Origin of the sequence: Croceivirga radicis (assembly GCF_002072105.2) — a bacterium.
Lineage (GTDB): Bacteria > Bacteroidota > Bacteroidia > Flavobacteriales > Flavobacteriaceae > Croceivirga > Croceivirga radicis.
Map to the genome: position 1 here is coordinate 519042 of NZ_MTBC01000001.1, position 57671 is coordinate 576712.

The 57671-nt window shown below is 37.6% G+C and carries 52 protein-coding genes (2 of these 52 cut by a window edge); 34 read left to right on the forward strand and 18 right to left on the reverse strand.

Features of this window, described 5'->3' with window-relative positions; translation table 11 throughout:
- The 6 genes from BUL40_RS02320 to BUL40_RS02345 all read left to right on the forward strand — a co-directional run.
- Nucleotides 1–449, forward strand: the 3' portion of a protein-coding gene (locus BUL40_RS02320; protein ID WP_080317910.1) for an RDD family protein. It extends 367 nt beyond the left edge of the window; 449 of the gene's 816 nt are visible here — the last part of the coding sequence; its start codon lies beyond the left edge, outside the window; its stop codon occupies nucleotides 447–449.
- A gap of 184 nt (nucleotides 450–633) precedes the next feature.
- Nucleotides 634–1179: a hypothetical protein gene (locus BUL40_RS02325; RefSeq protein WP_080317911.1), complete on the forward strand. Its 546-nt coding sequence runs from the start codon at nucleotides 634–636 to the stop codon at nucleotides 1177–1179.
- Nucleotides 1180–1447: 268 nt separating this feature from the next.
- On the forward strand, nucleotides 1448–1918 hold the full coding sequence (locus BUL40_RS02330; protein ID WP_080317912.1) for a hypothetical protein: 471 nt from the start codon (nucleotides 1448–1450) through the stop codon (nucleotides 1916–1918).
- A 13-nt stretch (nucleotides 1919–1931) separates the two neighbouring features.
- On the forward strand, nucleotides 1932–2153 hold the full coding sequence (locus BUL40_RS02335; protein ID WP_141239632.1) for a hypothetical protein: 222 nt from the start codon (nucleotides 1932–1934) through the stop codon (nucleotides 2151–2153).
- 137 nt (nucleotides 2154–2290) lie between these two features.
- Nucleotides 2291–2659 (forward strand): PadR family transcriptional regulator, encoded by a 369-nt coding sequence (locus tag BUL40_RS02340; protein ID WP_080318021.1) that lies wholly within the window; start codon nucleotides 2291–2293, stop codon nucleotides 2657–2659.
- 2 nt (nucleotides 2660–2661) lie between these two features.
- Nucleotides 2662–3081 (forward strand): hypothetical protein, encoded by a 420-nt coding sequence (locus BUL40_RS02345; protein WP_080317914.1) that lies wholly within the window; start codon nucleotides 2662–2664, stop codon nucleotides 3079–3081.
- A gap of 123 nt (nucleotides 3082–3204) precedes the next feature.
- On the opposite strand, the gene gdhA is transcribed toward BUL40_RS02345, so the two are convergent.
- Together gdhA and BUL40_RS02355 are read right to left on the reverse strand one after the other, a co-directional pair.
- Nucleotides 3205–4551 (reverse strand): NADP-specific glutamate dehydrogenase, encoded by a 1347-nt coding sequence (gene gdhA / locus BUL40_RS02350; RefSeq protein WP_080317915.1) that lies wholly within the window; start codon nucleotides 4549–4551, stop codon nucleotides 3205–3207.
- Between the two features lie 119 nt (nucleotides 4552–4670).
- Nucleotides 4671–5834, reverse strand: a complete 1164-nt coding sequence (locus BUL40_RS02355; RefSeq protein WP_080317916.1) for a trans-sulfuration enzyme family protein — start codon at nucleotides 5832–5834, stop codon at nucleotides 4671–4673.
- 58 nt (nucleotides 5835–5892) lie between these two features.
- On the opposite strand from BUL40_RS02355, the gene BUL40_RS02360 reads away from it, so the two are divergent.
- Nucleotides 5893–6645 carry a DUF3298 and DUF4163 domain-containing protein gene (locus BUL40_RS02360; protein ID WP_176465430.1) on the forward strand — a complete coding sequence of 251 codons (753 nt, stop codon included), beginning with the start codon at nucleotides 5893–5895 and terminating at the stop codon, nucleotides 6643–6645.
- A gap of 2 nt (nucleotides 6646–6647) precedes the next feature.
- Here BUL40_RS02360 and BUL40_RS02365 read toward each other — a convergent pair whose 3' ends face one another.
- Nucleotides 6648–7106: a DinB family protein gene (locus BUL40_RS02365; protein ID WP_244901807.1), complete on the reverse strand. Its 459-nt coding sequence runs from the start codon at nucleotides 7104–7106 to the stop codon at nucleotides 6648–6650.
- Nucleotides 7107–7183: 77 nt separating this feature from the next.
- Here BUL40_RS02365 and BUL40_RS02370 point away from each other — a divergent pair, with 77 nt between their 5' ends.
- Both BUL40_RS02370 and BUL40_RS02375 read left to right on the forward strand, forming a co-directional pair.
- Complete coding sequence (locus BUL40_RS02370; RefSeq protein ID WP_080317919.1) at nucleotides 7184–7537, forward strand: arsenate reductase family protein; 354 nt, start codon at nucleotides 7184–7186, stop codon at nucleotides 7535–7537.
- Complete coding sequence (locus BUL40_RS02375; RefSeq protein WP_010516512.1) at nucleotides 7534–8427, forward strand: DMT family transporter; 894 nt, start codon at nucleotides 7534–7536, stop codon at nucleotides 8425–8427. The genes BUL40_RS02370 and BUL40_RS02375 overlap by 4 nt, the downstream gene beginning before the upstream one ends.
- Here BUL40_RS02375 and BUL40_RS02380 read toward each other — a convergent pair.
- Nucleotides 8411–8887 carry an acyl-CoA thioesterase gene (locus BUL40_RS02380; protein WP_080318022.1) on the reverse strand — a complete coding sequence of 159 codons (477 nt, stop codon included), beginning with the start codon at nucleotides 8885–8887 and terminating at the stop codon, nucleotides 8411–8413. The two genes, BUL40_RS02375 and BUL40_RS02380, sit on opposite strands and share 17 nt — an antisense overlap.
- Before the next feature lie 82 nt (nucleotides 8888–8969).
- Between BUL40_RS02380 and BUL40_RS02385 the strand changes: the two genes are divergently transcribed.
- On the forward strand, nucleotides 8970–9947 hold the full coding sequence (locus tag BUL40_RS02385; RefSeq protein WP_080317920.1) for an NAD(P)H-dependent flavin oxidoreductase: 978 nt from the start codon (nucleotides 8970–8972) through the stop codon (nucleotides 9945–9947).
- A gap of 8 nt (nucleotides 9948–9955) precedes the next feature.
- Here the strand turns inward: BUL40_RS02385 and BUL40_RS02390 are convergent, their stop codons facing one another.
- Nucleotides 9956–11602 (reverse strand): FAD-dependent oxidoreductase, encoded by a 1647-nt coding sequence (locus BUL40_RS02390; RefSeq protein WP_080317921.1) that lies wholly within the window; start codon nucleotides 11600–11602, stop codon nucleotides 9956–9958.
- 134 nt (nucleotides 11603–11736) lie between these two features.
- On the opposite strand from BUL40_RS02390, the gene BUL40_RS02395 reads away from it, so the two are divergent.
- The 5 genes from BUL40_RS02395 to BUL40_RS02415 are packed head-to-tail and all read left to right on the forward strand — an operon-like array spanning nucleotide 11737 to nucleotide 16040.
- Complete coding sequence (locus BUL40_RS02395; RefSeq protein ID WP_080317922.1) at nucleotides 11737–12702, forward strand: YheT family hydrolase; 966 nt, start codon at nucleotides 11737–11739, stop codon at nucleotides 12700–12702.
- Nucleotides 12703–12758: 56 nt separating this feature from the next.
- Nucleotides 12759–14117, forward strand: a complete 1359-nt coding sequence (locus BUL40_RS02400; protein WP_244901808.1) for a DUF5689 domain-containing protein — start codon at nucleotides 12759–12761, stop codon at nucleotides 14115–14117.
- Between the two features lie 51 nt (nucleotides 14118–14168).
- The gene (locus BUL40_RS02405) at nucleotides 14169–14639 is read left to right on the forward strand and encodes an ankyrin repeat domain-containing protein (RefSeq protein WP_080317924.1); all 471 of its coding nucleotides are present in this window, start codon (nucleotides 14169–14171) and stop codon (nucleotides 14637–14639) included.
- 3 nt (nucleotides 14640–14642) lie between these two features.
- Complete coding sequence (locus tag BUL40_RS02410) at nucleotides 14643–15266, forward strand: NUDIX hydrolase (RefSeq protein WP_080317925.1); 624 nt, start codon at nucleotides 14643–14645, stop codon at nucleotides 15264–15266.
- Nucleotides 15267–16040 carry a nitrilase family protein gene (locus BUL40_RS02415; protein ID WP_080317926.1) on the forward strand — a complete coding sequence of 258 codons (774 nt, stop codon included), beginning with the start codon at nucleotides 15267–15269 and terminating at the stop codon, nucleotides 16038–16040.
- On the opposite strand, the gene BUL40_RS02420 is transcribed toward BUL40_RS02415, so the two are convergent.
- Complete coding sequence (locus BUL40_RS02420; RefSeq protein WP_080317927.1) at nucleotides 16027–17646, reverse strand: Ig-like domain-containing protein; 1620 nt, start codon at nucleotides 17644–17646, stop codon at nucleotides 16027–16029. The genes BUL40_RS02415 and BUL40_RS02420 overlap by 14 nt on opposite strands.
- 62 nt (nucleotides 17647–17708) lie before the next feature.
- The gene (locus BUL40_RS02425; protein ID WP_080317928.1) at nucleotides 17709–18398 is read right to left on the reverse strand and encodes a ComF family protein; all 690 of its coding nucleotides are present in this window, start codon (nucleotides 18396–18398) and stop codon (nucleotides 17709–17711) included.
- Between the two features lie 46 nt (nucleotides 18399–18444).
- Here BUL40_RS02425 and BUL40_RS02430 point away from each other — a divergent pair, with 46 nt between their 5' ends.
- The 5 genes from BUL40_RS02430 (at nucleotide 18445) to BUL40_RS02450 (ending at nucleotide 25824) form a co-directional block, all read left to right on the forward strand.
- Nucleotides 18445–19341, forward strand: a complete 897-nt coding sequence (locus BUL40_RS02430; RefSeq protein WP_010516498.1) for a hypothetical protein — start codon at nucleotides 18445–18447, stop codon at nucleotides 19339–19341.
- Nucleotides 19342–19378: 37 nt separating this feature from the next.
- Nucleotides 19379–20920, forward strand: a complete 1542-nt coding sequence (locus BUL40_RS02435; protein ID WP_080317929.1) for a glycine--tRNA ligase — start codon at nucleotides 19379–19381, stop codon at nucleotides 20918–20920.
- Nucleotides 20921–21115: 195 nt separating this feature from the next.
- Nucleotides 21116–23353, forward strand: coding sequence for a catalase/peroxidase HPI (gene katG / locus BUL40_RS02440; protein ID WP_080317930.1), 2238 nt, complete (start codon nucleotides 21116–21118; stop codon nucleotides 23351–23353).
- A 167-nt stretch (nucleotides 23354–23520) separates the two neighbouring features.
- Nucleotides 23521–25227: a GMC oxidoreductase gene (locus tag BUL40_RS02445; RefSeq protein ID WP_080317931.1), complete on the forward strand. Its 1707-nt coding sequence runs from the start codon at nucleotides 23521–23523 to the stop codon at nucleotides 25225–25227.
- A 3-nt stretch (nucleotides 25228–25230) separates the two neighbouring features.
- Complete coding sequence (locus BUL40_RS02450) at nucleotides 25231–25824, forward strand: gluconate 2-dehydrogenase subunit 3 family protein (protein ID WP_080317932.1); 594 nt, start codon at nucleotides 25231–25233, stop codon at nucleotides 25822–25824.
- Between the two features lie 35 nt (nucleotides 25825–25859).
- Here BUL40_RS02450 and BUL40_RS02455 read toward each other — a convergent pair whose 3' ends face one another.
- Nucleotides 25860–27323, reverse strand: coding sequence for a vanadium-dependent haloperoxidase (locus BUL40_RS02455; RefSeq protein WP_080317933.1), 1464 nt, complete (start codon nucleotides 27321–27323; stop codon nucleotides 25860–25862).
- A 76-nt stretch (nucleotides 27324–27399) separates the two neighbouring features.
- Complete coding sequence (locus BUL40_RS02460; RefSeq protein WP_080317934.1) at nucleotides 27400–29463, reverse strand: TonB-dependent receptor family protein; 2064 nt, start codon at nucleotides 29461–29463, stop codon at nucleotides 27400–27402.
- A 38-nt stretch (nucleotides 29464–29501) separates the two neighbouring features.
- On the opposite strand from BUL40_RS02460, the gene BUL40_RS02465 reads away from it, so the two are divergent.
- Together BUL40_RS02465 and BUL40_RS02470 are read left to right on the forward strand one after the other, a co-directional pair.
- On the forward strand, nucleotides 29502–30263 hold the full coding sequence (locus BUL40_RS02465) for an exodeoxyribonuclease III (protein ID WP_080317935.1): 762 nt from the start codon (nucleotides 29502–29504) through the stop codon (nucleotides 30261–30263).
- A 62-nt stretch (nucleotides 30264–30325) separates the two neighbouring features.
- Entirely contained in the window at nucleotides 30326–31366 is a 1041-nt protein-coding gene (locus tag BUL40_RS02470) for an aldo/keto reductase (protein WP_080317936.1), read from the forward strand.
- A gap of 3 nt (nucleotides 31367–31369) precedes the next feature.
- Here the strand turns inward: BUL40_RS02470 and radA are convergent, their stop codons facing one another.
- Genes radA through panC form a run of 5 tightly spaced genes read right to left on the reverse strand, consistent with a single transcriptional unit; the run spans nucleotide 31370 to nucleotide 36120 of the window.
- Entirely contained in the window at nucleotides 31370–32731 is a 1362-nt protein-coding gene (gene radA, locus BUL40_RS02475; protein WP_080317937.1) for a DNA repair protein RadA, read from the reverse strand.
- Nucleotides 32732–32771: 40 nt separating this feature from the next.
- Nucleotides 32772–33914, reverse strand: coding sequence for an alpha/beta hydrolase (locus tag BUL40_RS02480; RefSeq protein ID WP_080317938.1), 1143 nt, complete (start codon nucleotides 33912–33914; stop codon nucleotides 32772–32774).
- A gap of 29 nt (nucleotides 33915–33943) precedes the next feature.
- Nucleotides 33944–34909, reverse strand: a complete 966-nt coding sequence (locus tag BUL40_RS02485) for a lysylphosphatidylglycerol synthase transmembrane domain-containing protein (protein ID WP_080317939.1) — start codon at nucleotides 34907–34909, stop codon at nucleotides 33944–33946.
- The gene (gene panD / locus BUL40_RS02490) at nucleotides 34910–35260 is read right to left on the reverse strand and encodes an aspartate 1-decarboxylase (RefSeq protein WP_080317940.1); all 351 of its coding nucleotides are present in this window, start codon (nucleotides 35258–35260) and stop codon (nucleotides 34910–34912) included. It lies immediately after the preceding gene.
- 11 nt (nucleotides 35261–35271) lie between these two features.
- Entirely contained in the window at nucleotides 35272–36120 is an 849-nt protein-coding gene (gene panC / locus BUL40_RS02495) for a pantoate--beta-alanine ligase (RefSeq protein WP_080317941.1), read from the reverse strand.
- A gap of 102 nt (nucleotides 36121–36222) precedes the next feature.
- Between panC and BUL40_RS02500 the strand changes: the two genes are divergently transcribed.
- The 6 genes from BUL40_RS02500 (at nucleotide 36223) to BUL40_RS02525 (ending at nucleotide 45956) form a co-directional block, all read left to right on the forward strand.
- On the forward strand, nucleotides 36223–37032 hold the full coding sequence (locus BUL40_RS02500) for a glycogen/starch synthase (RefSeq protein ID WP_010516472.1): 810 nt from the start codon (nucleotides 36223–36225) through the stop codon (nucleotides 37030–37032).
- Nucleotides 37033–37037: 5 nt separating this feature from the next.
- Nucleotides 37038–38918 (forward strand): DUF4270 domain-containing protein, encoded by a 1881-nt coding sequence (locus BUL40_RS02505; RefSeq protein ID WP_080317942.1) that lies wholly within the window; start codon nucleotides 37038–37040, stop codon nucleotides 38916–38918.
- 127 nt (nucleotides 38919–39045) lie between these two features.
- Nucleotides 39046–40893, forward strand: a complete 1848-nt coding sequence (gene glmS / locus BUL40_RS02510; RefSeq protein ID WP_080317943.1) for a glutamine--fructose-6-phosphate transaminase (isomerizing) — start codon at nucleotides 39046–39048, stop codon at nucleotides 40891–40893.
- Nucleotides 40894–41097: 204 nt separating this feature from the next.
- A complete protein-coding gene (locus BUL40_RS02515; RefSeq protein WP_080317944.1) occupies nucleotides 41098–43911 on the forward strand; it encodes a TonB-dependent receptor in 2814 nt (937 codons plus the stop codon).
- A 170-nt stretch (nucleotides 43912–44081) separates the two neighbouring features.
- Nucleotides 44082–45590: a F0F1 ATP synthase subunit beta gene (gene atpD, locus BUL40_RS02520; protein ID WP_010516468.1), complete on the forward strand. Its 1509-nt coding sequence runs from the start codon at nucleotides 44082–44084 to the stop codon at nucleotides 45588–45590.
- 87 nt (nucleotides 45591–45677) lie between these two features.
- On the forward strand, nucleotides 45678–45956 hold the full coding sequence (locus BUL40_RS02525; RefSeq protein ID WP_010516467.1) for a F0F1 ATP synthase subunit epsilon: 279 nt from the start codon (nucleotides 45678–45680) through the stop codon (nucleotides 45954–45956).
- A 52-nt stretch (nucleotides 45957–46008) separates the two neighbouring features.
- On the opposite strand, the gene BUL40_RS02530 is transcribed toward BUL40_RS02525, so the two are convergent.
- Nucleotides 46009–46536 carry a GNAT family N-acetyltransferase gene (locus BUL40_RS02530; RefSeq protein WP_080317945.1) on the reverse strand — a complete coding sequence of 176 codons (528 nt, stop codon included), beginning with the start codon at nucleotides 46534–46536 and terminating at the stop codon, nucleotides 46009–46011.
- Nucleotides 46537–46736: 200 nt separating this feature from the next.
- On the opposite strand from BUL40_RS02530, the gene BUL40_RS02535 reads away from it, so the two are divergent.
- The 3 genes from BUL40_RS02535 to BUL40_RS02545 all read left to right on the forward strand — a co-directional run bounded on the left by BUL40_RS02535 (nucleotide 46737) and on the right by BUL40_RS02545 (nucleotide 49295).
- Nucleotides 46737–47120, forward strand: a complete 384-nt coding sequence (locus BUL40_RS02535) for a putative signal transducing protein (protein ID WP_080317946.1) — start codon at nucleotides 46737–46739, stop codon at nucleotides 47118–47120.
- Between the two features lie 173 nt (nucleotides 47121–47293).
- Nucleotides 47294–47869: a hypothetical protein gene (locus BUL40_RS02540; RefSeq protein ID WP_010516462.1), complete on the forward strand. Its 576-nt coding sequence runs from the start codon at nucleotides 47294–47296 to the stop codon at nucleotides 47867–47869.
- 1 nt (nucleotide 47870) lies between these two features.
- Nucleotides 47871–49295, forward strand: coding sequence for a flotillin family protein (locus BUL40_RS02545; protein WP_080317947.1), 1425 nt, complete (start codon nucleotides 47871–47873; stop codon nucleotides 49293–49295).
- Nucleotides 49296–49341: 46 nt separating this feature from the next.
- Here BUL40_RS02545 and BUL40_RS02550 read toward each other — a convergent pair whose 3' ends face one another.
- Nucleotides 49342–50838 (reverse strand): aminotransferase-like domain-containing protein, encoded by a 1497-nt coding sequence (locus tag BUL40_RS02550; RefSeq protein ID WP_080317948.1) that lies wholly within the window; start codon nucleotides 50836–50838, stop codon nucleotides 49342–49344.
- A gap of 95 nt (nucleotides 50839–50933) precedes the next feature.
- Here BUL40_RS02550 and BUL40_RS02555 point away from each other — a divergent pair, with 95 nt between their 5' ends.
- The 3 genes from BUL40_RS02555 to BUL40_RS02565 are packed head-to-tail and all read left to right on the forward strand — an operon-like array spanning nucleotide 50934 to nucleotide 54817.
- Nucleotides 50934–52766, forward strand: coding sequence for a TonB-dependent receptor plug domain-containing protein (locus BUL40_RS02555; protein WP_080317949.1), 1833 nt, complete (start codon nucleotides 50934–50936; stop codon nucleotides 52764–52766).
- 36 nt (nucleotides 52767–52802) lie between these two features.
- Nucleotides 52803–53903: a biotin synthase BioB gene (gene bioB / locus BUL40_RS02560; protein WP_080317950.1), complete on the forward strand. Its 1101-nt coding sequence runs from the start codon at nucleotides 52803–52805 to the stop codon at nucleotides 53901–53903.
- A 56-nt stretch (nucleotides 53904–53959) separates the two neighbouring features.
- On the forward strand, nucleotides 53960–54817 hold the full coding sequence (locus BUL40_RS02565; RefSeq protein WP_080317951.1) for a cupin-like domain-containing protein: 858 nt from the start codon (nucleotides 53960–53962) through the stop codon (nucleotides 54815–54817).
- A gap of 18 nt (nucleotides 54818–54835) precedes the next feature.
- Here the strand turns inward: BUL40_RS02565 and BUL40_RS02570 are convergent, their stop codons facing one another.
- Nucleotides 54836–57268, reverse strand: coding sequence for an FtsX-like permease family protein (locus BUL40_RS02570; protein ID WP_080317952.1), 2433 nt, complete (start codon nucleotides 57266–57268; stop codon nucleotides 54836–54838).
- A 24-nt stretch (nucleotides 57269–57292) separates the two neighbouring features.
- Nucleotides 57293–57671 carry the 3' portion of an ABC transporter ATP-binding protein gene (locus BUL40_RS02575; RefSeq protein WP_080317953.1) on the reverse strand. The gene runs 317 nt beyond the window's last position, so 379 of the gene's 696 nt are visible here — the last part of the coding sequence; its start codon lies beyond the right edge, outside the window — the gene reads right to left on this strand; the stop codon is at nucleotides 57293–57295.

Below are 57671 nucleotides of genomic sequence, written 5' to 3' on the forward strand. Positions count from 1 at the left end.
CAGTAGTATATTTCATTAGTTATAAACAAAAAAATACAACTAAATCAAGTTTAATAGCTAGTAAAAAAAAGAGAATCATCAATTTTTTAATTGATTCATTTATTATCATTTTGTCATTTGTATCTCTTTTACCTAATTTTAGTGAAATCTATGATGACATTTACTATCTACTAACGGACTTAGGGCAACTATCCAAGTATAAATGGATTCTTTGTAAATTATTTTTCGTATATTATTTCTGTTTTGAATTGTTTTTTAGACAAACTTTTGGAAAATTATTTACAGATACACAAGTACAAATACAACAATCCATTTTGAGAAGCATCTTTCTTAGAACAATATCAAGATTCATACCCTTATATTTCATTCCCTTATTTATTCAAAAAGAAGGCTTGCATGATAAAATATCAAATACACATATAACTGTTGCCAGCAACGCCTATAAGTAATGCAGGCTGATGTTTAAGACGAAAGGGATTTCTTATGGCAACGCTCACAATTTTGTAAATTGGTTATAAACAATAACAAATTTGAAAATGGTTCGCTTGGGTTCGTGCAAGACTTAAAACTAGCGCTTTTCAATTCCGAAATACTCATATCCGAGACCGTTATCGTGAATACTTAAAAAACAGAATGTTTGGATTAGGAAAAAAATACAATTACGAATCCTTAGCAGATGCAATAAAAATAGTGGTTCCTCATGATGACGAAAAAGAATTTTGCGTAAAAACTATTAAAGATTCTATTTCAGACGGTGGTTCTGCATTTGAAAGCTCCAAGTATAGATTTGGTTATATGGATAGTGAAAGAAAAAATCTAAATCCATCTCACAAACAACTTCCTTTTTTTGTTTTTTACGACCTGATTACAGAATCCTATTTGCAGTTAACCCGAAAAATAAATTCACAAGACGATTTATGGTCAAGAATAAGTATTTTATTAATTAACCATAATCTAAATCAATTCAAAAGTCAATTAGATTCAGAAATATATTACAATCATGAAATAGAATATCATGTTGATAATTCCAATATGATATTTAATTCTACAGAATTCGTTATTTATAAGATGTCAATCGAAAACGATTCAGCAATTGGACTTCTTCCCGTGAATAGTTACAACCAGCTAATAAAGTTACTCGATAAAACACCAATAGAATTAAAGATTATGAATGGTTAAAATCAATCTAACACTCTGTGTATTTCATGGCTGGTTAGTGCTTTCCGAGGCTTTTGTTCTTCGTGGAAGTCCCGTCAATCTGCAAGATTGACGAGCTTCGGAGGACAAATTTAGCAAGTCAATCTTGCAGATTGACTACGTGGTAAATCGAAATTTCACTACCTTGAAATCAGTCACGAAAACATACAGTTAACGTTGTGCATAATCAGAAATGCGAGTGATATAATTCTTTACCAGATGCTAGAAACAGAAAAAAAGAATATACAATTTGGGATATATCAATGGATTTCTTTCCTGCATTGCTAGAATAAATGATAAAACAAATCACGGATATGATTTTCGATTATCAAAACATAAAAAGGAGGATTCATCCACGAAGAAAATTCTTGACATAATTTTTAATCCAATTTGTGAATCATACAAGCTTGAAAAAGTTGAATCTCCTAAAGAATATATAGTTGAGAATATCAAACAATTTTGGTTCTTTAAATTTCAAGAAAAAGAATTTAGTAATATCTCGTTAACCGACAGCAGAAATCATTTTTCTTTATCGGATGAAGAATGGAAACATGAATGGATAGAGGAATTTGTTGATTTATTATTAGTTACAGCATCGAGTAATCAAGTTTATAGCTTGAAAGTTGGTAAGACAAAGGGGTTTTATGTTTGTTCAAGTTCTGAAATAATTCTTGAAAACGAATCTGAAATATATCATTTACACCTTTCTGTAAGCGATTAAATGATATATGGAGATGTCTAAAAAGAAATTACAATTTCTAAACAAACTAGAACTGTTCTACCGCAACTTCGGAAACGAATGGACATTGGACGAAATAATCGTGAATAAGGAGCATCATGGCTACTATCTCAACTTCTTAAAGGATTTAGAAAAACAAAATATAGTCAAAATAGACTCAGAGCGGAATACCTTTACAATAATTGATTTGTCAACAAAATATTTGTCAAAGGAATAAAGAATAGACTATTCACAACAACACCTAAACTGCATTAAAACCCAGTTAGCCAAACCGTTAGCTACAATTTAACCCCAAAATCCTAAAATATTATTATATTTGTATTAAACAACATGTATAATACAATTAAAATAATAATGAAAAATGATAAAAAACTAAACGAATTATTGACTTCTTGGGAAAACACATACAAAAAAGGACAGTTAACTCTTTGGATTTTTATGTCTCTTCAAGAAAGCAAAAAATATGTGGATGAAATTAAAAACTTCATTGAAAAAAAATCAAACGGAACCATTAATTGCGAAGAACAGAGTCTTTACAGAGCGTTAAGGAAATATGAGCATATTAATGTACTAACACACGAATTAAAAGAAGGTAATAAAGGACCTGATAGAAAATATTACTATTTAACCAAACTTGGCGAGGAGCTTTTTAATCAATTCGTGAATAGAAACATAAAACTATTTTACTCTAATGAAATAAAACAAATTTTAAAACTCAATTAAGTATGAAAACGATAACAAAACATTTATTAAGCTTTGCTTTAATAGCAATTATAGCAACTATAGCATTCCGCTACTTTTTAAGTTATGGAATTGAAAATCAATCAACAATAATTGTTACTACTTCTGCAATTATTTATGGGATTTCAATGTTCTTAGCAGGTTGGGTTTTTGGAAAAAAGGATGGGGAATACCTGCCAATATTCGACCTTGGATTTAGATTTCACCTTACAACTTATTTAACTCATAACGGAATTTCATTATTATGGATTTTATTAGGTTTTGGCTCGAAATATGAAAAATTAGAATGGACTGTTATGGTCGCCGTTTATTGGGGATTTTTTCTTTTCTTACATTTTATCTATTATCTATGGGCACGGAAAAACTCTATTGACAATTTAGACAAGGAAGACCTATTTGAATAAAAACTGTAGCTAACAAAGAACTGAATTAAAAAACAGTTACTATAATGTTATAATCCCAACCTAGACAAAACAAAAAAGCCCTTGCAAACTAATCTTGCAAGGGCTTTTTTATGCTTTAGCGGTTTAGATAACCCCTTGGGCCAACATAGCGTCTGCTACTTTAACAAAGCCTGCAATGTTTGCGCCTTTAACATAGTTACAATACCCATCTTCTTCTTTACCGTAGGCAATACAAGAATTGTGAATATCGTTCATAATGCCTTTTAAGCGCTCGTCTACCTCTTCTCTTGTCCAAGAAATACGTAAAGAGTTCTGAGACATTTCTAGACCAGAAGTAGCTACACCACCGGCATTAGAGGCCTTACCAGGGGCAAAAAGTATTTTTGCCTCATGAAAAGCATGTATGGCTTCTGGCGTAGACGGCATGTTTGCGCCTTCGGCCACGGCAATACAACCGTTTTTAAGAAGCAATTTGGCATCTTCCCCGTTTAATTCGTTTTGCGTAGCACAAGGCAATGCTACGTGGCAAGCAACTTCCCATGGCGTTTTGCCGGCGTGGTAACTTGCATTGGGGTACTTTTCTACATATTCAGAGATTCTACCCCTCTTGTTGTTCTTTAGGTCCATAACAAAAGCCAGTTTTTCGGTATCTATACCGTCCTTGTCATGTATATAACCGCCAGAATCGGACAAGGTTAATACCTTACCGCCCAATTGCAATACTTTTTCTGCGGCATATTGGGCAACGTTACCAGAACCAGAGATAACTACATCTTTACCTTCAAAAGTTTCGCCTTTGGTCTTAAGCATGCTATCTGCAAAGTATACCGTACCATAACCGGTAGCTTCTGGCCTAATTAAAGAACCACCCCAAGAAAGCCCCTTACCGGTAAGTACCCCGGTAAACTCGTTTCTAATTTTCTTGTACATACCAAATAGGAAACCAATTTCACGGGCACCTACGCCAATATCCCCGGCAGGTACATCTGTGTTGGGTCCAATATGTCTGCACAACTCCGTCATAAAGGCGTGGCAAAAACGCATGATTTCGTCGTCAGATTTTCCTTTTGGGTCAAAATCTGAACCTCCTTTACCACCACCCATAGGTAGTGTGGTTAAACTATTTTTGAATACTTGCTCAAAAGCCAAGAATTTTAAAACACTGGCATTTACCGTAGGGTGAAAACGCAACCCACCTTTGTAAGGCCCAATAGCAGAATTCATTTGAATTCTATAGCCTCTGTTTACGTGTATTTCGCCATTATCATCTACCCATGCCACACGGAAAGAGATAAGTCTTTCTGGTTCTACCATGCGTAACAAGATGTTTTTACCATGGTAAATATCGTGTTGTACTATATAAGGTATTACGGTTTCGGCTACTTCCTGTACCGCTTGGATAAATTCTGGTTCATGCCCGTTACGCGCAATCACCTCATCCATAAATGCTTTTATTTTTTGTTCTTCCATAGTTGGATTAATAAATTGTTATCAAAACCTAATTTTACAGCTGTGTTTTTGTAGAATTAGAAATTTAGGCGCAAAATTATGCTATTTATGTAATTTGCAAGGCTTTTTATGATAATTTTTCAATCGTTTTCGTTGAGTGCGCTTTTTAAGTCGTCTATTAGGTCTTCTACGGCCTCTATGCCTACGCTTAAACGTACTAAATTTGGGGATATACCATTTTTTAGTTGTTCGTTTTTGGGCATACTGCCATGGCTCATGGTGGCCGGGTGCCCAATTAGGCTTTCTACCCCGCCCAATGATTCTGCAAGGGTAAATAAGTTTAATCGTTGAATACATGCAATCGTGGCATTTTGGTCGCTGTCCCTCAATTTAAAAGCCAACATTCCACCAAAATCCCGCATTTGTTTTTTGGCAATTTCATGATTGGGATGCTCTGGAAAACCCGGCCAAAAAACGTTTTCGATTTTAGGGTGGTTTTTAAGAAACACGGCTATTTTAGCCGTATTCTCACAATGGCGCTGCATACGTAAAGCCAACGTTTTAATACCCCTAACCACCAAAAAGCTATCCATTGGGCCACAGATTGCTCCCGTACTATTGGTTATGAACCTTAATCTATCTGCCAGGGCCTCATCTTTTACAACCAAAGCACCGGCAATAACATCACTATGCCCACCCAAATATTTTGTGGCAGAATGCATAACAATATCCGCACCCAGATTTAGGGGTTGCTGCAAATAGGGCGATGCAAACGTATTGTCTACCGCTAACAAAATGTCTGTACCTTTTAGTTGTGCGGCAATGGCCGCTATATCTACTAGTTGAAGCATTGGATTGGTGGGGCTTTCTAGCCAAACCATTTTGGTGTCCTTGTTTAGGTGTTTAGATAGGTCATTGGCATTGCCCAAGTCTATAAACTTAAAAACGAGACCATACTGCTCAAAAATTCCTTTAAACAGGCGAAAACTACCGCCATAGATATCTTGTGTGCAGATTACCTGATCGCCTGGTTGTAACAGTTTTAACACGGCATCTACCGCCGCCATACCACTGGCATAGGCAAAAGCATGACTGCCCTGTTCCAAACTTTTTAGACTATTTTCCAATGCGGTCCGTGTTGGGTTGGCACCCCTAGAATAGCCATAACCTAAATTTTTACCCGGGGCGGTTTGCGCATAGGTAGAGGTTTGGTATATGGGCGGCATTACGGCCCCGTAGGCCTTGTCTGGCTGTTGCCCGCCATGGATGGCCGCTGTTTCAAAACGGTATGTTGTTTTATTCATTGCGCATGTTCTTAGGTTATAAAAGTATGGTTACTTTTGAAACTACCTAAATATGGTTATGAAAATAAAATTCCCTTTATACGTATTGGTTTTACTGATTTTTTCTTGTGCTGGCGAACAAAAATTAGCCGTAGAAACGCAAGAATTTAAAACAACGGCTTGTGATGCTTGTTTGGATGCGCAGCTGAATTTACCCCGTTTTACAGATGAAACGGACTTGGCCAAGACCATTAACAGTACCCTTGATGCCGAAGTAATTGCGTTATTGAATTTTAACGATGAGGTAAGCTTAAATTCGGTTGACGATGCCTTAAAGGCTTTTGAGGCCAGTTTTACGGAATTAAAAACCCAATATGGGGACGATATGATTCCTTGGGAAGCCAATATTGAAGGCAAGGTATTTTATGAAACGGATTCTTTGGTTACCCTACAAATGCAAACCTATATGTTTACTGGCGGCGCACACGGTTATAGCGCGGTAAATTTTTTGAACTTTTCTAAACAAGCGGCCCTATTGTTGCCCCCAGAAGATTTGTTTGTAGCGCTAGATGAATTTAAAACACTGGCAGAGCAGGAATTTAGAAAGCAAGAAAAAATACCTGCGGACAAACCCATTAACCATACCGGTCTTATGTTTGAGGACGATGTTTTTCAATTACCAGCCAATATAGGTTACGCACCAGAAGGCCTGCTGTTGTGGTACAATCAATACGAAATAGCTTCGTATGCAGACGGGCCAATTACCCTTACTTTGCCTTATGAAAAGGTAAATCCGTACCTTGTGGTAAAAGGAAAATTGGCCAATAAGTAAACCTATTTTACGGCTTTTTTAAGTGCTAGGATATTCCCAAAATGCATCCCTTCATGAAATAAATTGAAGTTTATGGCATCTTCTACGGAGTTTAAGGTAACGCCAAAACTAGTAGGGTAGGTTTTAAAGTCTTTGAATTTGCCGGCCTTGTAATCTTTTAAAGTTTGGACAGGCAACTGTGTCAACAGTTCTAGTAGTTGTTCAAATTCTGCCTCAGACGGATTTTCTTCTGGGAAGGTACCCTTTCTATATTTTGCCACCAATGTATCAGAAATATTCATTTCTAACCCACTTAGTTTATAGATCAGCAATTGCTCGGTAACTACGGTATGGGCAACATTCCACCAAATATTATTGTTAAACCCTTCTGGTATCTGAAACAGGATTTCCTTGTCTAACGTTGTTAAAAAATCTTTTAGTTTGCTTCTATTTTGTTGGCAGATTGTAAATAGTTGTTCCATGGTATGTATATCTGCGTCCAAAAATAGGGTAATCGCATTTAATTGGGTTACTTTGTACGTCTAAAGTTCGTTTAAAAATGAAGACTATATTTTACTTAGCTACTTGCAAAACCTGTCAGAAAATTTTAGAAGCATTAAAACCTTTAGATGGGGTAGAACTTCGGGAAATAAAAGAAAAAGGGGTAACCAAAGAAGAGTTGGAACACATGCGTTCCCTAACAGATAGCTACGAGTCTTTATTTAGTAGAAGGGCCATGTTATTTCGCCAGCGTAATTTAAAAGAGCAAAAACTGGAAGAGACCGATTATAAAAATCTTATTTTGGAGCATTATACCTTTTTGAAACGCCCCGTAGTGGTGGTAGATGATGCTATTTTTATTGGTAACGCTAAAAAACAAGTAGAAGCGGCCAAAGAAGCGCTACACGGATGAGCAAACGTACCCTAGCCATATTAGCGGCTTTTGGTGCTACCTTGATCTATGCCCTAAACCACACTATTGCAAAAGGGGTTATGCCAACGCATGTTAAGCCCTTTGCATTTATTTTTTTACGGGTAACGGGGGCGGCCATCTTGTTTTGGCTTATTTCCTTTTTTGGACCTAAAGAAAAAATAGAAAAGTCTGATTATCTACGTATGTTTTTTGCCGCGTTGTTGGGCATGGTAATAAACATGTTGGCCTTTTTTAAGGGGTTGCAATTGTCTACCCCTATCAATAGTGCGGTATTGGTAACCATAAGTCCTATTGTCATTGTTATTCTATCCGCTCTTTTTTTAAGTGAAAAGGTAACATTGAATAAAGGTCTTGGTATTTTCTTGGGGCTGGTAGGTGCATTGGCATCCATACTTTTTGGTGCCGAATTAAGACAAGATGCCCCTAATATTCCTTTAGGTAACTTTTTAATGATCGTAAATGCTACCGCCTACGGCTCTTACCTGGTAGTGGCAAAAAAATTGGTGACCAAATACCACCCATTTACCTTTATGAAGTGGTTGTTTACTATTGCGGTGGTAATTAATTTTCCTATAACCATTGGGGAGTTTATGGAAATACAATGGGCCACCATGCCCTTATGGGCCTATGGCGTAATCCTTTTTGTGATTCTAGGGACCACATTTTGCACCTATCTTTTTAACATCTATGCCATGACCCAACTGCGCGCCAGTACAATTGGGGCATTTATCTACCTTCAACCGGTTCTAGGTATCTTATTTGCCATAGCCGTAGGCAAAGACCAACTAACCTTGGTAAAAGTGCTGGCCGGTTGCTGTGTGCTTGTAGGGGTGTATTTGGCCAGTAAAAAACCTAAACCAAATCCTTAGGTAAACGTACGTGCTTACGGGTGTCTTCTTTGGTCAAAAATTTAAAATCAGCTGCTTTTTCTTCTGCCATAAAGGTTTGTAGAATTTCATCTGGCAATCCGGTAAGACTTCGTTTTTTCATGTCTATAAAAGCGCCCATCATTTCGCAATGCCCTACATTTTTACCATCTGCATTATAAAAATTATGGTGAAACTCAAAAAACATTCCGTCCTTGCTAAGACCTTTCCATTCTAACGAAACACGAATAGGTTTACCAGGAAAAACCTCTTTAAAATAATACATATGCTCGTAAAAGACCACGGGGCCAATTCCAAAGGCTTCAAACTCCTTATGGCCAAAGCCAATTTTAGATAAGTAGGCCATTCGGGTATGGCTCATAAAATTAATGTAAGCAGAATTTGCCAAGTGTCTATTGGCATCTACATCACTCCATCTAACTTCAAATTCTTTTAAAAACATAGATTGATTTTTATTATGCATGCATAGGATTGACAAAAATAGCATAGATTTGAAGACAAACTGTATTTAAAACTGAATTATTATGAATCCGAATACACCATTTTTAGACAGACTTTCTTTGCCAGCCATTGCTGCGCCCATGTTTTTAATCTCTGGACCAGAGTTGGTTATTGCGTGTTGTAAAAATGGGATAGTAGGTACGTTCCCGGCTTTGAACCAACGTACAAGTGAAGGTTTTGAAGAATGGTTAATTCAGATTAAGACAGAATTGAAAAGGTGGGAAGAAGAGACCGGTAAAAAAGCGGCGCCGTTTGGGGTAAATATTGTGGTGCACCCCACCAACCCGCGAGTGGAAGCAGATGTTAAGCTATGTGTAAAACACCAAGTGCCATTAGTGATAACCTCTTTAGGGGCCGTACAAATGGTAGTAGATGCCATACATAGTTATGGCGGTTTGGTTTTTCATGATGTTATAAAAAAGCGCCACGCCCAAAAGGCTGCCGGTGCAGGTGTGGATGGTCTAATATTAGTAGCGGCCGGTGCCGGCGGGCATGCAGGTACCATAAATCCTATGACCTTGGTGGCAGAAACAAAGACGTTCTTTGATAAAACCATTATTCTGTCTGGTTGTATAAGTACGGGTAGGGATATTGCTTCGGCCATGCAAATGGGAGCCGATTTTGCGTACATGGGTACGCGTTTTATCAATACCGAAGAGAGCTACGCTCCAGAAGATTATCAAAAAATGATAGAAGATGCCGGGGCTAGTGATGTTACCTATACCGCTGCAATTTCTGGTGTACATGCTAATTTTTTAACCGCAAGTCTAGATGCTGCCGGTTTAACCAAAGAAGACTTGGAAAAAGACCAAAAAATAGATTTTGGTAAGGAATTGGATACGGAACACAAAGCATGGAAAACCATTTGGAGTGCTGGTCAAGGTTCTGCCAGTATACATGAGACCTTACCCGTTAAGGAATTGGTGGGCAAGCTTAAAGAGGAATTTAAAACAGCTATACAAGAGCAAGCCAAATTACTAGACACTTTTCCAAGGGATTAATACGAATTTTAATAGGAAACTTTTTTAAGCTCTGCTAAGTATTGGTGTACTTGGCTAACGGCCATTGAACCCTCGCCAACAGCAGAAGCTACACGTTTTACGGAACCTTTTCTAACATCGCCCACGGCAAAGAATCCCGGTATGCTGGTTTCTAAAGATTGTGGTTTGCGTTCTTTAAAGATTTCGCATTGTAAAAGTTTTTCTTTTTTAATTCCCGGACCTGTACAGATAAAGCCTTTTTCGTCTGTTTCAACTAAATCGGCAACCCATTCGGTACAGGGTTTGGCCCCTATAAACGTAAACAAATTAGTTATTGGCTTTTTAGAATTACCTTGGGTTTTGTGCTGCAACACAACACTTTCTAAATGGTATTGGCCATGCAGCTCTGTTACCTGGGTAGATTTTAAAACAGTAATGTTATCCGTTGCATTGATGCGTTGTACTAGATAATCGCTCATTTTTGCCCCTAAATCATCGCCCCTAATGATTACATAAACGGTTTTGGCGTGGTCTGCTAAAAACATAGCGGCCTGGCCTGCAGAATTACCACCACCTACTACACCAACTATTTCATTTTTACAGGCAGAAGCATTCATGCCGGTTGCGGAATAGAAAACACCGCTTCCCTCATATTTTTCAATGTTAGAAATAGGCAATTGTCTGTAATCTGCTCCGGTAGCTGCAACTATAGCTTTGGTTTTGATTACTTTATTATTGGTGGCATTAACCTTAAAAACCCCTTTTTCATAGCTTATACTTTCTGCTTTATGTGGTATGGAAATATTGCAGCCAAATTTTTGGGCCTGTATGTAGGCATTGTTGGCCAAGTCCCTACCGGAAATCCCCGTTGGAAAACCCAAATAATTTTCAATTTTAGAACTTTTTCCTGCTTGTCCGCCAGGAGCCTTGCCATCTATGGTAACAACTTCTAGCCCCTCAGAGGCCGCATAAACGCTAGCGGCCAATCCGGCGGGCCCTGCGCCAATTACTAATACATCAAAAATGGTGTCATCAAACTCCATTAAAACGCCCGTATATCTGGCCAATTCTTCTAGTGTTGGGTTTTGGCACAATTTTGCCTCGCTATTAATTAAAATAGGTAGGTCTTCTTGGGTTAGACCAAAATGAGTGAGTAAATCTTCGGCGTTTTTAGAACTAGCTACATCTAGAAAATTATACCACAGATGATTTTTATCCATAAAATCTCGTATGGCATACGTCTCTTTTGAGTTAGACGTGCCAATTAGCTTTAGGCCACCTTCGTATTGCGAGAGCACGGTTTCTTGTCGTAATAGAAAGGCATTCAACAGAATATCGCTAATATCGCTATGTGCAGAAATTGCCTTTTTAAGTTGTTTTGGAGAAATTCTAAGAACACACGTTTTAGGTTGTGCCACACCATTAAATTGAGAACTTCTATGGGATAACATACCACTATCTCCTGTAAATTCGTTCTTTTTATGAATGGTTATGGGCTTATGTTGGTCTGCAGGATTCTCAATAGTTATGCTTCCGGCCATTACCACAAAAAAATCATATTGTTGGTCTCCAATCCTAAAAAGCGTAGTGGTTTCTGCAAAGTTTTCTATTTCCCCATAATTCTTTAAAACCCCAATTTGTCTGGCTGTTAATTCTGGAAATCGTGCATCTTTCATGTTGGTAATTTAAAATTATCCCTTTAATTGGAGTGCTAGTATAAGTTTTAGCGCCATTTCTTTAAAAATAATATAACTTTTCTACTATGGCTAGCTTTTTGTAAAATCGTAGCTTGGCACTCTAATTTTTACACATGCCCTTGATTCCTTCAGACTATAGGCCACCATTTCTATTTAAGAATGGACATTTTTCTACCATTTATGCAGGCTTGGTACGTAAAATTAATGGCGTGTTGCAACGAAGAGAACGTTTAGAATTACCAGATGGCGATTTTTTAGACTTGGATTGGTCTGAAGCGAATGCGCCCACCAACCAAGTTTGTATTTTATTGCATGGTCTAGAAGGGAGCGCCCAACGACATTATATTACAGGGAGTGCAAAAATTTTAAACCAAAGGGGTATAGATGCCTGTGCAATTAATTTTAGGGGTTGTAGTGGGGAACCCAATAGATTATATAGTAGCTACCATTCTGGGCATACTCAAGATTTGGAGTTTGTGGTGCATCATATTTTGAAACAGAATAAATACACCACTATCTTTTTAAAGGGTTTTAGTTTGGGTGCCAATGTAATGTTGAAATATTTGGGAGAAAAAGGAGCGCAAGCTCCGGTTACGGCGGCAGTAGCCGTTTCTGTTCCGTGTGATCTAAAGAGTGCGTGTAACCAACTTTTAGCAACGAAAAACGCATTGTATTCCCATCGATTTAAGAAAACCTTACTGGCAAAACTGAAGGAGAAACAACAAAAGTTTCCAGATAAGTTGGATAACAAAGCAATTGAAGACATACAAACCCTTAAGGATTTTGATGATGTGTATACAGGGCCGGCACATGGTTTTAAAGATGCGCTGGATTATTATAAAAAAGCAAGTTCTAAACAATTTTTACAGGCCATAACCGTACCTACTTTAATAATAAATGCGGCCAATGATTCATTTTTAGGTCCAGAGTGCTATCCCTACCAAGAAGCCGAAGCTAATGATAACCTTAGTCTAGAAGTTCCTTATTTTGGAGGCCATGTTGGTTTTTGGGGTAAAAACAACATTAGTTATACAGAAAACCGTTGTATTGCTTTCTTTGCTAGTGTTCTAGCCAAATAGTTTTGTATTTTGTTGATTTTGAGCTACTTTTAAATAACACGAAACCATTAATTACCATGCCAGTAAGGAAAATTGCAATAGCGATTGCCCTATTGCTATTACATGGCTGTATCAAAAGCGAAGATTTTGATACGCCCAATAAAAACTGTTCTGCAAGCTTAGCGCCAAATACCACATTTAAGGCGGTAAAAGAGTTATATAAGGGCAATTTGCTTTTAATTACAGAAGACCTGATATTGGAGGGTTTTGTAATTTCTTCTGATCAAGCAGGTAATTTTTTTGGAACCATACATTTGCAAGACGCAGCTGAAAATCCAACAGCGGGGATACAACTATTAGTTGATCTAAGGTCAAGTTATTTGCAATATCCTTTGGGTACCAAAGTATTATTAAAACTAAAAGGTCTTTATCTAGGTAAACAAAAAGGTGCATTTGTTCTTGGAGGAACATTCGCGGCATTTGGCACCACAAGCGTTGGTAGGTTGCCCGCCTTAAAGATTCCTGAACATCTACTGGTAGTATGCGATAATCCGGTGCAGCTAGCACCAAAAGCAATTGATTTAGCTGATGTTGATAGTTCCCTAACCAGCACTTTGGTGCAATTTTCTAGAGTAGAAGTAATAACTGCGGAACAAGATAGCACTTATGCGGTGGCAGAAACAGAAACTACCAGAACGCTAATAGATTGTAATGATTTAACTATTAAGTTGTTAAACAGTGGCTATGCCAATTTTCAAGCACAAAAATTACCCGGCGGTAGTGGAACGGCAACTGGTGTATTGGTAAGGGAACGAAATAACATGTTTTTGGCTATTAGGGATACAACCGACTTGTTTTTCACCCAAGAAGAGTGTCCAGATTTGATTACGGAATTTACTACGGATAGCTTCTTTTTTACAGAGTTGGCAGATCCCAATAACAACGCAGATGCACGTTTTATAGAGTTGTATTATGCTGGCAACGAAACATTGCCTCTAAAGGGTTGGTCTATTGTTAGATATACCAACGCCAATACGGAAGTTGGCGCTTCCTTAGACTTGTCTGAAATTACCCTTACACCAAATAGCTTTTTGGTCATCGCCAAAGATGCCCTAGAATTTGAAGCTACTTTTGGTTTTGCGCCAAATTTGGAAGCAGGTAGTAATAGCCCGGCAGATTCTAATGGAGACGACAATCTTTTTTTAATAGACCCTTTTGGAACGGTAATAGATGCTTTTGGTAGGATAGGCGAAGATGGCACGGGTACCAATCATGAGTTTGAGGACGGAAAAGCCGTAAGAAGTTTGGCAATAGAGAGAGCGAATTCTACTTACGATTTTACGGAATGGACGCTTTACAATGATACCGGTGACAGTGGTACTATTAACCAACCCCAAAATGCACCCGAAGATTATAATCCAGGAGTTAGAGATTAACATACTTTAAAGAGGTTTAAGTAAATTTATAGCTATCTTCAAATTGTAATTATGGAAGAGAAAAAAGAGTTTTTTAACGACATACGAAATGGGGATGCCAACACGGTTGCCCAAAAATTAAAAGCAAAACCTAGTCTAATCAATGCTAAAGATGAGCGGGGATCTACGCCCTTAATATTAGCAGCGTATTATGGACATTTAGCGGTGGTTGAGGTGCTTTTGAGTAAAAATATACCCATAGATGTTAAAGATGGAACGGGTAACACAGCGCTTATGGGCGTTTGTTTTAAAGGGTATACAGAAGTAGCAAAACTATTAATTGATAAGGGAGCAGATGTAAACCAAACCAATTCTATGGGCGGAACCTGTTTAATCTATGCGGCTACCTTTAACCATATAGCTATTGTAAAGCTCTTACTGGCCAATGGTGCCAATAAAAATGCAAAAGACGCAAGGGGCCATACTGCTTTAGACCATGCAAGAATGCAAGGAGCAACAGAATTGGTTAACCTATTGCAATAAATAATGGATAACAAAAGTTCGTTAAACGCCATTAAACAGATGATTGGTATAGCGGATGTTGGATTGTTATATGCCAAAGACGATTATGATAGGGAGCGTTATACGGCTATAAAGAAAATAGCATTAGACCTGCTAGTAGAGGTCACTGATCAACCTTTAGATAAATTATCAAACTTCTTCTTACCTGTAAAAAATTACCCCACGGTTAAGGTAGATGTTAGGGCTTTAGTACTAAATAATGAGGATCAAGTATTGCTTGCCCAAGAAAGTTCAGATAAAAAATGGACTTTACCAGGTGGCTGGGCAGATGTGGGTTACAGTCCAAAAGAAATAGCAGAGAACGAGGTAAGGGAAGAAACCGGACTTAAGGTAAAAGCCATACGCTTACTTGCTGTTTATGATAAGCAGAGGCATCCCCATCCGCCAGAACCTTTCTACGTGTACAAAATGGTCTTTTTATGTGCGTATGTAGCAGGTAATCTTAAACCTGGTTTTGATATGTTAGGTGCCCAATGGTTTTCTTTAAATGGTTTACCAGAATTATCTACCAATCGTATTTTAAAAGAACAGATTTTAAGTCTGTGTACAAAAGTTAGAAATAATGACCTTTCGGTTTATTTTGATTAAATGGATTCAAATTTGGAAATAGCGTTAATACAAACCCATTTGATTTGGGAGAACCCTATTGCGAACAGAAAAAATATTGAAGCTAAATTACGGCTAATTAAGAACGACGTGGCCATAGTGGTACTACCAGAAATGTTTACTACGGGCTTTACCATGAAACCTGAAAATGTAGCCCAAGAAGAGGGCATTAAAACATTAGAATGGTTAAAAGCACTTGCTAGTACATATGGGTTTGCTCTGGTAGGTAGTACCATATGGCAAGAAGAAGGCAATTATTATAATAGGTTGTTTTTTGTTACACCTTCTGGAAACGTACATAGTTATGATAAAAAACACACCTTTATCCTAGCCGGAGAGGATAAAGTTTATGTAGCAGGAAAGGATCATTTATTTATCACCTACCAAGGCTTTAAAATATGTCCGTTAATCTGTTATGATTTACGTTTTCCGGTATGGGCAAGGAACACGGTAGACTATGATGTTCTATTATATGTGGCAAATTGGCCAAAACCAAGAATTAATGCATGGGATACGTTGCTAAAAGCTAGGGCCATAGAAAACATGGCCTATTGTATTGGCGTAAACCGCATTGGAATAGATGGTATAGGTTATGAATATCCAGGACATTCTGCGGTTTATGACGTTTTAGGGCAACAAGTGGCATTTTCCCAAAAGGAAGAAGTGCTTTACGCTACCTTGAGTAAAGATCATATTCAATTCAATCGAAAAAAACTTCGCTTTTTAGAAGACAGAGACCCATTTACTCTTTTATAGTAAAGGTATTTTCATATTCCGAAAAGGCTCTTACTTCTATAATATCTGGATAATAGACTACTTTTTCGGGTTGTACCTTTTGCAGGTAATTTCCGCTGTCCCATTTTCCATTTCCGTTGGCGTCAAAAATTACCCGTATTTGGTATTCGTTGGGTAGTATTTTTGGAAAGTCGATGGGCTTGTCTTCCTCAAGATAAACTTCTCTTACCAACTCATCCTTTTTATTGGTTAACTGCACAATTAACGGATAGGTTATATCACCTTTTATATTAAACCGTAAATCACCATAATCTGCATAACTGGCAGTGGTCAGCTTGATTTGCAAGGTGTCGTTTTGAGTGCCAAAAAAATCGGTAATAGCACCGGGCAATGCGCTTACGTAGTAGTTTTGGTTATCTAAAAGTTGAAAATTCAAGTTTACTTTGTTTTGAACCGTATCTAGCTTGGAATAAAAATTTACGCTGGTAGAATCTTTATCTAAAATAGAAATATATGCCGTGTCTATTGCTGTTAGCGGGGTGTTTGCAGAAAAATAAAAGGATTCTTCAAAATTAATCTTACTGCTATGGCTTGGTACTATTTTTAAACTATCTAAGGGTAGTTTACGCGTTTTTACCGTAAAGGTGTCTATCAGTTTTTTCTGCTCATTGGTTACCGTAAAAAGTATGGAATCTAGGTCTGTAGGGGTTAACCAGTAATTCAAAGTGTCTTTTTCTACCTCTTTTCTTACTAAAGTATTTACAGAATCTGGTAAAGTGGTTAGCGGTGTAATTTGCAAACTATCGCCATTACCTTGGTAACCAAAAATAATTTTGTTCTTAGCTACATAACTGGGTACAGATGCCTTGTAATCTGGAACTTCTTGAAATAACTTTAATAAATAAATAGAATCTGTTGGTAATGTTATTGTGTCTTCTAGAAAACCTATTTTATCCGCTCTTTGGTCAAATACATTATTTTTTGCTTTGTCTTTTAAAGCAAACAGTTTGTATTGCCCAGCTTTTAAATACCGCAAGGTAAATACGGGCAAACTATCCAACGTATTGGTCATATAATTTGGTGGATACTTATAAATGGTAGAGTCGGTATAGGCACTATCCATTTCGTACAACATAACACTTATAAATTCGTCTGCCTTGCGGTTAAAGGCATCTCTAACGGCTCCGGTTAGGGTTAAGGAATCGATAACATCTCCAGTAGAAAAAACAAAGGTTAGCAAATTGTAAGGATTGCCCTCATTGTGGTCTACTACGCTCTGTCCAAAATTGATGGTATATGTGGTGTTTTCCCTAAGTGTGTCTTTAAAAACCAATTCTATAGTTTTACTTGCACTACCCTGTGGTTTTATTTCTGGTTGGTATTTTAATGGAGGCGAAATTATTAATTGCTCTTGTACATCTTTAAGTTTAATATACTCATCATAGGTTAGTTTTATCCTATTGCCCTTGAAATTCTTGGTAAGGTTTTCTGGTTCTGTTTTAACTAGTTTAGGTGGTGTAACATCTTTTGGTCCTCCAGAGGGGCTACCCCTTCTGGCACATTGCCATAATGAAACACAAACAAGCATTAAAAATAGAAAACTAAAAAACCGCTGTACTAATTTCATTTATTTGATACTATTCTTAGGCAAAGAAACAACTAATTACCAAAAGCCAAAGTTAAGGAGTGTTAAGGCACAAAAGCTATAGTAGCCACATAAATGCTAATGTTTTCATGTTTGGATAGGGCATTGCTACAAGATTCTATTGTGGCACCGGTGGTAATAACATCATCTATTAATAAAATAGTTTTATTACTTAGGTCTACGCTAGGGTTGGGCTCGTATAGATTTTTAGTGTTAAGCCATCTATTCAGTCGGTTTTTTTTGGTTTGTGTTTTTGTGTTGGCCGTTTTAATCAGGGCATTTTCTTTATACTTTGTATTTAAAAGGATTGCTAGCTCTTTTCCAAAACCTTCTAACTGATTGTAACCTCGCTTTTTTTGTTTTTTAGGATGTAGTGGAACGGGAACTATAAAATCAATGGTGGGTAAGGTATTTTCTGCTAAAATTTGTTGGCCAAACCATTGGGCTAAAAAATTTCCAATTTTTTTCTGTCTAGAATATTTTAAATAGTGCAACAGTTGTTTCACCTTGCCGGGATTATAAAAATATAAAAATGAAGACGCCTTTTTAATATGGCAGCGCCCGTAAAATATACGGTCAACGGCATTCTCTTGCGTAAAGTTGAATTCGGTAAAAGGTAAATCATGCCGACAAACGGTACACAAAAAGTGCTCTCCCCTATATAATTTGCCATTACATCCAAAACATACCTTTGGCAATAGGATAGAGTTAATATCGTTTATTATATTTGACATCCAATTTGAAAACAAATCTTTGACCTGCATATCAGCGACTTAACCAATGGAATCCCAAGATACCAATTTCAATTACAAGATTATACTTGCGGCACTTGTTGCGGTTATCATCGCTATTCTAATTGCGTTCTACTATAGTTATGCCCAAAGTCAAAACCAACTTACGTATTTAGAAGACGAAAAAAAGCTGCTTGTAAAAGACCTTTCTATAATGAAAGCAGAGGTGGATCGTTTGGCAGGATTAAATGAGGTAAGTGACATTGAACTACGTTCTTCCCAATATAGAATAGATGAGTTGATGGACTCTGTGGGACGTTTAAATTTTAATATTCTAAAGTTGAAAGACGATAGAAAGGCACTAAGAAAGTTAGAGGCCAAGTTCGACAGCTTAAAAATCAAGAATAACTTTTTACGCTACAATAACAGGTTGCTCACAGATAAATACCAGCGAACCGTAGAGCAGATAGAAGATTTGCGGGGTAGAACCAGTTCGTTGGCCAAAGCAGAAGAAGTTGCTAGGAAACGCAATGTAGAATTGAGCAAGGAGCTTAAAGTAAAGAGCTACCTAAAAATGCAGAATTCTGAAGGGGCAGGGTTTAGGTTAAGGGCCGGCAGACCCTTAAAAACCAACAAGGCAGACGTTATAGAAAAACTTCGTGGTTGTGTTACCATTTTAGGTAATCCAAATGAACGGGGAGAAGTCAAGATTATTTATTTCCAGTTTTTGGATCCAGATATGGCCGTGATAGAAGATAATGCCAACCTAATTAACGTTGGTGGCAATACCTACAGCAAACGGGTAGAAGTGGTATACATGGGCAAAGAACTTAGTGTTTGCGATGCCATTACCATACCAGAAGGATCATTAGCACCCGGAATATACACCCTTAACGTATTTGAAGACGAACGTTTGCTATCTTCTACAGAATTTCAATTAAAATAGGGTTTTCTCTTTAAGACCTATGTTTTACATTTGCCAAATGGCAAATCAAGAAGACGTTTTTAAGAAGGTTATTTCACATGCCAAAGAATATGGTTATGTGTTCCAGTCCAGTGAAATATATGATGGTCTAAGTGCGGTGTATGACTATGGTCAAAACGGTGCGGAGTTAAAAAAGAACATTAGGGAATATTGGTGGCAGGCCATGACCCAATTACACGATAATATTGTAGGGATAGATGCAGCAATTTTTATGCATCCAACTACTTGGAAGGCATCTGGTCACGTAGATGCATTTAACGATCCCCTTATCGATAATAAAGATTCTAAAAAGAGGTATCGCGCAGATGTATTGGTAGAAGATTACGTTGCCAAGATTGAAGCAAAAATAGATAAGGAAGTTTCAAAGGCCGCAAAACGCTTTGGAGCAGATTTTGACAAGGAACAATTTGTGGCTACCAATGGGCGCGTACTAGGTTATCAAGAAAAAATAGACACCATTCTAAAGCGTTTAGGTAAATCTTTGGAAAATGAAGATTTGGCAGATGTAAAGGCATTGATAGAGGAGTTAGAAATAGCATGCCCGTTATCCGGTTCAAAAAATTGGACAGACGTTAAGCAATTCAACCTTATGTTTGGCACCAAACTAGGTGCTTCTGCAGACAGTGCAATGGACCTTTACTTAAGACCAGAAACGGCACAAGGTATATTTGTAAATTTTCTAAACGTTCAAAAGACAGGTAGAATGAAATTGCCGTTTGGTATTGCCCAGACGGGTAAAGCCTTTAGAAACGAGATAGTCGCAAGACAGTTTATTTTCCGTATGCGAGAGTTTGAGCAGATGGAGATGCAATATTTTATAAAGCCAGGCACCCAAAAAGAATGGTATGATGCATGGAAGGAAAAGCGATTAAATTGGCATCTTTCTTTAGGTATGGGTCAAGACAATTACCGCTTTCATGATCACGAGAAATTGGCACATTATGCAGATGCCGCTTGCGATATAGAATTCAAATTTCCATTTGGGTTTAAAGAATTGGAGGGTATTCATTCTAGAACGGACTTTGATTTGAGTAGTCACGAAAAATATTCCGGTAAAAAATTACAGTATTTTGATCCAGAGGAGAATAAAAGTTATGTGCCCTATGTGTTGGAAACTTCTATTGGTTTAGATAGAATGTTTTTGGCCGTTTTCTCTAATTCTCTACAAGAAGAAGAATTGGACAATGGTTCTACCAGAACGGTTCTTAAATTACCGGCTGTATTAGCTCCTACAAAAGCAGCTGTATTACCGTTGTTAAAGAGAGATGGCTTACCAGAATTGGCGCAAAAACTGGTAGATGAGCTAAAGTGGGATTTTAAAGTAGCTTATGATGAAAAAGATGCGGTTGGTAGAAGGTATAGAAGGCAAGATGCCAACGGCACACCTTTCTGTATTACCGTAGACCACCAATCTTTAGAAGATAACACTGTAACTATTAGGCATAGAGATTCTATGGAGCAAGAACGTGTACCTATGGATCAAGTAAAAGGTATAATTTCTAAAGCGGTAGATATACGTTACTGGCTTCAAAAAATATAATTTAATTAGATTGGTTATAACAAAGGGAAAGTTTTGCTTTCCCTTTTTTTGTGCTATAGCATTTGATTTTACTATCGATAAACACAAAACAATAAGAAAACTTAATACTTAAATAACGCATTCATATTACTTATCCATTAATTTTAAGGGGAACAGGCTTAAATTCACATAATTACTTATAAAATACCTTTTACAATGGATAATAATAATCAACACACAAATGAGGCTTGGGATGTAAACGAATCATCCAAATGCCCTTTCTTAAATGGAGAAATGAGCCAAGTTGCGGGTGGTGGAACATCTAATACAGACTGGTGGCCCAATCAATTAAACTTGAACATCCTTAGGCAAAATTCCAATTTGGTAGACCCTATGGATAAGGACTTTAACTATGCCGAAGAATTTAAAAAATTAGATTTGGCCGCTGTTAAAAAAGACCTGACCGATTTAATGACGGACAGCCAAGATTGGTGGCCTGCAGATTATGGGCATTACGGTCCATTCTTTATACGTATGGCATGGCACTCTGCAGGAACGTATAGAATTCATGATGGCCGCGGTGGTGGCGGATCAGGTTCTCAACGTTTTGCACCATTAAATAGTTGGCCAGACAATGCCAATTTGGATAAAGCCAGATTATTGCTTTGGCCTATTAAAAAGAAATATGGCAAGAAATTATCTTGGGCAGATTTAATGATTCTTGCAGGTAACGTTGCTCATGAATCCATGGGCTTAAAAATGTATGGTTTTGCTGGTGGTAGAGAAGATATCTGGCAGCCAGAAGAAGATATTTATTGGGGCTCGGAAACAGAATGGTTAGGAAGTGACAAACGTTATGAAAGTGGTACTCTGGAACGTTCATTGGGTGCCGCCCATATGGGATTGATATATGTAAATCCAGAAGGGCATAACGGAAATCCGGATCCTGTAGAAGCTGCACATTACATACGTGAGACTTTTGGCCGTATGGCGATGAACGATTATGAGACCGTAGCGTTAATAGCAGGCGGACATACCTTTGGTAAAACCCACGGTGCCGCGGCAGATACCGATTATCTAGAGGCAGAACCAGCCGGCGCGGGAATAGAAATGCAGGGTATGGGCTGGAAGAATAATTTAGGAAAAGGGCACAGTGAAGATACCATTACCAGTGGTTTGGAAGGTGCTTGGACAGATACCCCTACAAAATGGAGTCATAAATACCTAGAAAATCTATTTGGCTACGAGTGGGAGCTAACAAAAAGCCCTGCTGGTGCATGGCAGTATAGACCAAAAGACAATGCAGGTGCGGGAACTGTTCCAGATGCACATGACCCAAGTAAGAAACATGCGCCTTTTATGTTGGTAACGGATATTTCGTTACGTATGGATCCAGATTACGAAAAAATTTCTAGACACTTTTTGGAAAACCCAGATGAGTTCGCAGATGCCTACGCTAAGGCTTGGTATAAACTTACCCACAGGGATATGGGGCCAGTAGAACGTTATTTAGGAGATGAGGTGCCTACCGAAACATTAATATGGCAGGACCCAATTCCAAAAGTAGACCACGAGTTAATAAATGAGGCAGATGCTACAGAATTAAAGAAAAATATTTTGGCATCAGGACTTTCCGTTTCAGAATTGGTTTCTACCGCTTGGGCCTCTGCAAGTACGTTCCGAGGAAGTGATAAAAGAGGTGGGGCAAACGGTGCTAGAATTAGATTTGAGCCACAGAGAAATTGGAAAGTTAATAACCCGGGTCAACTTAAAAACGTTTTAGATACTTTAGAAAGAATTAAAGAAGAATTTAATAACGGACAATCTGGAAATAAAAAAGTATCCTTGGCAGACGTAATTGTCTTGGCAGGTAATGCAGGTATTGAAAAAGCGGCGAAAGATGCTGGTTATGAGGTAACCGTTCCTTTTGCTCCTGGTAGAATGGACGCGTTGGAAGAACAAACTGATGTAGAATCATTTGAAGCCTTGGAACCAATGGCAGATGGTTTTAGAAATTACAAAAATTATAAGTTTGATGCCAAGACGGAAGCACTATTGGTAGATAAGGCACAATTGCTTACACTTACCGCTCCAGAAATGACTGCGTTGGTAGGTGGTATGCGTGTTTTAAATACCAATTTTGATGGTTCTAACCACGGTGTCTTTACAAACAGTCCTGGTAAATTAACCAACGATTTCTTCGTTAATCTTTTAGACTTTGGTATTACTTGGAAAGCCATAGATGACAAAGAAGAGTTGTTTGAGGCTACAGATAGAAGAACCGGTGAAAAGAAATGGACTGGAACACGTGCAGATTTAATATTTGGGTCCAATTCTGAGTTAAGGGCGTTTGCGGAAGTTTACGCTTGTGATGATGCACAAGAAAAATTTGTTAATGATTTTATAGCGGCCTGGGACAAAGTTATGATGGCAGACCGTTTCGATTTAAAATAATAGCTCTTATCTGCTACTGAAAAGCGACCCATTGTGGTCGCTTTTTTTGTATCTTAAATTATGGTTTACTATAAGTTTTCGTAGAAAAACGAAATTAACTTTCGTTGTTAAGTCAAAAACCTAATAATAATTCAGCATTTTTAACTAAATCTAAACAAACTGAAAATATGCCTAATTTTAATATCAAGGCAGAAAAACAAACCACTTATGATGCTATAGTCATTGGCTCTGGTATAAGTGGTGGTTGGGCTGCTAAAGAACTCTGTGAAAAAGGCTTAAAAACGCTGGTCTTAGAAAGAGGTAGAATTGTTGAACATGTAAAAGATTACACAACAATGAACCTAGACCCTTGGGATATGGACTACAGGGGTGGATTAACGCCAGAAGAACGGGAAAAACACTACAAAGGCATCCGTTCTGGATTTATAGGTCAAGATACCGAACATTTTTATGCCAACGATAAGGAAAATCCGTATACAGAAGAAAAACCGTTTTTATGGATTAGGGCACACCAAATGGGTGGCCGATCTTTATTGTGGGGTAAACAAACCTATAGGTGGTCAGATTTGGATTTTGAAGCCAATGCAAAAGATGGGCATGGAGTAGACTGGCCCATTAGGTATAAAGATATTGAACCTTGGTACACTTATGTAGAAAAATTTGCAGGTATTAGTGGGGAAGCCTTGGGTTTACCACAACTACCGGATAGTCACTTTTTACCTCCGATGGAGCTTAATTGTGTAGAGAAAGATGTTAAAGCAAGAATAGAAAAAGATTTTCCGGGACGGCATATGATTATAGGCCGTGTTGCACACTTAACCCAACCTCATAACGGAAGGGGGCAATGCCAATATAGAAATAGATGTAGTAGGGGTTGTCCTTACGGGGCATACTTTAGCAGCAACGCAGTTACCCTACCGGCGGCAAATGCAACAGGCAACTTAACCATTAGACCTTACTCTATTGTACAATCTTTGGTTTATGACGATAAAAAAGGGAAGGCTACTGGTGTACGGATTATAGATGCCGAGACAAATGAAGAAATAGTATTCAAGAGTAAAATTATCTTTTGCAACGCTTCTACTTTAAGCACTACCCAGATATTAATGAACTCAAAATCTGACCGATTTCCAGAAGGTTTTGGAAATGATAGTGGTGAGTTGGGGCATAATTTAATGGACCACACCTATAGGGTTGGCGCGTTGGGTAAAGTAGAAGGCTTTTTGGATAAATACTACAAAGGAAGAAGACCTAATGGAATTTATATTCCTAGATATTGGAACGTTGATGAAAATACTAAATCCGATAAGTTTGTTCGTGGTTTTGGTTATCAAGGAGGTGCCTATAGACTGGGTAATGGCTATGCGGCCAATTTAGAAGAATTTGGTGCAGACTATAAAGATAAAATTATGAAACCAGGACCTTGGGAAATGTTTATTACTGGTTTTGCCGAGTGTTTGCCTTACCATGAGAACAAGGTTTCTTTAAATAATGAGGTTTTGGATAAGTGGGGACAACCCACACTTTCTATTGATTGCGAATGGAAAGAGAACGAATTGGCACTGAACAAACAAATCCAAGAAGATGCGGTAGAAATGTTAGAAAAGGCTGGTCTAAAAGATGTAATAGGGTTCGATAAAAAACACGAACCTGGATATGGTATTCATGAAATGGGAACTGCCCGTATGGGTAAAGACCCCAAGACATCAGTTTTAAACGCACACAACCAAGTACATGCCGCCAAGAATGTTTTTGTAACTGATGGTGCCTGTATGACCTCTTCTTCTTGTGTAAACCCTTCTTTAACCTACATGGCACTTACGGCAAGAGCAGCTAATTATGCGGTAGAACAGCTTAACAAACAAAATATTTAAACGATGGATAGAAGAAGTGCACTTAGAAAAACATCATTATTTGCAGGAGCAACGGTAATAATGCCATCTATATTATCCATGCTACAATCGTGTAAAGAAGTAAACCGAATAGATTATACTCCAGAATTTTTCTCCTTAGAAGAAGCGGGCTTTTTAGCGGCCTTTGCAGATACAATTTTACCAAAAACAAGCACACCTGGAGCATTAGATGTAAACGCAGACGTATTTATAGATAAAGTGGTGGCCAATGTTTATGATAAGAAAGGTCAAGAAGACTTTAAAGCAAATATTTCAAAGTTTAATGATGAGGCAAAATCTGCCCATGGAAATGCTTTTGCGGAATTATCTAAGGAAGATAAAAACGCGTTTTTATCGGTCAAAGAAAAAAAAGGCGGTAAATTTAATAGTGGTGTATGGGGAACTGCAGTTGGCGAGCAAGAACCAGTTAGCTTTTATAGGTCTTTAAAATCTACTGTGTTATGGGCTTATTTTTCATCTGAAGAGATTGGTAAAAACGTACTTAGTTACGATCCTATTCCAGGGGCTTATCTTGGTTGTATACCATTAGAAGAGGTGGGTAACAAATGGAGTTTATAATTTAAAAAGGCCGCTTTTGCGGCCTTTTTACTTTTTTACTGTTCACCAACATGTTCTTGGTAAAATTTCCAAGCTTCATGGGCCACATCTCTGCCAAGTTTTAGACCAGCAACATTGTCTGCCTGTATATGGTAACCTCCCATTACTCTAGAAATACCTGCCATCTCTGCCGTTTCGGTAAAAGTTGGGAACTTAATAATTACTTTTTCGCCTAAATTGTCTGGTTCAGTTAAGGCGCCGGGAACCAATTCTACTTCTTCCCCAAACTCATCGCTACCCGTCCAAAGTTTTAATGCTTCTGCACAGGCACCACTTATGGTGCTGTGGCCAGAGGTGTAACTTGGAAAAGGAGGGCATAAAAAGGTGTCTGGTGAGTAGGGTCTCCATTGATTTCCATCCATTTCTATAACACCAATTCCTGGGCCACCCCATCCCTTAATAGTTTTACCGCCATAATATTCATGTACCAATGCAAATGGTCTGGCATAATCGTAAAACATTTTAGAATCCCATGACGCAATAAAGGCATCCATGGCCACGACTTGGTTGTAAAAGTACATCTTAACGTCTTGGTCTAAGGTATGGTTGTCCCTTTCAGAAACATCTTGGGCAAACTTTAACCAATGCCCTGCTTGCTGTACAGATTGTGGGCCATCTCTCATAAACTCTACAAGCGCTTTTTCTTCGTCTGTTAAATTAGCTTGCAGCTCAATAACCTCTGCAACTTCAGCTTTTAATTGTTCAGATCCTATTTTTGGTGGTGGTCCAGGTCTAAATTGGTCTCCAGATTTTAATGAAATTGGAGTAACCTTATCCCAATAAGGTGTAAGGCATTCTGGGGCAAACTGCCCGCCCTTGCCATCAGAAAAATACTTGGGCTGCCACCTGTTAGGGTCTACATTCTCTTCTACCGAGTTTATAGGTTTATAGCCTACATAATTATAATATGGAGTGCCATTAGAACCCTCTTCTTCACCATATTGGTTGGCACCGTCGTTTTTTCTGGCTTTTATAACAGCTTTGGCTGCCAAATAGCCTATGCCTTCGGGTGTATTTTTATCGGTACTTTTTAAGGTAGGGTCCAAACCAAGTTCTTCTTTCATAAAATTTGCGAACAACTCTTTATCTGCATAAAAATATTCTTCCATGGCATAATATGCAGCGTAGCTAATGGCAATTTCTTTGTTTCTTAATGTCTGTTCCTCTAAAGAAACCCGGTCTACATTCTTTAAATATACCGGTTTGGCCAAGCTGTCGTACCTGCTCCACGCATCAAATACGGCTGTGAAAATTAATCCTAGGTATCTAGAGGTAATGGTTGGCCTTGGTTTAAAACGCTCCGTGTCTAATGCGGTGGCTTCAAGGGCCATTTCACCCCATTTATAGGCTATATTTTCTATTCCTTTGGGTTCTGGTGCACTTGGTGTTTCCTTATTTTTTTGCTTACATGCAACAAAAAGCAGGGCAATTAAAAGAAATGTGGTGATTTTTTTGGTCATATTTTAGGTTTTGGTTGGACTAAAAGTATAAATTACTTTTTAACCTAAAAGTGATATTTGTTACCTTATAACGAGTTTATAAGAAATATTTTAGTTGTACCCCAACATAAAAATTTCTGCCATTTCCTGGATAATAATAGCGTGGCTCCGAACCACCAAAACCAACCGCATTTATTAAAATAGATTGCGCATAATTGGTGTTAAAAATGTTATTTATCCCTGCTTGAAATTGTGTTTGCACAGCCTTGGTGATTTTTGGTCTATACCAAATTTTGGTATGGAAAACAGAATATGCTGTGCTATAAATACTATTGGCATCGTTTAACGGAATGTTGGAGACCGTATTGTGATTTAAAAACCAGCTCAGTACTTCTTTATGGTGCACAGCGATACCGGTGTTCAAAACGTGTTTGGGTACACCTGTCAACTCGTTTCCGGCATAGTTTATATCGTCATCAATAAACTCATCAAACTCGTGCAGATTAAGACTGTAATTTAAATATGGGCTAATGTTCCAATTAGGATTAATTTTAAAGTTAAAACTAGCGTCTAGTTCCAAGCCTCTGTGCGATGTTTTACCCGCGTTTCTTCCAATGTATTGGTCTTCTCCCACCCGTTCTGCTACCAGCAGATCTTTAACCTTCATAAAATAGGTGGTTGCCTTAAGTTGGAGCTTCTCTTTAAAAAATGAGGCGTTGTATCCTAATTCATAGTTCCATCCTTTTTCTTGGGCTATGTCTGGGTTAATTATTCCGTCTGGCGTCAAGGTTTCTTCTAAGTTTGGATTGGAGAATCCCTTGTTTATCGCAGTAAATAAAATACCATTTCTTAGGTTATAGGTTAGGTTTAAACTGGGGTTTAAGATAACATCGAAATCACGTGTGGCAGAAGTATTGCCATCACTTAAAAAGCGGTCTTTAAACGCATATTTAGTTTTGTTTAGGCTTAGCCCAAATTGAGCGGTGAGCTTTTTGGAAATAGTGTGGTTAAAGGCGCCAAAAAGATAAAATTGGGTTCTAAATTCCTTGTTTTCGTTTAGTTTTTCTCCTGCTATGCTACCATTACCTTCGTTTTCCCGATATAGGTTTTCAAAGGTCTCCCAAAAGTATTCATCTTTATAAAGTTCAGTGCCAATAGTAAAATTACCGTTGAGTAATTTTCCTTTAAACACACTTCTAAGGCCAAAACCGTTGGTAAACTCGTCCAAAATATTAAATGGTCTAGGTTCAAAGTGATCTAAATAGCTGTAATAGATACTGGTGTTGTTACTAAGCTTATCATTAAATGCGTAGGTATAGGTAAGGCCTGCAAGTGTATATTTATTTGCTTCAAAACCTTTGGCTTCGTTCCAATTGGCCGCTGCAAGTTTGGGATTGTTATCAAAATCAGTCTTATTGATTGAACTAGGTATTTGTGCCGTATAGTCTATATGGTTTAACAAAATAGCTAATTTGCTTTTAGCATTAAGGATTACCCCAAGATTGAGCAAAATACCATCACGATCAAATGCGTTATTTTCTCTAAAACCGTTAGTGAAAATTGAATTATAACTCAGGTTCAAATGTATTTTTTGGGTTTGATGGGTTAATCGTAAGTTCTCTTTAAATAAATTATAAGACCCAAATATCGTACTGCTAACCACTTCTGAGCGGCCAACGATGGGTGCATTGCTGTTTAATATTATGGCGCCGCCCAAATTGGCCCCATGGGACGTGCCATTTGGACCTTTTATTACCTCTACATGACCAATATTGGCTAGGTCAAAAGCTTCAATAGATGAAAAGCCACTGCCATTGGTAATGGGAATATTATTGTAGTACAATCGTAATTTATCCGTACCATACGGTGTTCTGGCCCCTATGCCCCTAATTGTAATACGGTTAGTATTTAATGCACCGGATAAAACTTGTACGCCAGGTACTTGATTTAATACTAAGGGGGCGTCTAATGGACCAAAGGTGTTTATTTTGTCTTGTTTTATGCTGTTAGAGGATGTTATACCGTAAGCATTTTTTTGAATGAGGGATTTGGCTAAGATAATTTCGTCCAAATAAGTAATTGTGTCCGTCTGTGCCTTTACCGGCTGCTGTAAGAATACCAATAAAACTATTGGTAATATCCATGGTGTTTTCCTTTTCATCGGTACAAAAATGGCTATTTTTAAGGCAAAATTATAGCATGAAGATAGTTTCTTATAATGTTAATGGTATTCGGGCGGCACTGAAAAAAGGATTTTTGGATTGGTTGGCAACCGCTGATCCAGACGTAGTTTGCCTACAAGAAACCAAGGCGATGAAGGAACAGTTAGATTTAGAGGTCTTTGCAGCCGCAGGTTACGAATACAATTATTGGTATAGTGCGCAAAAAAAAGGATATAGTGGTGTGGCCTTATTGTGTAAACAAAAACCAGATAATGTGGCTTACGGTACGGGCATAGATTATATGGACTTTGAAGGTAGAAATTTACGTGCGGATTTTGGGGATATTTCTGTGATGAGTATGTACTTGCCTTCTGGTACCAACATTGCGAGGTTAGACCACAAATTAATGTATATGGCAGACTTTCAAAAGTATGCTGATGAACTTAGAAAAACACATCCTAATTTAATAGTTTGTGGGGATTATAACATTTGTCATAAACCTATAGATATACATGATCCGGTTAGAAACAAAAATGTATCTGGTTTTTTACCTGTAGAAAGGGAATGGTTGTCTAATTTTATAGCTAGTGGTTTTATAGATAGTTTTAGGGAATTTAATCCTGAACCGGATAATTATACATGGTGGAGTTACCGTGCCAATGCAAGAGCAAACAATAAAGGATGGCGTCTAGATTATGGAATGGTTAACGATAGCCTAAAGGACCGGATAAAACGCTCCGTAATTTTGTCAGATGCAAAGCATAGTGATCACTGCCCTATTCTTTTAGAGGTAGAATAATAACAATGTATTAAAACAGTAGTGCCCTTAAAAACCTTAATTTTGATGGTTATAGTTGAATGATGAAGTATACCAGGTTACCCAACACCAACATAAGAATTAGTAAGATTTGCCTAGGAACCATGACATGGGGTAGGCAAAATTCTGAGGAAGAAGGTCATGAGCAAATGGACTATGCCTTGGACCAAGGGGTAAATTTCTTTGACACGGCAGAATTATATCCCGTTCCTGCCAAAAAAGAGCTATATGCGGTAACCGAAGAGATTATTGGTAATTGGTTTGCTAAAACCGGTAATAGGAACAAAGTGGTATTGGCCAGTAAAATTGCCGGAAATGGGGATTATACCAAATTTATCCGAACTACAGGTTTTGCAAAAGATGCGTTGAAAACAGCTGTTGAAGGTAGTTTAAAACGGCTGCAAACAGATTATATAGACCTATATCAATTACACTGGCCAGAAAGAAATACTAATTATTTTGGTCAAAGAGGTTATAATGCCGAGCAACACGATTTTTGGGAAGATAATTTTCACCAAGTTTTAGAAACCTTAAGAGACTTGGTCCAAGAAGGTAAAATTAGGCATGTAGGTATATCTAACGAGACACCTTGGGGAACCATGAGGTATTTGGAAGAAGCCAAAGTGCATCAAGATCTACCTAGAATGCTTACCATCCAAAATCCATATAATTTATTGAATAGAACTTTTGAAATAGGACTTTCTGAGATATGTATGCGAGAGCGTATTGGGTTATTGGCCTATTCGCCCTTAGGTTTTGGAACTTTAAGTGGTAAATACCTTGGAGAAGTGCCACCAAGAAAAGGCAGAATTACCTTGTTTCCGCAGTACAATAGGTATAGTAACGAAAACGCGGTACAAGCAACCAGAAGATACCAAGAGTTGGCTGCGGAAAATGGGTTAAGCTTGGCACAAATGGCATTGGCATTTGTAAATAGCAGACCATTTTTAACCAGTAATATAATTGGTGCAACCAGCATGGAGCAATTAAAAGAAAATATAGCTTCAATTGGTATAGACTTGCCAGAAAACGTTATGAAAGGAATAGAAGAAATACATAACAGTATTCCTAATCCATCTCCATAAGCATCAACCAAATAGTTCACCTACCACATCTTCAATCTTAGAAACTAGTTTTAGTTCTAAATTGGTGTGTTTAAGTCCTATTTTGTTCGCTTTAGAAACATAAATAGTAGAAAAACCTAGTTTTTCTGCCTCTAGTATCCGCTGGTCTACCCGTTGTACTGGTCTTATTTCGCCTGCAAGGCCTACTTCTGCGGCAAAACAGGTACCTTTTTCTATTGGTATGTCTGCATTGCTAGATAAAATAGCTGCTATCACCGCTAAATCAATAGCGGGATCGTCTACACTTATGCCGCCTGTAATATTTAGGAAAACATCTTTGGCCGCCAATTTAAAACCGGCTCTTTTTTCTAGAACGGCCAAAAGCATATTTAGTCTTTTTACGTTAAAGCCGGTAGCAGAACGTTGCGGAGTGCCGTAAACCGCACTGCTTACCAATGCTTGTATTTCTATAAGCAATGGGCGCATCCCTTCTACCGTAGCAGATATAGCAGTTCCGCTAAGTTCCCCAGCTGCATTAGAAATTAAAACTTCAGAGGGGTTGGTAACCTCTCGTAAACCATTACCAAACATTTCATAAATGCCAAGCTCTGCGGTAGATCCAAATCTATTTTTTAGGGAACGTAGAATACGATAAACGTAATTTCGGTCTCCCTCAAACTGTAGCACAGTATCTACCATATGCTCCAATATTTTTGGTCCGGCAATATTCCCATCTTTTGTAATGTGCCCAACAAGCAAAACTGGGGTATTACTTTCTTTGGCAAACTTAATGAGTTCTGCCGTGCACTCTCTTATTTGAGAAATGCTACCAGCAGCAGATTCTATATAATCTGTATGTAGGGTTTGTATGGAGTCTATGATGACCAACTCTGGGGTTACCGCAGCAACTTGTTTAAAAATATGCTGTGTCTTAGTTTCGGTAAGAATGTAACAATTGTCCGTATTATTTTCAATACGCTCTGCTCGCATTTTTATCTGCTTCTGGCTTTCTTCGCCAGACACATATAGCACTTTTAAGTCTAATTTAAGTGCCATTTGTAATAACAACGTACTTTTACCAATACCTGGTTCGCCCCCTAATAAGGTAAGGGAACCAGGTACTAGACCGCCACCCAAAACACGGTTAAATTCGCCATCTTTGGTATTAAGGCGTACTTCTTTATCATTGCTGATTTCTGAAATACGGAGCGGTTTTGCAGTCCTTTTTACAGAGGTATCGGTCTGTTTCCAAGAAGATTTAGTTTCTTTTTGTACCACTTCTTCAACAACGGTATTCCATTGTTTGCAAGAAGAGCATTGTCCTACCCATTTGGCAAATTGGGCGCCACAATTTTGACAAAAATAAGCTGTTTTGGTCTTCGCCATTTATATACGATCTAGATGGCTAAGATACAGGTATAGCTAGTTAAAAACCAAAGTCTGCCTTAAGTGCATCTATTTTTTCTAGGGCCATGTCCTTGGTAAGAAAATCAATTTCGTTCATTAAAAAAGATTTCTCAAAAGCTTTCATGGCTTTTTTAGGTTCACCTTCCAATTCTAAGGCTTCTCCTTCTAGGTAAAAACCAAGCATAGTTTCTGGATATTGTGCCTTGCAGATTTTTGAAAGCGCATCTAGCGATTCAAAATCTTCTTTTTTTAGTGATGCGGCATAAATGGCCATAATGTCATTTAATTCAATATCACTTTTGTAGCCCAAGAACTTCTCTATCATTTCGTATTTGTTGGTCAAATACTGCATTGGAGAATCTTCGGATTTTAAAATTTGCTCTTTGTACTCTTTTGGGGTTATAGGGCGAAACATTTTAAAAGTATTATCAAACACTTTGCTAAGTCCGTACGCTGCAATAGAAGTATGGTCTGGTTCTTCGTACTCATCAAAAGAAAAATGTAGGCTTTCTTTTTCTATGCTGCTTACCGCATTTTTAAGTTGTAATACGCGATTTCTATCTTCTGTTTTGTCTTTTTCTATGATAAGGCTATAGAAAAGCTCTTGGTCTAAGTCTGACAATCTTGCTGGAATTCTACTTTCCATTTCTGGAGCCAAAACAGGCGATATTAAAATGTATGCATTAAATAGTGAGCGATCTTTAAATAAGAAGTAGTTACCAAAATTCGCCGTAATATCATACCCCATGAACATTTTAAAAGGAGCAACGTTGTATTGGGTTTCTAGATAAGGTATCAATTCTGTTCCTAAAAATTCGTAGAATAATTTTCCTTTTTCAGTAGGCAATCCCGTGCTTTGTTCAAAATCACAATCTTCCCACCGTATATCATTTTCTAATTGATGAACACCAACCACAATACTTTGTGGCATTCGATGAAATTTGCTGTAGAATTTGGTGTACGCTACAGCCAAATCAAATAAGTGGTCAGCATCTAAAACAACAATCAAGGGGTATTTTTTATCCTCAGAATAATCTTCTGGAAAGTAATAGGATACATCTCTTCTTTCTTGAAGTTTAAAGGATTCAAATATTTCTTTTTTCACCTGAGCGTTCAAGGCTAAGGTGCACAATAAGAAAAAGGTAAATAAAGATTTGGACATGGTAAACGGTTATAGGTAGTCTATCAAGACTATTTACTTCTGTTCCATAACGGTAATACCATAAAAGATATTGCGCCCAAAACAACAACCATAACGGTTTGGGCAATCCACATAATCCAACCAAAAGTGTCTCCGCCCGTTTTGGCAATGCCAAAAAGGCTCAAGGCGCTGCTTACAGCAATAGGGTATAGGCCTAGCCCGCCATTAGTGGCAGACATGGCAAATGCACCGGCAACAAACGCTACCAATAATTGTGAAAGGCTTAAAGCAGCCGTTTCTGGAATGGTATATTTAATAGCCCAAAACATGGCTACATAGCACCCCCAAATTAGGATTGTATGAAAAATAAAACCAAACTTATTTTTCATTTTGAGTATGCTGGCAACACCATCTAAAAGGCCGTCTAAGAAACCCTTTATCTTAAGGACGAAGTTGGACTTTGATTTTTTTAATATTCGTTTTCCTATCAATAGACCTACTACACCAACTAAAAGGGCAATGCCACCAGCCACCAACCCAATACCCTTTTCTTCTAAATAGTCCCAAATAATATCGGTCTGTAACATTAACGCCGTAAAAATGATGAGTAAAAGCATTATTAAATCAACAATGCGTTCGGTCACAATGGTACCAAAGCCTTTCTCAAAAGGTACATTCTCATAGGTTGAAAGTGCTGTAGCCCTCAATATTTCTCCTGATCGGGGTATACCTAAATTAGCAAAGTAGGATATGAAAACGATTAAGGAATTGTTTACCAAACTTGGTCTGTAACCCAAGGGGTGTAACAGGTAGTTCCACCGAATAGCTCTAGAAATATGGCTTATAATGCCTAATGCTATAGAAACAAATACCCAAGTAAGATTTGCATTGGCAATGCTCTCTACAATTAATTTACGATCGGCCTCTGTTGTGGCATTATAAGAGTACCAAATTAAAAATAGTCCCAACAAAATTGGGACTATAAGCTTTATTATTTTTTTGGTTCTAGAACTCAATTATTGTAAAAGATTGTTCTCTTCGTTAGGAAATACCAGTGAGGGATTAAACTCTTTGGCTTCCTCTATTGGCATCCAAGAGTAGGTTATAAGAATAAGGATATCTCCTTTGGCAACTTTTCTGGCTGCTGCCCCGTTTAGGGTTATTTCCCCTGACCCCCTAGGTCCTGGTATGGCATAGGTTTCTAGGCGTTCGCCATTGTTGTTGTTTACTATTTGGACTTTCTCTCCGCGTACAATGTTTGCGGCGTCCATTAAATCTTCATCTATGGTAATGCTGCCTATATAATTAAGGTCTGCGCCTGTAACTTTAACCCTATGTATCTTAGACTTTACTACTTCTACCTGCATTGTTACTATTCTTAATTTAACGGCATGTTATCTATTAATCTAACGCCATCTGCATAAACGGCTATGAATGCCCTATATTTTAAATCTGATTGAACTTTTTTGGCTGGGGTTAAAGTGCTTTCGTCCGTAATTTCAAAATATTCCATTTCAAAAATTGTATTCTGCGCAAAAGCATGTTGCACCCATTCCTTTATATCTTGTACATTTTCCGTGCCAAATTTACGTTTGGCAGTCTGCAAGGTGTTGAAAATGAAACCAGCAGCTTTTCTAGTCGTTTTGCTAAGCCTTTCATTACGGCTACTTCTTGCTAAACCGTTTTCTTCTCTAGAAATAGGGCAAGGCACTATGGTTACGGGTAACTTTTTATTCGCGACTAGCTTTGTAATAATCTGAAGTTGCTGAAAATCTTTTTCGCCAAAGTATGCCTTGTTTGGGTTTACAGTTGTTAAAAGCAATTCAACAATAGTGGCTACACCATTAAAGTGGCCTGGCCTAAAAGCACCTTCCATTACTTTTTCTAAGCCATTGAACTCGTACGTTTTTGAGGTTATTTGTCCGTCATAGATACCCTCTTTGGTAGGGGTAAAAAGAATAATATTGTTAGAGATAGTCCGTAATAATTCAATATCTTCTTTTAGCGTATTTGGATATTTTTCTAAATCCTCTTTATTATCAAATTGTGTAGGGTTAACAAAAATACTTACTACAACTATGTCGTTTTCTGTCAAGGCTTGCTCTACCAAGGATAAATGCCCTTTATGAAGCGCCCCCATAGTGGGTACAAAGCCTACGGCCAAATTGTCTGTTTGTTGTTTTTCAAGAACGCTTTTAAGTTCTTCTTTATCTTGAATTACCTGCATTTTTTGCTTTAAAACCGGCCAAAAATACTATAAATACTAGTAAGTTGCATAAATTTTGTACTTTTGCAGCTACGTTTTGACAGAAGAACCAAAATAAGATCTATGACTGGTAAAAAGATATTGTTCGTATCTTCAGAATTAATTCCCTATCTCCCAGAGAACCAAGTTTCCAAAATGTCTTATGAGACGCCAAGAATGGTTAACAGCAATGGCGGCCAAATAAGGATATTTATGCCAAGATATGGCAATATTAATGAAAGGAGACATCAATTACACGAAGTAATAAGATTATCTGGTATGAATTTAGTAATCAATGACATGGATATGCCATTGATCATAAAGGTAGCTTCAATTCCTAAAGAACGTATTCAGGTTTATTTTATAGATAACGATGAATATTTTAAAAGGAAGGCCACATTTAAAGATAAGGAAGGAAACCTTTTTCCTGATAATGATGAACGTGCTATATTCTTTGCAAAAGGGGTTGTAGAAACCGTTAAAAAATTAAATTGGACCCCAGATATAATTCATGTGCATGGGTGGATGGCTTCTCTATTGCCTTTGTATCTTAAGGAGTATTATGCAGATGAGCCAATTTTTGCGGATAGTAAAATTGTAACTTCTGTATATGATAATGGCTTTGAAGGTACTTTGGATGCAGAAATGATAAATAAAGTTGCATTTGATGGTATTGAAAAAGATAAAATAGGCGCTATTGCAGAGCCTGACTATAATAATTTGTTAAAGGTGGCAGTAGATTATTCCGATGCTGTAATTTTAGCTTCAGAAGGTGTGTCGGACGAATTAAAGGACCATATTTCTAAATTAGAAAAACCCGTTTTACCATATGTTTCATTTCAAGAAACAGAAGAGGCGTACACGGAGTTTTATAACAATCAAGTTTTAAAGTAAACCGTATGGTTTTAGTAAAAAGGGGTGTCGCGGTTATCGCTGCGGTGTTTTGCTTTGCAATTTTGGCAGTTTCTTGTGAGGAAGAACTAGAAACTTTAGGAGAAGGAGTTGTTGGGGGTGAGCCGTTTACCACGGGTAGGGCGTATTATGATGTTTTTGTTCAGAACAAAAAAATTGTATCCGTCCAAACCAATAAAATGCCCGTCTATCAAGCTGGTGTTTACAATGATCCAATATTTGGTAGAAGAGAATCTATAATAACCTCTCAGTTAACTTTAAGTTCTGGTAATCCAACCTTTGGTAATCTTAGGCCAAATGTAGAGTTGCTGGAAGATCAAAGTGGAAATAGGGATACCATTGCCGAAAATGAAACAGTAACCAGTGTTTACTTGTATCTTCCTTTTTTACAGGTGCCAGCAGCAAGTAATGATGCTGATGGTGACGGTGTGCCAGATGAATTGGATAAAGACCCTAATAGTGCAACGAGTGATTACGACGGTGATGGAGTAACGGATATTCAAGAGAGTAGTAATGGAACAGACCCTTTTAATGAAGACACCGATGGTGATGGTATTAATGATGGTGAGGATGAAGTTACTTTAGCTAACAATTTTCCAAGAACCTTTGCTATAGATAGTATTTTTTCTAGTGCAAAAAGAACTTTAGAGGCTCAAGATTTTTATGTTGGTAAGACCATTAATTTAAAAGTTGAGCGCTCTTCTTATTTCTTAAGAGATTTAGATCCAAATGCTGGTTTTCTAGAGGCGCAAGAATATTACAGTAATACAGATATTACATCATTTGTAGATGGTGCTCCTTTGTTTGAGGGCGAAGTGACAATTGATAATATGGAAATTGTGGAGTATGGTGAAGAAGATGATCCAGATACCGATCAAAATGAAACTGAAACTATTACCACAAGATTAAATCCAGGGATTAGGGTTCCGTTAGATATTGAGTTTTTTCAAGAAAATATTTTAAATAAAGAGGGCGAGTCAGAATTATTAAGTCAGGCTAATTTTACCCAATTCTTAAGAGGATTGCATTTAAGTGTGGCACCAGGAAGCGAGTTGCAAGACGTTTTGTTGTTGTTTGATATGTCTCAAGCCAATATTACAATCAATTATGAGTATGATGATTATATAATTGATTCGGAAACGGATACCGGTAGTGTAGAGCAAATAGAATCTTCTTATACCCTTAATTTTATCCAAAATACAAGCACTGCTACCATTGGTAATGCAGTAAACACTTTTATAGATGAGCCGTACAGTGCGGAGATAGCAAGCCAGCTTTCTAGTAGCGAAAATGCTGAGCGTATTTATTTAAAAGGTGGATCTGGAGCTTATGCCATGGTTAGATTGTTTGGGGAAGATGGCGGAGCCTCATTGATCAATGACATTAAACAAAACAATTGGATTATTAATGAAGCTAACTTGGTTTATTATGTGGATGAATCAAAAATCGCAAGTGTTGGCGGAACCATAGAGCCGCCAAGATTGTTCCTTTATAATGCGGAGACCAATAATCCTATTCATGATATAACCGATGTTGCTTCGGCTCAATCCAGTTTAGAAACGTATCCTAAATATGATGGCGTATTGCAATCTAGTGGAGGAGTAGGTCAAAAATATTCTGTAAAAATTACGGAGCACTTAAATAATATCATTGTTAGAGACTCTGTAAATGCTGATTTAAATTTAACACTTACCTCAAACTTAGGTATAACCGCTGTTTTGGAGGCACAAACAGAATTGGGAATGGACGATCTTCCAGTGATGTCTACCATAAATCCATTGGGGACTGTGTTATATGGTCCAAATTTACCTTCGGAGTTAAGCGATAAAAAATTACGATTAGAAATTTTCTACACCACGGCAAACTAGTTATACATCGTAACGGGTAACTTGTAGTCAATTATTGTTATGTCAACTAAAAGTATAAGAATACTTCCATATTTCCGTTACTTTTGTGTTGAACTACTTACTATTAACATTAATTTGAACTATAAATATGTGTGGAATTGTTGGCTACATAGGTCATAGGGATGCTTATCCCATAATTATAAAAGGCTTACAAAGGTTAGAATATAGAGGTTATGATAGTGCCGGTATCGTTTTATTTGATGGTAAAGGCACTAAATTGGCTAAGACTAAAGGTAAAGTAGAAGACCTTATTAAAAGGTCCAAAGAATCCATAAGTTTAGAAGGCAAACTAGGTTTGGGGCACACTAGATGGGCAACCCATGGTGTTCCTAATGATGTAAATTCGCATCCGCATTATTCTAATTCAGGCGAGTTGTGTATTATACACAACGGCATTATCGAGAACTATGAATCGATAAAAACAGCGCTTACCAAAAGAGGGTATACCTTTAAATCAGATACAGATACAGAAGTGCTTATCAACTTAATAGAAGAAGTTAAAAAGCAAGAGGGTGTAAAGCTGGGAAAAGCTGTTCAAATTGCGCTAAATCAAGTGGTAGGCGCCTATGCCATTGCGGTTTTTGATATAAATAAACCAGATGAGATAGTTGTTGCAAAATTAGGTAGCCCATTGGCCATTGGTATTGGAGAAAACGAATACTTTATAGCATCAGACGCATCTCCTTTTATAGAGTATACCAATAATGCTGTTTATCTGGAAGACGAAGAAATGGCAATTATTAGATTGGGTAAAGAAATTAAACTTAGAAAAATAAAGGATGATGCTATTGCGTATCCTAATATTCTTGAGCTTCAGTTAAACTTAGAAGAGATAGAAAAAGGGGGTTACGACCATTTTATGCTCAAGGAGATTTACGAGCAGCCAAGGGCAATCTTAGATACGTATAGGGGTAGGTTGCTTGCGGATCAAGGGATTATTAGAATGGCCGGTATTGACCAAAACCTTGAAAGATTTACCAATGCGAACAGAATTATAATTGTTGCTTGCGGTACATCTTGGCATGCTGGTCTGGTAGCAGAGTATATTTTTGAAGATTTAGCAAGAATACCCGTAGAGGTTGAGTATGCGTCTGAATTTAGATATAGAAATCCCGTAATTACCGAGAAAGATGTTTTAATCGCAATTTCACAATCCGGTGAAACTGCAGATACCTTGGCTGCAATTAAAATGGCTAAAGAAAAAGGCGCTTTTGTGTTCGGGGTATGTAATGTGGTTGGCTCTTCCATTGCTAGAGAAACTCATGCTGGTGCCTATACACATGCTGGCCCTGAAATTGGTGTGGCTTCAACTAAGGCGTTTACTACGCAAATAACGGTATTAACCCTTATCGCTTTAAAACTAGGAAAAGCAAATGGAGCTTTGTCTGAATCTAAATTTCATGAATACCTAACTCAGTTAGAGGGTGTGCCCGCTAAGGTAGAAAAGGCCTTGGAATCCAACGCAATTATTGAGGAAATTGCCGCGGTGTATAAAGATTCTCCAAACTGTCTCTATTTGGGTAGGGGGTACAATTTTCCAGTGGCTCTTGAAGGTGCTTTAAAGCTAAAAGAGATTAGTTACATACATGCAGAAGGTTATCCGGCAGCAGAGATGAAACACGGACCAATAGCTTTGATAGATGAGCAAATGCCTGTAGTGGTTATTGCAACCAAACGTGGACATTATGAAAAAGTAGTAAGTAACATACAAGAAATAAAATCACGGAAGGGAAAGATAATCGCAATAGTTTTTGAAGGCGATACTGTTGTAAAGGGAATTGCAGACCATGTTATAGAAGTTCCAGAAACAATAGAATCTTTATCTCCGCTATTAACAACTATTCCCTTGCAATTATTATCGTATCATATTGCTTTAATGAGAGGCTGTAATGTAGATCAACCTAGAAACTTGGCAAAATCTGTTACCGTAGAATAATTTTATAAAAGTAAATAAGTCTTAAACCGTCCAATTGGACGGTTTTTTTATGAATTATCTATTAATAAAGGGGATTAATTGAAAAAAAAGTATTATGCATGCATAATTTTTTAGAATTTGCATTGTGGGAATTTCAAAAAAATGTATCTTCCAACCTGATAAATTAACTTTTTTTTAAACTAACTTAATACAAATACTTAACGGATGAGAAGAATTCTATTCGCATTAGTTTTGCTTATTAGTGGTTCTGTATTGGCCCAGACAACCGTGTCTGGTACTGTGGTGGACCAAAATAATGAGCCAGTTCCCGGAGCCAATGTTGTGGTTGTAGGTGTAGCAGAAGGAGCCGTTGCCGACTTTGATGGTAATTTTACGCTGACTAGTACTTTAAACCCACCATTTCAAATTAAAGTTTCAAGTGTAGGTTTTGACGAGGCTACCGTACAGATTACAAAGAACAATCAGGTTGTGAACGTAACCATAAATGAAAGTTCTACTTTATTGGATGAGATTGTAATTTCTGCATCTAGAACGCCAGAAAGATTGTTTGAGTCTCCTGTTTCAGTAGAGCGTTTTGGTTTAAGAGAAATTAAGAATACTACTGCGGAATCTTTCTACGGGGGTCTGCAAAATTTAAAAGGTGTAGACATAAACACCAATAGTTTAACTTTTCAATCGGTTAACACAAGAGGTTTTGCCACATTCGCCAATAACCGTTTTTTACAATTGGTAGATGGTATGGATAATACGGCGCCAGGTCTAAACTTTGTTTTAGGAAACTTGGTAGGTATGTCAGAATTAGATGTGCAGAGCGTGGAAATTTTACCTGGTGCTTCATCTGCGCTTTACGGTGCAGGGGCGTTTAATGGTATCTTATTTATGAGAAGTAAAAATCCATTTGATTTTCAAGGAATTAGTGCGTATGCCAAAACTGGGATCACTTCTCAGGAAGCTGCTGGTGATAACCAGTATTACGATGTAGGTATTCGTGCAGCTCATGCGTTTAGTGATAAAGTAGCAGTTAAAGCTAATTTTTCTTTTTTACAGGGTGAAGATTGGCACGCCAATAATTATACAGATTTAAATAACCCTGGTGCGGACCGTTCCAATCCTGGATATGATGGATTAAATGTATATGGTGACGAAGTAAGTACAACGTTAAACTTTGATGAACTTGCAGGCTTGCCTTCTGGAACCGTTGGTTCGGCTTTTGTTACAAGAACTGGTTATGAGGAGCGTGATTTAGCTAATTATAATGCGCAAAGCGTAAAATCTGATTTTGCTCTGCATTACCGTCCTTGGGGTAATGATTTCGAAATAATTTTAAACAGTAGAATTGGTAGGGGTACAACTATCTACCAAGGAGCTAACAGATATTCTGTTGCTGGATTTAAAATGCAACAACATAAAATTGAATTGAAGAACGACAACTTCTTCCTTCGGGGATATATCGTTTCAGAAAATTCTGGGGATGCTTATGACACTAGGTTTGCCGCAATCAATATAAATAGAAGATGGAAGCGAGATGCTCCAAATCCAAATAATCCTAATGAACCATCTTGGTTTGGAGATTATGCTGGAACATATATTCGAACTTTCTTGGGATTAGTTCAAGGTCAAGGTCTATCTAGAGAAGATGCTTCGGTTCAAGCGCATGCGGCTGCAAGAGCTGCTGCTGATACGGGAAGGTTAATTCCCGGAACCCCTGAATTCCAAAATGCGTTTAACTCTGTGGTAACTGACGGTGATTTGACAACAGGTGCCAAATTTATAGATAACACCAAATTTCGTCATGTTAATGGTAATTATAATTTAGCTCACTTAATCAATGATTGGGCAGATATCCAAGTTGGCGGCTCTTTTAGAGAATATGAGCTAAGTTCCAATGGAACTATTTTTACGGATTATGATGGTCCAATAACCTACAATGAGTTTGGGGCCTATGCGCAATTGCAAAAGAAATTTGCGGATGATCGCTTAAAACTGACTTTGTCTGGTAGATATGATAAAAATGAGTTCTTTGATGGATTCTTGTCTCCTAGAGCAGGTATTTCTGCAACTTTGGGTGAAAATAGAAACCATAACATTAGAGCTTCCATTCAACAAGGTTTCCGTAACCCAACCACGCAGGATTTGTTCATTGGATTAAATGCTGGTAGGGCCATTTTAGTGGGTTCTGCCCCAGATAATTTAGATAGGGACGTAAGAACGTTTAGTGTAAGTGATAGAGGTCAAGAAGACTTTGGGCAACCTGCAACTGTAGAGGTAGTAGGCAGGGCAGCTTACGAAAACTCCTATACTGCTTCGTCTGCTCAAGCTTTTGCATTAAGTAGAGATGTTTCTGATTTACAGGTAGCAAATCCAGATATTATTAAACCAGAAGAGATTACTGCTGTTGAATTGGGTTACAGAACGCAACTAGGTAAATTTACCATAGATTTAAGTGGCTACTATAACAGTTATAAAAACTTTATAGCTAATGTTAATACTGTTGTGCCATTTTATGGAGAAGCAGGTGATGGGGGCTTGTCTGCCATTGCTCTTGCAAACGAAGATTTTCAGGTGTACCAAGCCTATACCAACTCAGATGTAAACATTAATTCTTGGGGTGCAACCGCTGGTGTTGATACAAAAATCTTCGGAAATTTTGATTTGGGTGTAAATTATACCTACGCGGATTTGGATTTTGATAAAGCGTCAAATCCAGATTTTAGAACCAATTTTAACACACCAAAACATAAGGTTAAAGCTTCTTTTGGAAATACGGAATTATTTAAAAATTTCGGATTTGGAATAAACTATAGGTGGAGTGATTCTTTCTTCTGGGAAGCTTCTTTTGCAGATGGGGATGTGCCGGCTTATACAGTCTTAGACGCACAAATCAATTATACGGTACCATCTATTAAATCTATCTTTAAGGTAGGCGGGAGCAATATTTTAGGAGAAGAATATTATACAGCTTTCGGTAGTGGTAATATTGGATCTATATTCTTTGTTTCTTGGACAATTAATCCTTAAGAGTATCAACTTATTATAAATAAATAAAGGGCATTCAATGGAATGCCCTTTTTAGTTTTGCAAAAAAAGAATAGGAAGTTTCTATATAAGAATGTAATAACCTATCTTTGCGCCCGAAAAAATAGCGTTCTCGTTCCGTTAGGAATTGAATTAATTGAAATACTGAAGTAATGTCAAAAGTTACAGGAAAAGTTGCCCAAATTATTGGCCCGGTTATCGATGTGGAGTTCGAATCGGGAACAGAAATTCCAAAAATCTACGATTCATTAGAAGTAAAACGTTCTAATGGCTCCGTGTTGGTTTTGGAAGTACAATCTCACATTGGTGAAAATACAGTAAGAACCATCTCCATGGATTCTACAGATGGTTTAAGCCGTGGTGTGGAAGTGGTTGCTACTGGTAGTGCCATTCAAATGCCAATTGGTGAGGATGTTTACGGTCGACTATTCAATGTAATTGGAGAGCCAATTGATGGTCTTCAAGATTTGCCAAAAAGTGGTGATAATGGTCTTCCAATTCACCGTGAGGCCCCTAAGTTTGAAGATTTATCTACTTCTACCGAGGTTTTATTTACAGGTATCAAAGTAATCGATTTAATTGAGCCTTATGCAAAAGGTGGTAAAATTGGATTGTTTGGTGGTGCTGGTGTTGGTAAAACCGTATTAATTCAAGAGTTAATCAACAACATTGCTAAAGGGCATGGTGGTCTTTCTGTTTTTGCCGGTGTAGGTGAACGTACAAGAGAAGGTAACGACCTTTTAAGAGAGATGTTGGAGTCCGGTATTATTAAATACGGAGACGATTTCTTGCATTCTATGGAAGAAGGCGGATGGGATTTGACTAAGGTGGATAAAGAAGCTATGAAAGAATCTAAGGCTACTTTCGTATTTGGTCAAATGAACGAACCGCCTGGTGCACGTGCTCGTGTGGCACTTTCTGGTCTTACTATTGCAGAGTACTTCCGTGATGGAGCTGGTGATGGTCAAGGTAAAGACGTACTTTTCTTCGTAGATAATATTTTCCGTTTTACCCAAGCTGGTTCAGAAGTATCCGCACTTTTAGGTAGGATGCCATCCGCGGTAGGTTACCAACCAACTTTAGCAACAGAGATGGGTGCTATGCAAGAGCGTATTACTTCAACAAAAAGAGGTTCTATTACTTCTGTGCAGGCGGTTTACGTACCTGCGGATGATTTAACGGATCCCGCGCCTGCAACTACATTTGCTCACTTAGATGCAACTACAGTACTTTCTAGAAAAATTGCTGAGTTGGGTATCTATCCTGCGGTAGATCCTCTTGATTCTACTTCAAGAATTCTTACTCCAGAAATTTTAGGTAAAGACCATTACGGTTGTGCACAAAGAGTAAAAGAGTTGTTGCAGCGTTATAAAGAATTACAAGATATCATTGCTATCCTTGGTATGGAAGAACTTTCAGAGGAGGATAAGTTGGCCGTAGGTAGGGCAAGACGTGTTCAACGTTTCTTATCGCAGCCTTTCCATGTAGCGGAGCAGTTTACGGGTATTCCTGGTGTATTGGTAGATATTAAGGATACCATAAAAGGCTTTAACATGATTATGGATGGTGAGTTAGACCATTTGCCAGAATCTGCTTTTAACCTTAAGGGTACCATTGAAGAAGCTATAGAGGCTGGTGAAAAAATGTTGGCAGAGGCTTAATATTTGAGGTGCGGCTTAAATGGGTTAGATTGTGTTATTTAAGGTTTAACCTACCTAAGCTTACTTCTAACTTTTAATAGATAATAGATGTATTTAGAAATAGTATCTCCAGAGGCCACTTTGTTTTCGGGCGATGTTACTTCGGTAACGGTTCCAGGAATTAATGGTGAGTTTCAAATGTTGGCAAATCACGCACCTATTGTATCGCTATTGCAAGAAGGAGACGTGAAAATTCAAGGAAACATAGAAATTGCCAAAGCGTTTAAGGATAAGTTTTTAAAGGCAAGTAATGGAGATGTGGTTTTACCTATAAAAAGTGGAACCATAGAAATGAAGGACAACAAAGTTATTGTATTGGCAGATTAATTATAAATACAAACAATATATATAAGGCCCAACTATACATTAGTTGGGCTTTTTATTTTAATGCTATTAAAGACCACTCTTTATCATCTGCAATATACTTGGCTATCTCAACAAACCCAATGGCTTTATGTGCTTTCATAGACCTGGAATTTCTATAGTCTACTTCGGTTATTATACAGGCCAAACCTTTGGGTAGAAATTGTTTCATGGCGTTGTATAACCCTCTAAATATACCTTTACCACGATGTGCTTTAGCTATGCATATTTGGCCCATGGCCATATAATTGGCATCAGGGAAATACTTTTCTATCTCTATGAACATTGGCTTTAAAATAGCTATCTCATTCTTAAACTTAGGATGCATGGATAAGGCGTAACCAACTACCTCAGTATCTATTTTCGCTATAGTGTGCGGGTGTTCACTATTCAATAATTTTAATTCTTCCAGCGTATGTTCTACCGTAACAAATCCTTGTTCGGCAGCTTCTTCTACAGCTATATTCTTGGCTAAATTATTTTGTTGTAACGCTTTAATTTGAAATATTTCGTCCTCGCTGCTTACTTGGGTGTAGTGTATCATAATCTAAAATACGTTCTAAATTTCATATTAAACAACTATAAATTGTAAAGAATAATCCATTTAAATTGTCGTAGATTAAACTTATAAAATTGGTTTCAAAATTTTGATTGTCAATTAGTTCTTAAACATCATATTATTGTATTTTTCAAAAACAAATTCAGCCTTTGTGTTGAATGTAGTTTAATTTTTATACAATTTGGATGGCTAAAGAGTTGGTTACACTTGGTAGTTTTGAGTTTTTATCAGACGTGCAGGTAATTAAAGGTAAATTGGAGTCTGAAGGCATTTCGGTTTTTTTAAAAGACGCAAACACAGTAGGTATAGAACCGTTTGCCTCTAATGCCATTGGTGGAATAAAACTTCAAGTACACCCTGTAGATGAAGAACGGGCAAGGGAAATCTATGACGAAGTACGTTCTTATGCACAAGACCAAGAAGGAAACCTAATAACATGTCCTAATTGTAAGCGACAAAAATCTGAAGTCTATTACTCTAGAAACACTTTAATGCATAAACTCTTTCCTTTTTTAGAACCTAAAAAGTATCGTTGTTTGCATTGTAAGTTTATTAGAAGGGCTCAATAAATAGATTTTTGTAACAAAATGAATCTTTTTAATACCAATAGCTATAAGAGATGCTTTACAAGCAGTAGAGCGTTATACTTTGGCTTTACCGTAAATCAAATTATCGATTTAAATAAAATGTCTGGATAAGCGTTAATATTCTTATCTTGAATTAACCAACTAAACTAACTGTTATGGAAGAATGGTTTACCACACTTACCGTGTTCGAAAAAGTGTATTGGATAGTAGCCGTTATTGGTTCTATTTTCCTTTTGTTCTTAGTATTTACAACGCTATTGGGTGGTGATGTAGAAGACGCTGGCGATGTAGATGCAGACATTGATGCAGACACGGGCATTGGATTTCAATTTTTATCCTTTAAAAACCTGGTAGGTTTCTTTACTATTTTCGGATGGTCTGGAATCGCATGTTTGGACAATGGTTTGGCTACAGGTATTACCATAGTCATATCCGTTATATGTGGTCTTTTGATGATGTTGGCAATGGCGAGCCTTTTTTACTATTTAGGAAAGATGCAAAGTAGTGGAACGTTACAACTTAAAAACGCTGTAGACCAGATAGGAGAAGTTTACCTCACCATAGGAGCAAAAAGAAGTAGAATTGGTAAGGTGAGCGTAAACGTACAAGGTACATTAAGGGAATTACAGGCCTTAACCGATGAAGATCATGATTTAGTACAGGGCAACGTAGTAAAAGTAAAAGACGTAACAGATACTGGAATATTAATTGTTAACCTTTTAAACCAATAAAATGATTACACTACCATTACAATTAGGCGGAGGGGCCACCTTATTGGCCATTGGCTTTGCCATTCTTTTTATGTTTATAATCATTATATCGTTTATACGGCGGTATAAAAGATGTCCATCTGACCGTATACTTGTGGTTTATGGCAAGGTGGGTTCTGGTAACTCCGCAAAATGTATTCATGGTGGCGCGGCCTTTGTTTGGCCCGTAATCCAAGATTATGAATATTTAGATTTAACACCCATATCTATAGAAGTAGATTTAAAAAATGCTTTAAGTAAGCAGAACATTAGGGTTAACGTACCATCTAGGTTTACTATTGGTATTTCTACAGAACCAGGTGTTATGCAAAATGCAGCAGAACGTTTATTGGGTCTTGGTTTGCCAGAGGTACAAGATTTGGCTAAAGAGATAATATTTGGGCAACTGCGTTTGGTGGTGGCTTCTATGGATATTGAAGAAATTAACTCTGATAGGGATAAATTTTTGACCAACATTTCGCAAAGTGTAGAATCTGAGCTTAAAAAAGTTGGTCTAAAATTGATAAACGTAAATATTACGGACATCGTAGACGAATCTGGCTATATTGAAGCTTTAGGAAAAGAAGCCGCTGCACACGCCATTAACGCCGCAAGAAAGTCCGTAGCAGAAAAGAACAGAGACGGATCTATTGGAGAGGCCAATGCCAAACAAGATGAACGTACCCAAGTAGCCGCGGCCAATGCTAAAGCCGTAGAAGGTGAAAACGTTGCAAAGATAGATGTTGCCAATTCAGATTCCTTAAGAAGGCAACGAGAGGCAGAAGCAGAACGCACGGCAATTGCTTCTGAAAAAGTACAAGCAGCAAAAGCTTTAGAAGAGTCTTATGCCGCAGAGAAAGATGCAGAAATTGCTAGGGCAGAGCGCGAAAGAAGCTCTCAAATGGCAGATATTGTTGTGCCAGCACAAATTGATAAGCAAAAAGTAGAAATTGAAGCAGAAGCAGAGGCAGAACGCATTAGAAGAAAAGCCAAAGGTGAAGCAGATGCAATTTTATTTAAAGCCCAAGCCGAAGCAAAAGGTATGTTCGAGGTATTGACCAAACAAGCACAAGGTTTAGACGAAATTGTAAAAGCGGCGGGCAACAATCCTAAAGATGCGGTATTGCTACTAATTGCGGACAAACTACCAGAATTGGTAGAAAAACAAGCCGAAGCTATCAAAAACATCAAAATAGATAAGGTTACTGTCTGGGATTCTGGAAATAGTGAAGACGGTAAAAATTCTACCGCCAACTTTATTTCGGGTATGTATAAATCCGTTCCGCCGTTGCAAGAAATGTTTAACATGGCTGGTATGGAGTTGCCAGAATATTTAAAAGGCAAAGATAAAGTTGCTGGCGAACCTTTAGCAGACCAATCAGAAAAACAAAAACCCACAGAAGAATAGTTAATTATTCAAAAAAGAGACCATTTACCTGTGGTCTCTTTTTATTTTATGGAGCTGTAAGTTTTATATATGCCTCTTTTAAAGCTTTAACTACAATCAATAGCTCCTCTTCGTTTAAATGGCCATATCCAAAACGTATAGCGCAATTAGTTTTATCTTGATAAAGGATGGTTTTTGGTAAAAATAACTCATGTTTTTCCGCCTCTTCCGCAAGTTTAATCAAAGAAATAGATTTTTTAAACCTAAGCCATATGGCTAGACCACCAGAAGGTATTTTCCATTCTAGAATTCCGTCAAAATATTTGTCTAACTGGTGGCAAAGCAAATCTCTTCGCTGCTTGTAGGTGACTATATTCTTTTTCTTTAGACGATATATTTCGCCTTCAGCAATGAGCTCGGAAAGCATCTGCTCCTGTATAAGGTCACCTTGGGTATCCAATAGCTGCAAATAATTTTTAGCTTCGGTTATCACCTGTTCCGGAGCCACTACAAATCCAGTATGAAAACTTGGAAATAGCGATTGTCCTAATTTTCCCAAATAAATAATGTTTCCATTGGCATCTGCGCTTGCCATGGGCAGCATGGAAGAACCGTCAAACTGAAAGTCATGGTCAAAATCGTCTTCTATTACTGCAAAACCAAGGTTTTTTGCTAGCGCTAATAATTGCAATCTTCTTTTGGTGCTTAGCGTAGTTGTTGTTGGGTAATGCCTATTGGAGCAAACATAGATGCAGCGAATTTTTTGATTAGCGTAGTGTTCTAAGATATAGTTTACATCTAGGCCTTCATCGTCTACAGGTACTGTTTTTATTTTTGCCACAGCTTGCTGAAAAATCATATTGGCTACGTAATTACTTAGCGTACCAACAAGTACTAAATCACCCGGATTTATCAGAACCCTAGAAACAATATAAAGGCTCATCTCTGTGCTACGGGTATTTAATAAGTTGGTTGGTTTTATATGAAATCCCCTAGTAGCGTTCAAGTAATTACACAATTGCGTGCTAAAAACGGAAGGTATTAATACGCTGGTTCTGTTCCATTTATTTATGAGTGGTTTACGTTTCATGGCAGCACTGTACCATCTAGAAAATTGGTGTACTGGATGCAATCTTAAATCCGGTTTACCATCGCTTATACTATATTTTGCCGTACTCTCCTCTTTGGTAGAAGCTAAGTTGAAAGATTGTTGAAATGGAAAGCCTGGCGCTTTTGGATATTCATAAACATCATTTATATGCTGTGTGGTTGCCTTTATTTTTTGGGTAGAATCTTCTGGAAATACAACAAAGGTGCCTTTATTGGGCACAATACTAACCCACCCTTGGGAAGCTAATTCATCATATATAGCAACGGCAGTATTACGGTGTACGTTCAATAATTCGCTAAGGCCTCTGGTTCCAGGCAACTTACTACCCTTTTCCAAATAACCACGTTGTATGGCATTCATGATTTGTTGTGCCACTTGTACATAGACCGGTTGCACAAGAGACTTGTCTATAAATATAAGCTGACCTAATAAATCTAATACCGGACTATTCATAGTTTTAAAACTGGACTAGTTTAATCGTCCGGAAAGTTAGGACTTTTGTAGGATTAAATTAAATGACTTAAAAACTTACGTTACAAGCTTAAAAAATGAAAAAATCAATTTTATTATCAGCGATTTTACTTACAGGTGCTTATCACGTTAAAGCACAACAAGATGATGCTGTGGCAAAGGTAGATTCGCTGAGCGAAGTTGTAGTTACGGCAAATAGAATTAACCTGCCATTTAAAGAAAATTCTAGGACAATTAATATCGTTACAGCAAATGATATTAAAAATAGTGCGGCGGTAAATGTGGCAGATTTGTTACAGCAAGTTGCAGGGGTAGATATTAGAAGACGCGGTACCGGTGGTAGCCAGGCAGATTTGTACATAAGAGGTGGCGGTTTTGATCAAACCCTGTTGCTGATAGATGGGGTAAAAATGGACGATGCGCAAACCGGTCATCATACCATGAATGCAGCTTTACCTTTAGAGGTAATAGAAAGAATTGAAATAATAAAGGGACCTGCAGCTCGTGTTTTTGGACAGAATGCCTTTGCAGGGGCCATCAACATCATTACTAAAAAGAACTTGAATAACTCGGTATCTCTAAATGTAGAGGCCGGTTCTTTTGGTCAATTAAACGGTAGCGTAACTGCTGGCGTGGATAAAGAAAATTCTTCTCATATAATACACGTAGGTAGGGTTACTTCTGCTGGTTATAGGAATAATTCTGATTATGATAACGGTAATTATTATTTGAAAAGCATTTTTAATAAAAACGCTCAGCCTATAGAAATGACAGCTACTTTCTTGGAGCGTAATTTTGGAGCTGAGAATTTTTATACCACTAACCCTACCTTTAATGAGTATGAAGAAACTCAAAATAGCTTGCTGGCATTCGCTACCACCTTTCAGGGAGACAAACTTAAAATACAGCCAAGAGTATATTGGAAACGCAACCAAGATATGTTCTTGCTAAGGAGAAATGAACCAGGTTTTTACAGAAACATGCATATTTCCAATAAAATTGGGGTAGAAACCAATGCCTCTTATGCTTCTAAATTGGGGATTACCGGATTTGGCTTAGAGTTATCCAAAATCTATTTAAGAAGTAATAACTTGGGTAATAGAAATCGATTCTTGTCCAATGTGTTCTTAGAGCACCGTTTTAGTATTGCGAACAATAAGTTAGATATTACCCCTGGGGTGGCATTAACCTACTTTTCTGATTTTAAGTTTAAAGCATTTCCTGGTTTGGACATAGGTTATAGCCTAACCAATAATTTTAAGGTATATGGTAACATTGGGTATACCTACCGTATACCAACCTACACAGATTTGTTCTATAATGACCCTGTTACTAGTGGTAATGCAGAATTAGAACCAGAAGAAGCCTTTGCTCAAGAATTGGGGTTAAAGTATACTTCTGCTAAGTTTAATGCTAGTGTTGCAGTATTTAATAGAGACGCAGATAATCTTATAGATTATATTAGAAACGATGTTTCTGAAGATGTCTTTACAGCCACAAATATTACTGAAGTAAACACAAAAGGTTTGGAAATAGATGCAGCCTATAATTTTATGTTTAAAGAATTTGTGCAGACATTAAGTGTTGGTTACGCCTATTTAGATGATAATATTTTGGACCAAAATGAAGCCTTGTCTCGTTATTCGCTAAACACCTTAAAACATCAATATACTACCCGTTTAAGTACCCAATTGTTTAAAAACGTACGCCAAAATATTGTATACAAGTATGCAGAACGTACTACGGGGCAAACGTATAATGTTTGGGATGCATCTTTAGCTATTAAAGTAAAACAGGCAGAATTCACGGTTACCGCAGGTAACATATTTGATGCAGATTATATTGAGTCAGGTTTTGTACCTATGCCGCCTAGCAACGTATTATTTGGTTTACGCTATAGCTTTAAATAAGCTAATACCATTCTTTTGAATTAAAACGTATAGATTTTGTTAGAAGTTAGACACAACTGGACCAAGGAAGATATTTTGGAAATTTACAATAAACCCATGATGGATTTGTTGTACCAAGCTGCTAGTATACATAGGCAGCATCACGACTCAAATACGGTCCAGGTGTCTACTTTGTTATCCATTAAAACTGGCGGTTGTCCAGAAGATTGCGGTTATTGCCCGCAAGCAGCACGTTACCATACTGCAATAGAAGGCAACGACTTAATGAGTGTAAACCAGGTTAAAGCGCAAGCATTAAGAGCAAAAGCATCTGGTAGCTCAAGAGTCTGCATGGGTGCCGCATGGCGCAATGTAAAAGACGGCCCAGAGTTTGACCAAGTGTTAGAGATGGTGCGTACCATTAACAAACTAGATATGGAGGTTTGTTGTACTTTGGGTATGCTTACAGAAAACCAAGCCCAACGTTTGGCAGAAGCAGGTTTATATGCCTATAACCATAACTTAGACACATCAGAAGAATATTACAAAGAAGTAATATCTACTCGTGGATTTGAAGACCGCTTAGAAACCATTGATAACGTAAGGAAAACCAATGTTACTGTTTGTTCTGGCGGAATCATTGGTATGGGAGAAAAAGTAGAAGACCGTGCAGGAATGTTAGTCGCACTTTCTACTCTTGACCCACAACCAGAATCTGTGCCAATTAATGCCCTAGTTTCCGTAGATGGAACTCCTATGGAAAATGAGAAGCCTGTAGAAATTTGGGAAATGATACGTATGGTAGCTACTACGCGTATTGTGATGCCAAAAACCCAGGTTCGTTTATCTGCTGGTAGAACAAGTATGAGCAGAGAGGGGCAGGCCATGTGTTTCTTTGCTGGTGCCAATAGCATATTTGCAGGAGATAAACTTTTAACTACACCAAATCCGGATGTTAATGAGGATATGGAAATGTTTAAAACCTTAGGTTTAATTCCGCAGAAACCCTTTGTAAAAGGAGCGCAGCCTAAGACAGTAGCGGCAGAAGATTCACAATTTGAAGCCATGGGCGAAAAACCTAAATGGAGCAGACCAGGGCATAAAATTGACCGTAATGAAGCCGCAAAGGAGAAAGCAAAAGTCCTTACTAAAAGTTAAGAAAAGGTTACCTACCCCATCATTTTACTATTTTTGTAGATTAAATTAGTTTTAGATTGAAATTGAATCTACAGCAAATTCCAAGAGTAAAAACCTTGACAAAGGAGGCTTTTCTACGCGATTATTTTAGACCCCAAAGACCTGTGGTTATAGAAGAAATGATTGCAGATTGGCCAGCCTACAGTAAATGGAATTTGGACTACATGAAACAAGTGGCAGGGGATATTGAAGTTCCTTTGTATGATGATAGACCCGTAAAGCACGATGAAGGTTTTAATGAACCACATGCGAAAATGAAAATGGCCGCTTATGTGGATTTACTGAAAAAAGAACCTACCAAATACCGAATTTTTCTGTGGAATATTCTTAAAGAAGTGCCACAACTGCAAAAAGATTTTAGTTTTCCAGACTTTGGAATTAGATTAATGAAAGGCCTGCCAATGCTTTTTTTCGGTGGAAAGGACTCGTATACCTTTATGCATTACGATATTGATTTGGCCAATATTTTTCATTTTCATTTTGAAGGTAAAAAAGAGTGCATACTTTTTTCGCAGTCCGAAACCAAACATTTATACAAAGTGCCCCACTCGTTAATTACTAGAGAGGATATAGATTTTTCCAATCCAGATTTTAGCCAATGGCCAGCATTAAAAAATGCAAAAGGCTATATTACCCAATTAGAACATGGTAACGTGCTGTACATTCCAGAAGGCTACTGGCACTACATGCGGTATATTACACCAGGTTTTAGTATGAGTTTGCGTGCCATTGCCAGAAAACCTAAAAATTTTGCAAAAGCCCTTTATAATATTTTTCTGATGCGTCATTTTGATAATGCCATGCGTAAATGGAAGGGCCAAGCTTGGATAGACTATAAAAACCAACAGGCAGTGGTAAGAACCAATGCCCGTTAGTTCTGGGTTGGTCTGTGGTTATTCGTATTTTAAATGTGCTACTAAATCTATTTTTAGTGCCTTTAGTGCTTGTATTAAAATTACGGCTAAGGTTAGGGTTAACATAAGTGCCATGGTAATTGCAAAAGGTGCCAAGGGCACATTAATTCGGTAGGCAAAATCTTCTAGCCACCTATCTGCCAACAAATAAGAAATAGGTAAGGCAATGCACAATGCTATTACTGCAATTAATATAAATTCTTTAATCAAGCTTAAAATCAATGTTTTTTCAGATGCTCCCAATGTTTTACGGATGGCCACTTCTTTGTAGCGTTGTTGCACACTATGAGATGCAATAGCAAACAACCCTAAAAGCGAAATGAATATCATTAAGAACGATAAAATGGTCACCAAGGTTTCTAAGCGCTTTTGTTTTGCGAATGTCTTGGCAAAATTTTGGTCTAAAAACTCGTATTTAAATGGAAATCTAGGTTCAATACTTTGGGTCCAAAAATCCTCAATGCTTGCTACGGTTTCGGTAATGGCAGTGCCATTTAATCTTACCATTAAATGGGTTGGTTTGCCCCAATCTCCGGTTTCCCCTTTTAAATAGGGCATATACAGGGCAGGGTATGCTCCTTGGTCAAAACCCTTGGCAATATAATTGTCTACAACGCCAATGATAGTGCCTTTATACCCCCAATATTCTACTTGTTTGCCTATGGGGTTTTTAAATTGAAAGTTAGAAACCAATTTTTGGTTTACAATAATCTCATTTGCGTAAATGGTATCCCCATCATTATCCAAGAATACTTGAGAGGTGTCAACATCCATCCAATCTTTGGTAAAGTTTTTACCCTTATTCAGTTTTATACCCATGGTAGGTATAAAATCAGCATCAATAAAATGCATATCTGCTTGGAAACTCAGTTCTTGATAATCCACGTTAGAATTGGAGCCAAAACCGGCATAGGTGCCAGGAGGTCTAGTGGTAGTAGCTACGGCAGTAACACCGTCTATCTTTTTAAGTTCTTGTTTAAAAGTAGCCAACTTATTGTGGGTCTCTCCTGCATTTCTAATATTTATGATTAACATTTGTTCTTTGGTAAACCCCAAATCTCTGTTATTCATGTAATGCAATTGTGATTTGATTACAAATGCAGAAATAAGAAAGATGCCAGAAATGCAAAACTGAAATACAATCATGCCTCGCTTTAACTTTTGCCCACTTTTAGACCTACTAAAATTTCCTTTTAAAACTTTTACCGGATTAAATTGACTTAGGTAAATGCCTGGAAATAATCCGGAGATTAAAATTAAGATGGTGATTATACCAAAGCCCCACCACCATTTGTTGTATGCACTTAGCAACTCCAAATCAGTGCCCATTAAGGTATTAAAAGGAGGCAATACAATTTCTATTAATGCCAAGGATACCAATAAAGCAAAGGCACATTGCAGGGCAACCTCAAAAATAAATTGGGCTATAACTTTTAGTTTAGACGTTCCTAATGTTTTTCTAATGGCAACTTCTTTGGCACGTTTAGTGGCTCCAGAAATGCTTAAATTGATAAAATTGATGGCAGATATAACCAAAATAAGCAGTGCAAAAACAGCTAGAATGTAAAGCGTGTTGGCGCCTTTTCCCATTAAAGCCTTACCAAAGAGGTGTCTATCGGAAAGGTTTTCTATATACATGGCTTCTTCTTTTTGCTCCAAATATTGCTCGTAGGTTATACCCCAGGATTCGTAGGTGTTTTGGTCGTAGAATTCATCAAACTTTTTATTAAATGCGGCCACATCTACTCCCTTGTGCAACATAAAATAAGCATCGTAGTTAAAATTACCCCAGTGGTCATTGTTATCGGCATTTAAGTCCATTAATCGCAAAACTGGATATTTTTCATCACTTGGAAAACCATCTGTACTGTAGACAGCAGCAATAGTAAAATTGTAGGGTTCGTTACGGTATAGAGACGCTATGGTTTCTCCAACAGGATTTACATCACCAAATAATTCTCTAGAGAATTCTTCGCTTAATACCAATTGGCTATCGTCCTTAAAAAGATTTGTAGTATCCCCATATTTAATGGGATAAGGAAAAAATTTAAAGAAATTGGCAGTTGTGCGTTTGGCGCTAGAAATTACTTTTTTGCCATCATTGTTAAATAGAATGCCGCTATCATAATTCATCAATAACGCATCTTCTAGTTCTGGGAGTTGTTCAAGAGCAGTTTTAACCATAATGCGCGGTGCACTTTCCCAAACTTCACCATTGTCAAAAAGGCGTATAGGACGGTAGATACGGTCTAGGTTAGGATTCCATTTTTCATAACTCAGCTCTTTACTTACAAAAAGAAGTATAAGAACAAATGTGGTAACCCCAAGAACTAACCCTAGGGTGTTGATGATAGGATATAACGGACTTTTCTTAAGGTGCCTAGTGAAAATTTTTAACCAGGAATAGATCATGATTGTTCGTTTTTTGATGGATGATTAAACTATGGCTACTTGTCTTTGGTTCTCTTTTTCCATTAAGATATTGCCATCTTTTAGGGTTACGATTCGGTTACTAAAACTGGCGTCGTAACTAGAATGGGTTACCATTAAAATGGTAGAACCTTGGTGGTTAAGCTCAGACAACAACTCCATCACCTCATTGCCATTGGTGCTGTCTAGATTACCGGTTGGTTCATCTGCCAAAATTATTTTTGGGGTGGTCACCAATGCACGGGCAACGGCAACACGTTGTTGTTGCCCACCAGAGAGCTGTTGTGGATAATGTTTATTTCTATGTGCAATATTTAAACGCTCCATAACGGCGATTACTCGTTCTTTGCGTTCTTTTTTAGCAATATTGTTGTAAACAAGTGGC

Bases quoted from the DNA above. Each gene is read 5' to 3' on its own strand.
- BUL40_RS02325 (WP_080317911.1), top strand. From the start codon at position 634: ATGTTTGGATTAGGAAAAAAATACAATTACGAATCCTTAGCAGATGCA.
- BUL40_RS02335 (WP_141239632.1), top strand. From the start codon at position 1,932: ATGTCTAAAAAGAAATTACAATTTCTAAACAAACTAGAACTGTTCTAC.
- BUL40_RS02340 (WP_080318021.1), top strand. From the start codon at position 2,291: ATGAAAAATGATAAAAAACTAAACGAATTATTGACTTCTTGGGAAAAC.
- BUL40_RS02345 (WP_080317914.1), top strand. From the start codon at position 2,662: ATGAAAACGATAACAAAACATTTATTAAGCTTTGCTTTAATAGCAATT.
- gdhA (WP_080317915.1), bottom strand. From the start codon at position 4,551: ATGGAAGAACAAAAAATAAAAGCATTTATGGATGAGGTGATTGCGCGT.
- BUL40_RS02355 (WP_080317916.1), bottom strand. From the start codon at position 5,834: ATGAATAAAACAACATACCGTTTTGAAACAGCGGCCATCCATGGCGGG.
- BUL40_RS02360 (WP_176465430.1), top strand. From the start codon at position 5,893: ATGAAAATAAAATTCCCTTTATACGTATTGGTTTTACTGATTTTTTCT.
- BUL40_RS02365 (WP_244901807.1), bottom strand. From the start codon at position 7,106: ATGGAACAACTATTTACAATCTGCCAACAAAATAGAAGCAAACTAAAA.
- BUL40_RS02370 (WP_080317919.1), top strand. From the start codon at position 7,184: ATGAAGACTATATTTTACTTAGCTACTTGCAAAACCTGTCAGAAAATT.
- BUL40_RS02375 (WP_010516512.1), top strand. From the start codon at position 7,534: ATGAGCAAACGTACCCTAGCCATATTAGCGGCTTTTGGTGCTACCTTG.
- BUL40_RS02380 (WP_080318022.1), bottom strand. From the start codon at position 8,887: ATGTTTTTAAAAGAATTTGAAGTTAGATGGAGTGATGTAGATGCCAAT.
- BUL40_RS02385 (WP_080317920.1), top strand. From the start codon at position 8,970: ATGAATCCGAATACACCATTTTTAGACAGACTTTCTTTGCCAGCCATT.
- BUL40_RS02390 (WP_080317921.1), bottom strand. From the start codon at position 11,602: ATGAAAGATGCACGATTTCCAGAATTAACAGCCAGACAAATTGGGGTT.
- BUL40_RS02395 (WP_080317922.1), top strand. From the start codon at position 11,737: ATGCCCTTGATTCCTTCAGACTATAGGCCACCATTTCTATTTAAGAAT.
- BUL40_RS02400 (WP_244901808.1), top strand. From the start codon at position 12,759: ATGCCAGTAAGGAAAATTGCAATAGCGATTGCCCTATTGCTATTACAT.
- BUL40_RS02405 (WP_080317924.1), top strand. From the start codon at position 14,169: ATGGAAGAGAAAAAAGAGTTTTTTAACGACATACGAAATGGGGATGCC.
- BUL40_RS02410 (WP_080317925.1), top strand. From the start codon at position 14,643: ATGGATAACAAAAGTTCGTTAAACGCCATTAAACAGATGATTGGTATA.
- BUL40_RS02415 (WP_080317926.1), top strand. From the start codon at position 15,267: ATGGATTCAAATTTGGAAATAGCGTTAATACAAACCCATTTGATTTGG.
- BUL40_RS02420 (WP_080317927.1), bottom strand. From the start codon at position 17,646: ATGAAATTAGTACAGCGGTTTTTTAGTTTTCTATTTTTAATGCTTGTT.
- BUL40_RS02425 (WP_080317928.1), bottom strand. From the start codon at position 18,398: ATGTCAAATATAATAAACGATATTAACTCTATCCTATTGCCAAAGGTA.
- BUL40_RS02430 (WP_010516498.1), top strand. From the start codon at position 18,445: ATGGAATCCCAAGATACCAATTTCAATTACAAGATTATACTTGCGGCA.
- BUL40_RS02435 (WP_080317929.1), top strand. From the start codon at position 19,379: ATGGCAAATCAAGAAGACGTTTTTAAGAAGGTTATTTCACATGCCAAA.
- katG (WP_080317930.1), top strand. From the start codon at position 21,116: ATGGATAATAATAATCAACACACAAATGAGGCTTGGGATGTAAACGAA.
- BUL40_RS02445 (WP_080317931.1), top strand. From the start codon at position 23,521: ATGCCTAATTTTAATATCAAGGCAGAAAAACAAACCACTTATGATGCT.
- BUL40_RS02450 (WP_080317932.1), top strand. From the start codon at position 25,231: ATGGATAGAAGAAGTGCACTTAGAAAAACATCATTATTTGCAGGAGCA.
- BUL40_RS02455 (WP_080317933.1), bottom strand. From the start codon at position 27,323: ATGACCAAAAAAATCACCACATTTCTTTTAATTGCCCTGCTTTTTGTT.
- BUL40_RS02460 (WP_080317934.1), bottom strand. From the start codon at position 29,463: ATGAAAAGGAAAACACCATGGATATTACCAATAGTTTTATTGGTATTC.
- BUL40_RS02465 (WP_080317935.1), top strand. From the start codon at position 29,502: ATGAAGATAGTTTCTTATAATGTTAATGGTATTCGGGCGGCACTGAAA.
- BUL40_RS02470 (WP_080317936.1), top strand. From the start codon at position 30,326: ATGAAGTATACCAGGTTACCCAACACCAACATAAGAATTAGTAAGATT.
- radA (WP_080317937.1), bottom strand. From the start codon at position 32,731: ATGGCGAAGACCAAAACAGCTTATTTTTGTCAAAATTGTGGCGCCCAA.
- BUL40_RS02480 (WP_080317938.1), bottom strand. From the start codon at position 33,914: ATGTCCAAATCTTTATTTACCTTTTTCTTATTGTGCACCTTAGCCTTG.
- panD (WP_080317940.1), bottom strand. From the start codon at position 35,260: ATGCAGGTAGAAGTAGTAAAGTCTAAGATACATAGGGTTAAAGTTACA.
- panC (WP_080317941.1), bottom strand. From the start codon at position 36,120: ATGCAGGTAATTCAAGATAAAGAAGAACTTAAAAGCGTTCTTGAAAAA.
- BUL40_RS02500 (WP_010516472.1), top strand. From the start codon at position 36,223: ATGACTGGTAAAAAGATATTGTTCGTATCTTCAGAATTAATTCCCTAT.
- BUL40_RS02505 (WP_080317942.1), top strand. From the start codon at position 37,038: ATGGTTTTAGTAAAAAGGGGTGTCGCGGTTATCGCTGCGGTGTTTTGC.
- glmS (WP_080317943.1), top strand. From the start codon at position 39,046: ATGTGTGGAATTGTTGGCTACATAGGTCATAGGGATGCTTATCCCATA.
- BUL40_RS02515 (WP_080317944.1), top strand. From the start codon at position 41,098: ATGAGAAGAATTCTATTCGCATTAGTTTTGCTTATTAGTGGTTCTGTA.
- atpD (WP_010516468.1), top strand. From the start codon at position 44,082: ATGTCAAAAGTTACAGGAAAAGTTGCCCAAATTATTGGCCCGGTTATC.
- BUL40_RS02525 (WP_010516467.1), top strand. From the start codon at position 45,678: ATGTATTTAGAAATAGTATCTCCAGAGGCCACTTTGTTTTCGGGCGAT.
- BUL40_RS02530 (WP_080317945.1), bottom strand. From the start codon at position 46,536: ATGATACACTACACCCAAGTAAGCAGCGAGGACGAAATATTTCAAATT.
- BUL40_RS02535 (WP_080317946.1), top strand. From the start codon at position 46,737: ATGGCTAAAGAGTTGGTTACACTTGGTAGTTTTGAGTTTTTATCAGAC.
- BUL40_RS02540 (WP_010516462.1), top strand. From the start codon at position 47,294: ATGGAAGAATGGTTTACCACACTTACCGTGTTCGAAAAAGTGTATTGG.
- BUL40_RS02545 (WP_080317947.1), top strand. From the start codon at position 47,871: ATGATTACACTACCATTACAATTAGGCGGAGGGGCCACCTTATTGGCC.
- BUL40_RS02550 (WP_080317948.1), bottom strand. From the start codon at position 50,838: ATGAATAGTCCGGTATTAGATTTATTAGGTCAGCTTATATTTATAGAC.
- BUL40_RS02555 (WP_080317949.1), top strand. From the start codon at position 50,934: ATGAAAAAATCAATTTTATTATCAGCGATTTTACTTACAGGTGCTTAT.
- BUL40_RS02570 (WP_080317952.1), bottom strand. From the start codon at position 57,268: ATGATCTATTCCTGGTTAAAAATTTTCACTAGGCACCTTAAGAAAAGT.